This is a genomic window from Nocardioides dubius, from assembly GCF_039528155.1.
Classification (GTDB): Bacteria; Actinomycetota; Actinomycetes; order Propionibacteriales; family Nocardioidaceae; genus Nocardioides; species Nocardioides dubius.
The window spans coordinates 75,302-118,736 of record NZ_BAAALG010000004.1; the positions used below are offsets into that span (position 1 = coordinate 75,302).

The following is a 43,435-nucleotide window of genomic DNA, read 5'->3' on the forward strand; positions in this document are numbered from 1 at the left end:
TCGGCCAGCGCCGCCAGCACCTCGGTGACGACGTCGGCGCTCGGCGCACCGGTGTCACGGGCGATCGCGAGCCGCCAGGCGTCCAGGGCGTCGACGCTCGACCAGAGCTGGTCGTCGGTCCACTCCCAGTCGCTGCGGTAGTGCTGACGCAGCAGGGTGAGCCGGATCGCCATCGGGTCGACCTCGCTGAGCCGCAGCGCCGAGACGAAGACCAGGTTGCCCAGCGACTTCGACATCTTCTCGCCGTCGTAGGCGACCATGCCGGCGTGGGCGTAGAGCTCGGCGAACTTCGAGCCCGGGTGTGCCACCTGGACCTCGCCGGCACACATCTCGTGGTGCGGGAAGACCAGGTCACTGCCACCGGCCTGGACGTCGAAGCCGGTGCCCAGGTGCTCGAGCGCGATCGCCGCGCACTCGATGTGCCAGCCGGGACGGCCGGGGCCGAACGGGCTCTCCCAGCTGGGCTCGCCCTCGCGCTCGCCGCGCCACAGCACGCAGTCGAGCGGGTCCTTCTTGCCCGCGCGCTCCGGGTCGCCGCCGCGCTCGCCGAACAGCGAGACCATCACGTCGCGCTCCAGGTTGGAGACCGAGCCGAAGGCGTCGTCGGCGCCGACCGAGAAGTAGAGGTCGGTCTCCACCTGGTAGACCGCACCGGTCTGCTGCAGGCGCTGGATCAGCTCGATCACCAGCGGGATCGACTCGACCGCACCGACGTAGTGGGCCGGCGGGAGCACCCGCAGCGCCTCCATGTCCTCGCGGAAGAGCTGGGTCTCACGCTCGGCGAGCTCGACCCAGTCCACCTTGACCTTGGTGGCACGCTCCAGCAGCGGGTCGTCGACGTCGGTGACGTTCTGCACGTAGGTGACGTCGTGACCGGCGTTGCGCCAGGCGCGGTTGAGCAGATCGAAGGCGACGTAGGTGGCGGCGTGCCCCATGTGGGTGGCGTCGTAGGGCGTGATGCCGCAGACGTAGAGCCGCGCGGCACCGGTCGGCGAGGTCTTCTGCAACTGACCCGTGGCGGTGTTGTGCAGGCTGACCTGCGGACCGTTCACGGGCAGGGACGGGACCTCTGGAGCTGACCAGGTGCGCATGTCGCGAAGCCTAGAGGATCAGGAAAGGACGTTCAGAAGGCAGGCCACGGAATGGCCGGCCAGGAGCCGTCCGGGATCGGGAAGGCGGCCTCGGCGATCAGCTCGGCGCAACGGCTGAAGAACTGCTCCACCTCCGCCATCGTCAGCAGCTCGTAGAGCCGCTCGCGCAGCTCGTCGTCGGCAGCCACCCGGCCCACCGCGATCAGCTCGTCGTCGCTCAGTGGCTCCTCGGCCCAGCCCCACAGCACGGTGCGCAGCTTGGGCTCGACGTGGAAGGCCACCCCATGGTCGACGCCGTAGCGGTGGCCGTCCGCCATCGCCAGCACATGACCGCCCTTGCGGTCGCCGTTGTTGATCAGCACGTCGAAGACCGCCATCCGCCGCATCGGCGCCGAGTCCTCGTGGACCAGCGCCACCGGGCGGCCGGCGCCGTCCTGGGCGTCCAACACGTGCCGGAACCCGGCCGGCACCTCATCGGGCGCCACGATGTCCACCGCGGCCTGCTCCGGGTCGGGCTCCTTCCACTCCTGCACCATCCCGACGCCGTGCGGGCCGTCACGCAGCACGGTGGGCGGCACGACCTCCCAGCCCAAGGACTGCGAGACCAGGAAGGCCGCGTACTCGCGCTCGGCCAAGGTGCCGTCGGGGAAGTCCCACAGCGGCTGCTCGCCGCGCACCGGCTTGTAGACGACCTGGAGCTCGCCGAGCCGGCCGATGAAGGTGGCGTTCGAGGCCGGCATCACCCGGCCGGTCAGCTCCAACGGCAGCGGAAGCGCCTCGGCCAGGGTCACGGGTCGCGCCGCCGGAAGCCGTTGGCGCGAACGCAGAGGTGACCTGCCGGGTCGATCGGGTTGCCGCAGAACGGGCACGACTCGCGGCCGGCTCCGACCACGACCTCGGCCCGCTTCACGAAGGCGCGGGCCTCCCCTGCGCCGATCCGGACCAGGAAGACCTCGTCGGGCTCGGGCACCTCGGTGCCCTCCTCCAGGCTGAGGTCGAACTCCTCGTCGAAGGGGAAGACCTCGATGATGATCCGGTCGTCGCGGGTGTCCCACGACAGCGTCATCGTGCCGGCGCGGAACTCCTCCTCGATCGGCTGCTCCAGCGGACCATTGTCCTGCAACAGGAACGGCGCCACCGCGGGGATCAGGGTCTTGGTGCCCTCGTCCTCCATCAGGGTGTCCAGCAGGTTGTCGAGCCGCTCGGCGAGGACCGCCACCTGCTGCTTCTCGATGCCCACGGTGACCAGTCGCCGCGCCGAGCGGGCCTGGAGGAAGAAGGCGCGTTGACCGGGCTCACCGACGGTCCCGACGACGAACCGGTCCGGCGGGTCGAAGAGATGCACCACAGAAGCCATGCCGCAAGCCTAGTAGGGCTCAGGCAGCGCCCGCGCCGCCGCCGACGACGGCGTCACCTGCAGGTGCCTCGTCCACGGGCGGCTTGGCGGCCAGCCAGGTCAGCTCGCCTGCGGCGGTGTTGCTGGCGAGCACGAACGGGCGGTGCTCGGTGTAGCGGATCACCGAGATCGAGGCCGGGTCGATGTGCAGGCGCTGGAAGAGGTCGAGGTGCATGCCCAGTGCGTCGGCGAGCACCGCCTTGATCACGTCGCCGTGGCTGACCGCGACCCAGACCGCTCCGGCGCCGTCGGCCTGCTCGACCTCGGCGTCGATCCGGCGCACGGTGGCCACCGCCCGCGCGGCGAGTGCGGCCATCGCCTCGCCGTCGGGGAAGGTCACCGCTGACGGGTGCTGCTGCACGGTGCGCCAGAGCGGCTCCTTGAGCAGGTCCTTGATCTGCTGACCGGTCCACGAGCCGTAGTCGCACTCGGTCAGGCCCTCCTCGACGCGCAGCTCCAGGTCGCGACCGGCGAGGATCGGGGCCGCCGTCTGCTGGCAGCGCTCCATCGGGCTGGAGAACACCCCGCTGAGCCGGAGCCCGGCGACCCGCTCCGCGGCGGCGACGGCCTGGGCGCGACCGTGTTCGTCGAGGGAGACGCCGAGCGAGCGGCCGGCGAGCACGCCACCGGTGTTGGCGGTGCTGCGGCCATGGCGCAGCAGGATCACGGTTGCCATGCAGCGGAGCCTACGCGGCGTACCCTCGCGTTTGTGATCGTTGACAGCGCGCTCTATCGCAACGGGGTCCGGGTGCCCCTCGACACCGACATCTCGGACCTCGCCGCTGTCCGCGCGCGGTGCTCGGACGCGAGCAGCTTCGTCTGGGTCGGGCTGCACGAGCCCTCCGCCGAGGAGCTGGCGACGGTCGCCGACGTCTTCGGCCTGCACCGGCTCGCCGTCGAGGACGCAGTGAAGGCGCACCAGCGGCCCAAGCTGGAGCAGTACCAGGACTCACTCTTCCTGGTGCTCAAGACGCTCTGGTACGTGGACGAGGAGGACGCCGTCGAGACCGGCGAGATCAACCTCTTCATCGGTTCCGACTTCGTGGTCTCGGTGCGGCACGGCCAGGGCAGCGACCTGCGTGGCTCGCGCGGCTACCTGGAGGCGCACCCCGAGCTGGCCGCGCACGGGCCGACGTCGGTGGTCTACGCGATCTGCGACCGGGTGGTGGACGCCTACGAGGCGGTCGCCGCGGAGCTGGAGGAGGACGTGGACGAGGTCGAGGCGTCGGTCTTCTCCCCCGAGCGCACCGACGACTCGCCCAGGATCTATGTGCTCAAGCGGGAGCTGGCCGAGGTGCGCCGCGCGGTGCTGCCGTTGCGCGAGCCGGTCCGGCGCGCCTCGGAGGCGAGCGTGCCGGGGATGTCCGCGGAGGCGGCGCCCTACTTCCGCGACATCGGCGACCACCTCAACCGGGTGGCGGAGACCATCGACACCCTCGACGTCCTGCTGTCGTCGGCGTTCGATGCGCAGCAGGCCCGGATCTCGGTGCAGCAGAACGACGACATGCGCAAGATCTCGGCAGGCGTGGGCCTGATCGCGGCCCCCACCCTGATCGGCTCGGTGTACGGCATGAACTTCGACCACATGCCGGAGCTGCACTGGGCGTTCGGGTACCCGTTCGCACTGGGCCTGATGGCGCTCTCGTCGCTGGCGGCGTGGATCTTCTTCAAGCGCTCCGGCTGGCTCTAGCCCAATGTGACCTCAGCGTCGCAAATCGCGCCCGAACCCAGCGCTCCGCTCACATCGAGCGGCTCAAGCGCTCAGGACGCCGGTCGCGAGCATGATCAGCACGAACGCGCCGAGCGCCACCCGGTAGATCACGAACGGCGTGTACGACTTGGTGGAGACGTAGCGCAGCAGCCAGGCGATCGCGGCGTAGCCGACCAGGAACGAGACGACGGTCGCGGTGATCGTCGGCCCCCAGCCGAAGTCGTTGTGCCCGTGCGGGATCTCCTTGAGCTCGAAGAGCCCGGCGCCGACGACGGCAGGGATCGCCAGCAGGAAGGCGAAGCGGGTCGCCGTCTCCCGGTCGAAGCCGAGGAAGCGGCCCATCGAGATGGTGGCGCCGGAGCGCGAGACGCCGGGGATCAGGGCCGCGGCCTGGGCCGCGCCGAGCAGCACCGCCTCGCGGACGCCGACGTCCTTGAGCGTCTTGTCCGAGCGGCTCATCCGGTCCGCGATGCCGAGGATCAGGCCGAGCACGATCAGGGTCGTGCCGATCACCCAGAGGTTGCGGAAGTCGTTCTCGATGACGTCCTTGAGCAGGATGCCGAGGATCACGATCGGCATCGAGCCGATGATGATGTACCAACCCATCCGGGCGTCGGCGTGGCCGCGATACTCGGCCTTCACCAGCGAGCGCAGCCACATCGTGGCGATCCGCCAGATGTCCTTGCGGAAGTAGATCAGCACCGCCAGCTCGGTGCCGATCTGGATCACCGCGGTGAACGCAGCGCCCGGGTCGCCCCAGCCGAAGAGCTCGGGGAAGATCCGCAGGTGCGCACTGCTGGAGATGGGCAGGAACTCGGTCAGGCCCTGCAGGACGCCCAGGAACACCGCTTTGAGGAACTCGATCACAACCCGGAAGCCTACGGGCCGCCCCACGGCGAGCACGCGACTCCTGCTCCGGCGAGCCGCGCGAGTGTGACGACCAGGTGTGTCCTAACGTTTGCCGCATGCAGCAGCGTGCGGTCGGCAACACCGGATTGAAGGTCTCTCGTCTCGGCCTGGGCACCCTGACCTGGGGCCGCGACACCGACGAGCACGAGGCACGCGACCAGCTGATCGCCTTCACCGAGGCAGGCGGCACCCTGATCGACACCGCGGCCGGCTACGGCGACGGTGCCTCGGAGGAGCTGATCGGCAGCCTGCTCGGCGACGTCGTCCCCCGTGAGGACGTCGTGCTCGCCACCAAGGCCGGCATCTCCCGGCGTCGTGGCGTGCGGGAGACCGACACCTCGCGCGGCACCATGCTCCGCTCGCTCGACGAGTCCCTCAAGCGGCTCGGCGTGGACCACGTGGACCTGTGGCAGGTGCACACCTGGGTCGACGACGTGCCGCTGGAGGAGACCCTCTCCGCGCTCGACTACGCGGTGAGCAGCGGCCGGGTGGCCTATGTCGGCATCTCCAACTACGGCGGCTGGCAGAGCGCGCAGGCGGCCACCTGGCAGCGCGCGGTGCCGGGCCGGGCGACGCTGGCCTCGACCCAGGTCGAGTACTCGCTGCTGAACCGCCAGGTCGAGCACGAGGTGCTGCCTGCTGCCGAGGCGATGGGCCTGGGCGTCTTCCCCTGGTCGCCGCTGGGCCGCGGCGTGCTCACCGGCAAGTACCGCACCGGGACGCCGGCCGACTCCCGCGCCGCCTCGCCGCACTTCGCCAACTTCGTCGGCAGCTACCTGACGCCGCGCAACCAGCAGATCGTGGAGGCCGTGATCGCCGCGGCCGAGGGGTTGGGCTGGACGCCGATCGAGGTGGCCCTGACCTGGGTGCGCGACCGCACCGGCGTCACGGCACCGATCGTCGGGGCACGGACCGCTGCCCAGCTTCGAGCCTCGCTGAGCACCGAGGCCCTGGCCCTGCCACCGGCCCTGATCGAGGCCCTCGACGACGTCTCGGCGGGCGAGTAGCCATGGCTGCGGTCGAGCGTCGTGCCTTGCGCAAGGGCATGGAGTGGGAGTTCGACCGGATCACCCTGCCGCGTGAGCTGAGCAAGAGCCTGGTCACCCGGATGCTCGTCGAGCGCGCCGAGAACGGCGGCTGGGAGCTCGCCCGGGTGCAGATCAAGAGCGACGGCGTGCGCCGGATCGTGCTGCGCCGCAAGATCATCCGGCAGACCCGCCCCAGCTTCTACCTCTAGCCCGAGCCTGCGCTTGTTACGCCCGAGCTTGCGCTCCTCGCGACGCGCACCTCAGGCCAGGTCGAGGAACCGGTCGAACACCCGCGCCCCGAACTCCAGCGCATCCAGCGGCACCCGCTCGTCGACGCCGTGGAACAACGAGCCGAAGTCGAGGTCTGCGGGCAGCCGCAGCGGCGCGAAGCCATAGGACTCCATGCCGAGCTTGCGGAAGTGCTTGGCGTCGGTGCCCGCGCCCATCAGGAACGGTGCGACGACGGCGTCCGGATCGGCGTCCAGCAGCGAGGCGGTCATCGCGTCCACCAGCCGGCCCTCGAACGGCGAGGCCCACGGCTGCTGGTGGGAGACGGCCTCCCAGGCGACGCCGTCCCCGCAGAGCTCGGCGAGGGTCGCAAAGAACTCGTCCTCGTAGCCCGGCAGGAACCGGCCGTCGACGTGCGCCGTTGCCTCGCTGGGGATCACGTTCACCTTGTACCCGGCGTCGAGCATGGTCGGGTTGCAGATGTTGGCGATGGTCGAGCCGAGCATCGCGGCGCTGGACTCGAACTCCTCGATCAGGCTCTGGGCGTTCTCCGGCGTCGCCTCGGTGCCGGCGATGTCGGCCACGGCTGCCAGCAGCACCTCCATCGCTGGGGTGAGCCGCACCGGCCACTGGTAGGCGCCGATCCGCGCCACGGCACCGCTGAGCCGGCTGATCGCGTTGTCCGTGTTGATCATCGAGCCGTGGCCTGCCTTGCCGCGGGCGGTGAGCTTGAGCCAGGCCATGCCCTTCTCGGCGGCCTCGATCAGGTAGATCCGCTTGCCACGAACGGTGGTGCTGAAGCCGCCGACCTCGCCGACCGCCTCGGTGCAGTCGGCGATCAGCTCCGGGTACTGCTCGACGACGTGCTGGGCGCCCTTGTGGCCGCCGGCCTCCTCGTCCGCGGTGAAGCAGAGCACGATCGGGCGACGCGGGTGCGCGCCGGCGCGGACCCGGGCCCGGATCACCGAGAGCGCCATCGCGTCGAAGTCCTTCATGTCCACGGTGCCGCGGCCCCACAGATAGCCGTCGTGGACCTCGGCTGCGAACGGATCGAAGCGCCAATCCTCAGCCGCAGCAGGGACGACGTCGAGGTGACCGTGGATCAGCAGGGGCTCGCCGTCGCCGTCGCCCCACCGCGCGACCAGCGAGGTGCGGCCCGGCTCCGACTCCATCAGCGTGCTCTCGATGCCGACCTCATCGAGCAGCGTCGCGACGTACTCGGCGGCCTTCCGCTCACCGGGGCCGTCGCCGTCGCCGTAGTTGGAGGTGTCGATCCGGATCAGCTCGCGACACAGATCCACGACCTCGGCCGCTGCGTCGTATGCCCCGTTTTGTCCCTCACCCGTCCCGATCGGACTGCTCTGCTCAGCCATGCCGCCATCTTGTCATCTCGGTGGAAGGGGCCCGATGTGCGTTCTGGGCCAAGGTGTTGTTATGGTTTCACCGCACTCGTCCGGGTGGCGGAATAGGCAGACGCGCTAGCTTGAGGTGCTAGTGCCCTTTATCGGGCGTGGGGGTTCAAGTCCCCCCTCGGACACCAGCAGGAATCAAAACGGGCCAGGAGAGATCCTGGCCCGTTCTGCATTTTCACGACGCGCCGGAATCCGGTGGCACCGCGCGAGATCAGCGGCGAGGATCATCCCGTGAGTGACGCGACCACCGACCATCCCGAAGCACTGTGGACCTCGGAGAACCCGAAGTACGGGGTCGTTCGCCAGGTTCTCCACCAGGACGGGTTCGCCGTCCGCTTCGACGATCTCAATGGGGACCATCGCGAGATCTGCCTCACCGTCTTCCAGCGCGGCGCCTCGGGGTGGCAACCGATCGCCCAGGCCGATGACGTCGAATACCCCGCTCACCTTGAGGACTCTGCCTGCTGGGGCTACGCGGGCCGGTTGGCATGGGCGGTCGGGCGTGGCCGACCCGGCGACCAGGCCGTCGTCCACATCGGGGCCGCGCACCACCCCGTGCATGCTGATGACGACGGATGGTGGTTGGTCCTGCAGGAGACGGACCCGCTCAACGAGGGCGATGACTGGCCTGAGGTCTCGGTTCGCCGCTGACCGACCGGGCGTCTCTCAACTGCCGCCGCCTCCACTTGTCCACATCCCGTGGTGCGGCGTGTGGCCGGGCAGATGGGTGGGCAACCCGGGGGTCTGCGGCGAGGTGGGGGCCTTGGCGCGGGGGCCGTGGCGGCGCTCGCGCACCCGCGATGCCACCTCTACGACGACCGCGAGGCCGACGAGTCCACCGAGAATTCCGAGAACCATGGTCCGTCTCCTTCACCAGGGGCCTCCACGCTAACCCGCGGTGCGTCGTCCGGCGAGCAGTTTGGCAGGTTCCGCCCAACCCGGATGGGTCGCTCGGGTAGGTTCCGGGCGTGAGCGCGACCACTGCCGACAAGACTCCCCCACCGCCCCGGTTCGTCGACCTCGACGACGCCGGCATCGAGGCGGAGCGTCAGCGCTACGCCGCGCTGACCGAGGCGGTGCGCGACCTGATCNCCTGATCGACGCCACCGTCCGCACCACGGCCGACGCCGCCGAGCTGGGCGGCGTCGCCGCCGCGATCCGCGCGCAGACGGCCCGGCTGCGCGCCGAGCAGATCGATGGCCCGCTCGGCGTCACCTGGACCGCGCAGGGCAAGCGGATGGGTTGGGGCAACGCCGTAGTCGGCCACCGCAACCCGATCGCGCCGCCGGTCCGCCTGGTCGCGGAGCCGGACGGCACCGTCTGGGCGGAGTTCACCCTGGGGGCCGCCTACGAGGGCCCGAACCACCTCACCCACGGCGGCGTCTCGGCCCTGATCCTGGACCAGGCGCTCGGCGCAGCTGCCGAGGTCGCCGGTGCCCCGGGAATGACCGGAACGCTGACCCTGCGCTACCTGCGCGGCACTCCCCTGGGCCGGTTGCGCGTCCAGGCCAAGGCGACCCGCACCGAGGGCGTGAAGACCTTCGTGTCCGGCACCATCGGCGACGAGGACGGCGTCTGCGTGCAGGCGGAGGGCATCTTCATCCTCCCGGCCCAGCTCCGCGAGCGCTACGCCGAGCACGCCGCGCTGATCGGCTACGACCCGCACAGCTACCCGGAGACCTGAGCCTGGAACGCAGGGCCCCGCCCCGATCGGGGCCCTACGTCTTCCCGCCCGAGGCGACAGGCGGGGGCTCTGGTCAGCGCTTCTCGCAGGCGATGCCGTCCTTGTCGGCGTCCAGGCGCTTGTTGTGGCTCATCGCCTTGTTGTAGATCGCAGTGGAGCGCTTGAAGGTGGTGACCGGCGTGCCGCTGGTGCGGTCCTTGGCCTTGTTCTTGCCGACGCCGTGCGGGTAGACCTTCTGCAACGCGGTGCAGTTCTTGAACTGCTTCGGCATCGCGGCCTCAGCGCTCTCGACGACGCTGAGCGGACCGATCGCCAACGCGACCGTTGCCAGGCCGACGGCCAGGTGGGGCATCCTCATGGTGCTGTGCTTCCTCTCGACTCGGCGACCGCTCTCGGGTGCGGCCGCGGCCCCCAGCCAAGCCGACCGCCGACCGGCCCGCGGCGGAATCAGGCAAGCTGCCGCAGAAGACCCCGGATTTGCTCACCTGATGACAAATTCTCCATCCGGGGCAGGCGGACGGCGTCTGCCGGGCGCACACTGGCAGGGTGATCCGGACCGTGGGCGTCGAGGAGGAGCTGCTGGTGGTCGACCACCAGAGCGGGCGTCCGCTCGGGGTGGCCGGCAAGGTGATCGCGCGCGGGGACCACGATCTGACCACGGAGTTCAAGCGCCAGCAGCTGGAGACGGACTCTCCCCCGCGCTCCAGCCTCGACGTGCTGGCGGCCGACCTGCGCGCATCGCGCGACGTGGCGATCGCCGCAGCCCGTGCGGAGGGGGCCAGGGTGGTCGCCTCCGGCACCGCGCCGACGGAGACGACGTCGCAGGTCGTGCCCGAGGACCGCTACCGAGCGATGGTCGAGCGCTACGGGATCACCGCGACCGAGCAGCTGACCTGCGGCTGTCATGTGCATGTGGCAGTCGACTCCGACGACGAGGGCGCCGTCGCGCTCAACGGCATCCGGATCTGGCTCCCGGTGCTGCTCGCCCTCAGCGCCAACTCGCCGTTCTGGCAGGGCCACGACACCCGCTTCGCCAGCTTCCGCGCCCAGGCCATGGCTCGCTGGCCCTCCAGCGGGCCGCCCGATCTGTTCGCCGACGGCGCCGACTACCGCGCCACGGTGCAGCGGATGGTGGAGACCGGCGTGCTGATGGACGTCGCGATGGTCTACTTCGACGCCCGGCTCTCGGCCAGGTATCCGACCATCGAGATCCGAGTCGCCGACGTCTGTCCCGATGTGCGCGACACGGTCCTGCTCGCCGCCCTGTGCCGGGCTCTGGTCGACACCGTCGTCGCGGAGCGGCGACCCCCACCGGACATCGCCACCTCCTGGATACGGCTCGCCACCTGGCAGGCGTCCCGGCACGGCCTCGAGGGCACGCTGCTCGACCCGCACACCCTGAGGCCGACGCCGGCACACGACGTGGTGCAGCGCCTGGTCGACCTGGTGACGCCGGCACTCGCCGCGAACGGCGACCTGGAGTTCGCTCGCGATCAAGTGGCGCGCATCCTGCAGGACGGCAACGGTGCCAGCCAGCAGCGGGCCGTCCTCGCCCGGACCAACCGGCTCTCGGAGGTGGTCGCCCAGCTGGCCCGGGTCACCGCCGGCCACGCCGACTGAGCTCAGCCGGCCACCGCCAGCGGGGCGAGCGTCTGGCAGGCCGCCAGGTACCCGCCGAGCAGGGCCCGCGCCACCTGGCCGACCGCCTCGTCGGGTGGCAGGAAGTCCGGACGATGCAGCCCGGGGTCGGAGCCGGTGATCGACTCCACGCCGACGAAGACCATCAATGAGGGAACCCGCGCGCAGAAGAACGAGAAGTCGTCGGCACCGCAGGAGCGCAGCGGCGGGGCCGAGGTCATCCCGGCCCGCTCGATCATCTGGGTGGCGACGGTGGCCAGGGCCTGATCGTTCTTGAGCACCGGCGCACCCAGCGACATCTCCACCGAGGCATCGCACCCGTGGATGTTGGTGACGGCGCGGGTCGTCTCCTCGATCGCATGGTGCAGGCGCACCCGGTCCCGCTCGTCGAACGTGCGCAGGATGCCGCGCATCCGCACCGTGGACGGGACCACGTTCGCGGACTTCCCGCCATTGATCGAGCCGACCGTGAGCACGGTGGGATGCACCGGGTTCACCTGGCGCGAGATGAGGTGTTGGAAGGTGCCGATCAGGTTCGCGGACGCCACCACGGGGTCGGCGGTCAGGTGCGGATAGGCCGCGTGGCCACCGTGCCCGTGGACCTCGATGGTGAACTGGTCGGCCGCGGCGTTGACCGGCCCACCGGTGGCGGCGAAGGTCCCCGGCTCCAACGTGGGCTGCACGTGGGCCCCGACCATGGCCCGGACGTCGTGGGCGGCGAACTCCTCGCTGGTCACGACGTCGCGGGCGCCCGACGGCAGGGTCTCCTCTCGGGGCTGCAGCACCAGCAGCAGGGGCAGCGGCCCCGGCACGGCCCGCAACGACCTGGCCAGCGCCACCGCCGCCGCCATGTGCACGTCGTGCCCGCAGGCGTGCATCGCGGCGTTGCGCGAACGCCAAGCCACGCCGGTGGCCTCCGCCACCGGCAGTGCGTCGAGCTCGGCGCGGACGCCGACCGCAGGCCCGTCCGGCGCCTCGAACCGGACCAGGGCACCCCCGAACCCGAGCCGCTGCCCTGCCACACCCAGCGCGTCGAGCAGCGCGGTGGTGGTGTCGCCCTCGTCGCCGCTGATCCGCGGCTCGGCATGCAGCTGGCGACGCAACCGCTCGGCGTCGGGGATCTCCTGCTCCAGAGCGGCGAACAGCGCTCCGGCGCTCTGCACCACGGTGTCGGTCATGACTCCCGACCTCCAGACAGGTAGCGGGTGACTGTCTCGAGCGTATCCGCCTCGGCGGCTTCCTTGTCATCGCGATAGCGCACCACCCGTGCGAACCGCAGCGCCACGCCGCCCGGATAGCGCGACGAGCGCTGGACGCCGTCGAAGGCGACCTCCACGACCTGCTCGGGGCGCAGGGTCACCACGTAGCCGTCGTCGGCGACCTCCAGCTCACGGAATCGCTCGGTCTGCCAGGCCAGGATCTCGTCGCTCATCCCCTTGAACGTCTTGCCCAGCATCGTGAAGGTGCCGTCCGGGTTGCGTGCGCCGAGGTGGATGTTGGAGAGCCAGCCCTGGCGCCGGCCACTGCCGCGCTCGACCGCCAGCACCACCAGGTCGAGGGTGTGCCGCGGCTTGACCTTCACCCAGCCCGCACCGCGCCGTCCGGCGGCATACGGCGCGTCGAGGGACTTGAGGATCACGCCCTCGAAGCCGTCCGCCACCGCGTCGGCGAAGCGCGCCTCCGCCTGCGCCGCCGAGGGCGGCGTGCCGACCTCGGTGAGCATCCCCGGTGCCAACGCCGTCAGCGCCTCACGACGCTCGCCGTACGGCAGATCGATCAGGTCGACGCCGTCACGATGCAGCAGGTCGAAGAAGAACCCGCGCAGCTCCTCCTCCCCGGCGCGCGTGGCCGAACGCGACGCCGTCTCCTGGAACGGCCGCGGTCGGCCGTCCTCGTCGAGCAGCAGCGCCTCGCCGTCCAGCACCACTGCCTCGCAGGCCAGTCCCAGCACCTGCGCCACCACGCCCGGCATCCGCTCGGTCACCTCGTCCAGGCTGCGGGTGAAGATCCGGACCTCGGCCCCGCGGCGATGCACCTGCACCCGGACGCCGTCGAGCTTGGTATCCACGGCGATGCCGCTCGCGGAGCCCATGCCCTCCCACCCGCTGGCGACGTCGGGGGCACTGCCCGCCAGCATCGGGCGCACCGGGCGCCCAACCTGCAGCCCGAACGCGCGCAGCGCAGCCTCGCCGCCGTCGAACGCGGCCCGCGCCACCTCGGGCGTCGAGCCACCCAACATCGCGGCCCGGCGGACCACCTCGACCTCGACTCCGGTCGCCTCCGCGATCGCATCGAGCAGCAGTGCGTCCAGGGCGCCCTGGCGCAGCTCACCGGCGACCAGGCCGCGCAGGAACGCCTGCTCGCTCGCGGTGGCGCGACCGAAGAGCTCGCGCACCAACGCGGAGCGCCGCGTGGCCGACCCCGGCCCGGCCAGCTCGGAGATCGTCTGGAACGCAGCGTCGACCTCCGCCACGGTCAGGGTGGCGGAGGTCGACGGGTCCGGCAGGTCACGCAGGGCGGCCCAGCCCACCCCGGTCCTGCGCTGTTGGAGCTCACCGGCCAGGTAGCCGGCCGCCAACTCGATGCTCTCCCCCGAGGAAGCAAGAGTCGCAGCCAACGCCGCCCGCTTCGCCAGTCGAGACCGGGTGACCCGCACGGCCTCCCACGCCTCAACGATCACCTGCAGTCGCATCGCGCCTCCTTGCCCGATGCTCGGCAACCTACCTGGCCGGTGTGCGATCAATCCACGACGCGGACGGTGACCTTCTTTGTCATCCTCTTGTCGCGGAACTTGAGGGTCACGTACTCGGTGCCCTCCGCCTTGCCGTCACGCACGGTCGGGATCCGCACCACGACCCGGCGCCGGTGGGCGCTGACGTCGGCACCCAGAGGGTACTCCGCCGCGTGCAGCGGCTTGGTGCCCGGTGCCTTGCCGTAGTGACGCTTCCACCAGTCGCCGACGTCGGCGACGCGGAGCACGGGGCCACGCCCCTTGACGAAGCGGTAGCGCACCGGCCACCACTCGCCCACGTGCGCGTCGCCGATGACCGCGATCCGGATCGGCTGGCCCTCCTTCACCTGCTTGGTGAGCACCTTGATCCGCACCTTGGGCATCGGGTCGTCGTCGCGGACGGTGACGCCGCCGATGTAGTTGTTCGTCATCGCCCCGGTCAGCGACGCCAGCGCCACCTGCACCTTGCGCGGGTAGAGCTCGTGGGTGACGTTGCGCTCGAAGGGCACCGCGACGGTGCCGCTGGTGGCGCCGGCCGGAAGGGTGACGGCGACCGAGGTGCCGCCCCAGGTGCCCTCGCCGCCCACCACGGCACGCAGGGTCGCCGGCCCGGTGAGGGCGCCGCGCACCGTGATCGGCACCTGGGCGGTGCCCTGCTTGGGCGAGTCGCCCTCGTCGACGGTCACCTTGCCGACGTCGACGATGGGTGCCCGCTTGGCAGGAGCCGCCGGCAGAGTGGTGCCGGCCGCGGCGACGTCGAGGACCCAGACCCGGCCCTTGGCCGATCGGGCGACCAGCTCGACGCTGCGCAGGCGTGACAGGTCGATCGCCGCGCTGCTCGGGTCGACGATCATCGTCTGCGCCCAGTTGCGCACCATGTAGCGGCTGCCCGGCAGCGGCGCCAGCCGCTCACCGGTGGTCGGCGTCAGCGTCGCGCTGGCACCGTCGGCGTCGGTCAGCCGGACGCCGACGCGGGTCGCTCCGGATGCAGCGTCGACGACGGTGCGCAGCTCGAGACGGCGCCCGGTGACGTCGAGCGGAGTGCCGAAGGTGAGGCCTGCGCTCTGGCCGATCGCGGTCCAGGAGACCTCCCACGCCTTGCGGACGGCGACCTTCTCCCCCGGCTGCACCCAGTGCGGCGACGCGGTGCCCTCGGTCAGCGCGCAGGCCGTGCCCGGGCGCCTGCTGGCCGTGGTGCGGCACAGCCGCGACGAGGCGCTCGGGGCGGCCGAGAGCGCGGCGTCGACGCCCGGACGACGGCCGTCGCGGCCGCCACCGATCGCCGCCGACATCAGCTTCGCGTCGCCCAGCGAGGCAACGGTGGCCCCGGTGCCGTCGAAGAACGGAAGGACGTCCTGGTCGCCCTTGGCGAACAGGTGCACGGCACCGGCCATCACCACGGTGCCGGCCCGACGCTGCTCGGCCGCGGAGAGCCGGCTGTCGTGCTTGCGCCCACAGAAGGCGCTGGCGTTGCCGCCCCAGTCGTCCCAGGCCGGAGCCGCCGCGATGCCCGGCGTCCACTCGGTGTTGAAGTAGTTGTGGTTGGCGCCGAAGACCATCACCGCGCTCTTCAGCGAGGTGTCATCGCTCATCACGTCGCGGTTGAAGTCCACGAAGCGCTGCCCCTGCAGGTCCGCCACGTCGCCGTCGCAGTGCGGGAGCACCGAGACCGTCGGCACGTAGGGGGCGCTCTGGCTGGCGAAGTCGGTCGGGGCCAGCAGCACCTGGCCGGCGATCGTGTAGCCGGCATCGAGCGGCGTGCGCAACGACGCGCGGTTGACGCCCTCGCCACCGCGGCTGTGCCCGATCAGGATCACCTTGTCCAGGTCGACCTGGCGTGCGCCGGCCAGCGTCTTCCAGTAGTCGAGGTGCGCGTCGATCAGTGCGGCGCGGGCCTCGGCACCGCCGTCGGCGAGTCGGTAGTCCTGGGCGTTGATGCCGTTCGCCCGGATCGAGACGGTGGTGTAGCCCTGACTGGCCAGCACCTGCTGGACGTAGTCGTAGCCGAGGTGGCTCGGGATCTCCTTCTGCGGCTTGCAGGGCCACCCGTCGCCGGTCTGCGGGCCCTCGCCCTTGCCGTAGCAGACGCTGTGCCGCCCGTGCAGGAAGACGACCAGCGGCCGCGGCCCGGTAGCGGCGTCCGCCACCGGCTCGACGACATGGCCGACCATCTCGATCGGCTGCGGCATCCCCGCCATCTTCACGCCCGGACGGGTGTAGTTGGAGGTGCTGACCGCGTACGGCCCCTTCGTGGCCGGGTCGGTGGCCAGGGCGCTCTGCCCGGCGACCAGACGCGGCAGGGTGTCCACGGCGAGCAGGTCGCTACGGGCCCGGTCGTCGCCCTCGACGTCGAGCCGGTCGCCAGAGAGCACCACGTCCAGCGTCGCCACGTCGGGGGCGGCGCCGGTCACCTCGACCGAGACCACCCGCGCCGTTGCGTCCACCGAGGCTGCCCCCAACGGCTGCCCGGCAGCGTCCACGATGCTCGGCCGGTCCGCTCCCATCGGCAGCTCGCTGGGCGAGGTCCAGGTGATCAGCTGGCCGCCGGCCGTCTGCTGCACCTGCCAGGTGCCGCGCGGGCTCTCCGCGCCCGCCGGCTCGTTGTCGGGCTCGGCCGACGCCGGCGACAGTCCGCCCAGCGTCAGCAGCGCGGCGGCTCCCAGAGCCAGCCAGCCTCGTCGCATCCTCATCCATCCACTCCTTCGTCCTCACCGGCGCCCCGGATACCCGGCGTCGCTGGGTAAGACGCATCAGCGGCGGTTTAGGTTCGCTCGGAGGCCGACATTATTTCGGCGAGCCGATCGGCGAGCACCCGGGCCGAGCGATCGACCAGGGCCACCCACTCCAGTGCGGTCTCGTCGGCGTTGTCGGAGATGTGCTTGACCAGCCGGACCGGGACGCCGAAGGCGCGGGCCGCGAAGACCACGGCGTAGCCCTCCATGTCGACCAGATGCGCACGTTGCGCGAGCTCGTCGCGCACCAGGGGGTCGCTGACGAAGAGGTCGCCCGTGGCCAGCACCACGCCCTGCTCCCCCGCAGCCTCCTCGCGCAGCTCGAAGAGCTCCTGCGGGTCGTAGCCGAAGGCACGCAACGCGTCCGCACTGAGGTCGTGGTTCAGCACGGCGACCGGCTCGTGCAGCCCCGCCATGCCGTCACGCAGGGCACCGGCGGTGCCGATGTTGACCACCACCAGATCGTCGTGACTGGGCAGTGCCGCCAGGGCGCGGGTGACGGCGACCGCCGCCGCCGTCTTGCCGACCCCGGTGATCACCACGGGCACGTCGGCAGGCACGTGTGCCGCCTCCGCCTTGGTGGCGGAGACGACCAGGTAGCTCACCACGAGCTGGAGAGGGGCCGGCCCTCGTGGTAGCCGGCGGCGGACTGGATGCCGACGACCGCGCGCTCGCGGAACTCGGCCAGGCTGCTGGCACCGGCATAGGTGCACGAGGAGCGGACACCTGCGGTGATCTGATCGATCAGGTCCTCCACTCCGGGCCGGAGCGGATCGAGGTACATCCGCGAGCTCGAGATGCCCTCCTCGTAGAGCCCCTTGCGGGCCCGGTCGAACGCCGACTCGCCGGAGGTGCGATTCGCGACGGCGCGCGCCGAGGCCATCCCGAAGGAGGACTTGTAGGCGCGGCCCTCGCCGTCGCGCACCAGGTCGCCGGGCGACTCGTGGGTGCCGGCGAACCAGGAGCCCACCATCACCGAGGAGGCACCGGCGGCCAGCGCCAGGGCGACGTCACGCGGATGCCGCACGCCGCCGTCCGCCCAGACCCGGGCGCCGAGCTGGCGGGCGGTCTCCGAGCACTCGAGCACGGCCGAGAACTGGGGCCGGCCGACGCCGGTCATCATCCGGGTGGTGCACATGGCGCCCGGACCGACGCCGACCTTGACGATGTCGGCGCCCGCCTCGATCAGCTCGCGTGTCCCGGCCGCCGAGACCACATTGCCGGCCACCAGGGGCACCTGCGGGTCGAGTGCGCGCACCGCACGCAGCGCGCTCAGCATCCGCTCCTGGTGTCCGTGCGCGGTGTCGATCACCAGGGTGTCGACGCCCGCCTCCAGGAGCTCGGCCGCCTTGCCGGCCACGTCGCCGTTGACGCCGATCGCCGCGGCCACCGCCAACCGGCCCTGGGCGTCGACGGCGGGCCGGTAGACGGTGGCGCGCAGCGCACCGAGCCGGGTCAGCACGCCGACCAGGCGACCGTCCGCGTCGACCGCGGGGGCGAGAGGGACGCGGGCGGCGTCGAGCACCTCGAACGCCTCACGCGGGTCGGCATCGGCGGCCACCGTGACCGGGTGCGGCACCATCACGTCGCGCACCTGCGCGAACCGGTCGACGCCGGCACACCCCTTCTCGGTGACGATGCCGAGCACCCGGCGCTCGGCGTCCACCACCACAGCAGCGCGGTGCGAGCGCTTGGGGATCAGCGAGAGCGCAGCCTCCACGGCGTGGTCGGGGCTCAGCTCGATCGCGGTGTCGAGGACCAGGTTGCGCTGCTTGACCCAGCTCACCACGTCACGGACCACGGGGGTCGGGATGTCCTGCGGGAGCACGGTGATCCCGCCGCGCCGTGCCACGGTCTCCGACATCCGGCGGCCGGCCACCGCGGTCATGTTGGCGACCACGATCGGCAGGGTCGCACCGGTGCCGTCGTCGGTGGTCAGGTCCACGTCGTAGCGGCTCGACACGTTCGAGTACGCCGGGACCATGAAGACGTCGTCGTAGGTGAGGTCGTGAGGTGGCCTGCTGTCGTGAAGGAATCGCACGCTGCGCAATCTACGCGTCATCGCCAACCGCCAGTAACCTGCGCTCGTGGAACGCATCGACGCCGGAACGCCGTCCCAGATCGCCCGCGCCCTGGCCGATGAGTTCGCCCTTCGCTACGGTCGCCGCCCGGTGCGCGTCGCCCGCGCCCCGGGAAGGGTGAACCTGATCGGCGAGCACACCGACTACAACGGCGGGCTCTGCCTGCCGATTGCCCTCCCGCACGCCACCTACGCAGCGTTCGCCCCGCGCAGCGACGACGAGGTGCTGGTGCACAGTGCGGGCATCGGCACCTGGCACGGCGACCTCTCCACCCTGCGGCACGCCTCGGGGTGGGCGGGCTATCCGGCCGGAACCCTGTGGGCGTTGGGGATCGAGCACGGCGTGGAGCTGGCGATCGACTCCCGCGTCCCCCTCGGCAGCGGCCTCTCCAGCTCGGCCGCGCTGACCTGCTCGGTGGCCGTCGCGGCACGTCCCGACCTGGTCTCCGAGGCCGGCCTCCCGACCCTGATCAGCGCGACCATGCGGGCCGAGCGCGAGGTGGTCGGCGCCCCGACCGGCGGCCTCGACCAGACCATCTCGCTGTCCGCCCCCGACGACGGTGCTCTGCTCCTCGACTTCGGCCGGCTCGACGAGGACGGCGTGCCGTCGACCCGCGCGGTGCCGATCGCGCTGGGCGAGCACCGGCTCCTCGTCGTCGACAGCGGGGTGCGTCATGATCTCGCGGCAGGTGGCTATGCGGCCCGCCGTGCGGAGTGTCAGCGCGCAGCCGAGGCGCTCGGCATCTCGCTGCTCTCCCAGGCGGATCCAGAGGCCGTCGAGCGGTTGAGCGACCCGGTGCTGCGCCGTCGCGCGCGCCATGTGGTGAGCGAGAACGCGCGGGTCCGCGACGCCGTCGCAGCGCTCGCCGTCCAGGACGCCGTCGCCCTCGGCGCGCTGCTCAACGCCGCGCACGCCTCACTGCGCGACGACTTCGAGGTGAGCTGCGCCGAGGTGGACCTGTTGGTGGAGACCGCCGCGGCAGCAGGGGCCGTCGGCGGTCGGATGACCGGTGGCGGCTTCGGTGGCGCCGCGGTGCTGCTGGTGCCCGAGGCCCGGGTCGCCGACGTGCTGGCGGCGCTCGACGCCGCGTGGCGCCGTCAGGGCTGGACCGGGCTCAGCGTGCTCGACACCGACGGCGGTGCACCCCGCGCCAACCTGCTCCCCGTCCCCTGATCCAAACACCAACCAACGACGGTAGGCCTACATCGCAGCTAACCGACTCCCTCGTAGCGGGCCTGGAAGGCGGCCAGCGTCTCGATCGTCTGACGGTCGCCGGCCCGCCAGCCGCCCACCGGGTCGGGGACCAGCTCGCGCAACACGTCGGCCGGCTGAGTGGTGATCGCGCGCAGCGCATAGACCTCCGGGTCGAGAGGGCCCTGCACCCGTGCGCGTCGCACGAACCGGGCACGGCGCGGCAGGTAGGTCGCCAGCATCAGCACGTTCGGCGTCAACGCCACCCCGAGACCCGCCTTCCACGACATCGACTCGACGCTCGCGGTGCCGTCGGCGCTCAGCGCGGAGAGCTGCTCCACCCGCTGCGTCATGGTGAACAGGATCGAGCCCATCGACCCGCCCAGCAACGGGATCGCGTCGACCTGGCCCTTCATCTCGGTGAGGTCGCTCGCCATCCGGCTGGTGATCTCCTCAGCGCGGCGGGTCGGCTGTGCCGCATCGTCGATGGAGGAGGCGATGCTCCAGCCCATGGCGAGCCAGAAGACCACCCAGAGGGCGACCAGGGCGTCGGCGATGAGCTGGGTGCGACGGAGCGGCGCGTGGCCGGAGTACAACCTCATGCGCCCATCCGATCAGACCCGATGGGTCTCGCGCGGGAGATCCGGCTGAGTGCCGGTACTCAGTCACATCCAGGTAGTTCGGCCGGTCCCAGCCGGCGCCGCCTCGACGAGGGTTGAGACATGACGAACAACACCATCCCTGCCAAGAACACCAACGCCTTCTTCCTCCAGGCGGCCATCGCCTTCGGCATCGCCTTGCTGACCATGGTCCTCGCCGTCTGCTACCTCCCGGTCGATCCGTGGATCCGGGCCTTCCTCGCACTCGGCACGCTCTTCCTGACCACCTCGTCCTTCACGCTCGCCAAGTGCGTGCGCGACGCCCAGGAGAACCAGTCGGTCTACGCCCGCATCGACCAGGCCCGGGTCGACCGGATCCTCGCCGAGCATGACCCGTTCCGCCAGGTCGCCTGACGCCTCATCGACATCGCAGCCACCCACGACCCGACACCCCCGCCACACGACACTGGCCCGGCTCCCACCAGGGAGACCGGGCCAGTGGCATGTCGTGGTGCTACTTGAGCTCGGCGCTGGACAGGCCCAGCACCCGGCGCGCCACGATCAGCTGCTGGATCTGCTGGGTGCCCTCGAAGATGTCGAGGATCTTGGAGTCACGCGACCACTTCTCCAACAGCTCGGTCTCGCTGTAGCCGACCGACGCGGCCAGCTCGACGCAGCTCAAGGTGACGTCCGAGCCGACCCGACCCGCCTTCGCCTTGGCCATCGAGGCCTCCAGGGAGTTGGGCTGACGGTTGTCCGCCATCCAGGCGGCCTGCAGGGTGAGCAGGCGCCCGCCCTCCCAGTCCGACTCCAGCTGCAGGAACTTGGCGGCGGCAGCGGACTGCACCTGGGCGGGGCGGTCGTAGTCGATCTCCACGCCCGCCTCCTCCAGCAGTCCGCGGGTGAGATCGAGCGCGGCGCGGGCACAGCCGACTGCCATCGCGGCCACCAGCGGGCGGGTGTTGTCGAAGGTCGCCATCGCACCCGCGAAGCCCTGCTTGACGTCGATCTCCGGGCTGCCCAGCAGGTTCTCGGCCGGCACCCGGCAGTCGGTGAAGGTGATCACCGCGGTGTCGGAGGCACGGATGCCGAGCTTGTGCTCGAGCCGCTCGACCTTCATCCCGGGCGTGCCCTTGGTGACCACGAACGACTTGATCGCGGCCCGGCCCAGGGACTTGTCCAGGCTGGCCCAGACGACCACGGAGTCCGAGCGCTCACCGGAGGTGACGAAGATCTTCTCGCCGTTGAGCACGTACTCGTCGCCGTCCCTGACGGCGGTGGTGGTCAGCGCGGCGGAGTCGGAGCCCATCGACGGCTCGGTGATCGCCATCGAGGCCCAGGTGCCCTCGAACCGCTTGAGCTGCTCGTCGTTGGCGACCGAGGCGATCGCGGAGTTGCCCAGCCCCTGACGCGGCATCGAGAGGGTGAGGCCGGTGTCGCCCCAGCACATCTCGGCCACGGACTGCACCGAGGCGAGGTTGGCGCCGTTCTTCACGCCCTTCTCGTCGGCCTTGTCGTCACGACGGACGCCGGTCGCACCGGCACCCTCGGAGGCGCCGGAGTCGGCCAGGCCGTCGATCATCGCGGCCAGCATGTCGAGCTCCTTGGGATAGGCGTGCTCGGCCTGGTCGTACTTGCGCGAGATCGGGCGCAGCATGTTCATCGCGACCTGGTGTGCCTGGTCGATCAGCTGGCGGTGCTTCTTGGGAGTCTCAAGATTGATCATGGCGTTTTTTCCTTGTCTGGAGGCGGGGCCTCAGACCAGGACTCCTCCTTCCATCAGGCCGATCGCACGCAGGTCGCGGTACCACCGCTCCACCGGGTGCTCCTTGACGAAGCCGTGGCCTCCGAGCAGCTGGACGCCGTCGAGGCCGATCTTCATGCCCTTGTCGGCGCAGGCCTTGCGGGCCAGCGCGACCTCGCGGCTGAACTCCTTGCCCTGCGCCGCGCGCGAGGCGGCGCGATAGGTGAGCAGCCGCATGGCCTGCAGCTCGATCGCGATGTCGGCGACCATGAACGCCACCGCCTGACGGTGGCTGATCGGCTCGCCGAACGCCTGGCGCTCGTTGACGTAGGTGCTCACGTAGTCGAGCACGGCCTGGCCGGTGCCGACCGCGAGAGCGCACCAGGCGAGGCGCGAGAGGCGCACGCACTCCAGGTAGGTGCTGCCGTCGGTCGCGCCGAGCACGGCCTCTGCGGCGACCTTGACGTTCTCCAGGCGCAGGGTGGCCAGGCTGGCGGCCCGCACCCCCATCGCCGGGTCGGCCTCGATGCTGACGCCCTCGGTACCGGACTCGACCAGGAACAGCACGTTCGCGCCGTTCAGACGGGCGCCGACGACGAAGAGCTCGGCCTCGGCAGCGCGGACCACCAACGACTTCGTCCCGTTCAGCACGAAGCCGGCGCCCTCCTTGACGGCGGTGGTCTGCGGGTCGAGGACGTCGAAGAGGACCTTCGGCTCGTTGAGCGCGAGCGCGGCGGCGGGCACCGCGTCGCCGGTGAACTCCGGCAGGTAGGTCGCCTGCTGCTGGTCGGTGCCCCACAGCGACAGCGCAGTGGCCACCGAGCCGGGTGCGAGTGCGGCGACGGCGAGCCCCATGTCCCCCTTGGCCAGCGCCTCGGCGACCAGGGTGCCGGCCATCGCGGAGCGCTCCTCGGAGATGCCGCCCAGGGACTCCGGGACGCCGAGGATCGGCAGCCCGATCTCCAGGCTGGCGGCGAGCAGCTCGCCCGGCGCCGCGCAGGCCTCGTTGGCCTCGGCGGCAGCGGGGCGCAACACCTCGGCGGCGAAGTCGCTGACCACGTCGACCAGCATCTGCTCGTCCTCGGAAGGAGTGAGGTCGAAGATGCCGGTGTTGTTGGCGCTCGGGACCCGGACGCCGGCGACGTCCTTCTTGCCGCGGCGGGCGAACGCGCGGCTGGCGGCACCGGCGGCACGGAAGCCGCTGCGGGTCACCGTGAAGACGCCCTTCTCGGTCTGCCTGCGCAGGCCGATCCGGTCGATCAGCTCGCTCTGGGCGAGCTTGTTGAGGGCGAGGACCGCCAGCCCGATCGGGTCACGGGACTCGCTCTTGCTCACCCCGTACTTGCCGCCCGGCGAGACGGCGTCCTTGGTTGCTTTGAGGAGGGACATGAAGAAAATGTAACTCCGAGTTACACATTGCGCCACAGAACGCCGAAGAGACGCAGGTCACCAGCTTCGCAGCGACCCCGGCGAGGGCGCGGATTCCCCGACCTTCGCTACGGTTGGACCAGGATCGAGGAGGTCGAACAGGTGCGGGGTGAGCGAGCCGGACGGGCAGCGGGCGCGGCATGGTCGATGCTGCGCGACAGCGGCGTCCTGGAGCGCCTGCGCCGGCGCAGGCCGGCGACGCTGCCCGAATTCCTGGAGGCCTTGGCCGAGCTCGGCCCGGAGGCGGTGCTCGAGAACCCGGCCGGCGTCGACGACGCTCTCCTCCACCTCGGGCGGCAGTGGGCCCTCAGCGCCGAGCAGCTCGCCCACCCGGCCACACTGCCGGCCGTGATCGAGCATCGGGAGCGGATCCGGGTGCATCCGGCGGCCGCCTACGGCACCGCCGGCGTCGCCTCGGTCGGCTCCGTGCTGGTGGTCTCCGGGGGCGCGCCGATGGTGCTGGAGCTGATCGCCGTGGCGGGCGTCGTCGGCGTCACCGGGCTGGCCTCGGCCTGGGCCTGGCGGCCGAGTGCCCGGCGCAAGGACCGCGCCTTCACGTTGCGTGGCGCACCAGCCCTCACCGCACGCTCCCAGGCGCTGCTGGTCCAGCAGTCCACGTTGTTGGTGCACCCCGACGCCATGCGGGCCGCGGAGCGTCAGTCCGCCGTCGTGCAGGGGCTCGCGCTGACCGTGGAGTCCGCGGAGGCGGTCGCGGACGCCGGGCGGCTGATCGACGCCGCCGGCAACCTCGACCGGGAGCCCGCCACCCCGGCCGAGCGCTCGATGGTGCTGGAGCTGGTCGCCCACCGCACCCGGCTCGTGCACGCCCTGCTGCGCCAGCAGAACGACACCCAGCGCGAGCAGGCCGCCCAGCGGGTGGAGCACCATGCCACCTACCAACAGGTGATCGACGACCACGAGCGCTGACCCGACCTGGCCGCCACTAGGATCGGTGACTATGTCGACGCCGGAACAGCCCCCGTTCTCCCCCTACGGCCCGCTCCCCTCCGGCGGGACCGTGCGCCCGATGACCCGCTGGGGCACGCCGGTGATGCACGCGCCGCAGCAGAAGGTCACCTCCTTCGACGCCGCCCTCGCCTCGCTGGTCGCCGACATGGTGGCCACCATGTACGCCGCCGACGGCGTCGGCCTCGCGGCCTGCCAGATCGGCGTCGACCTGGCGGTCTTCGTCTTCGACTGCCCCGACGCCGAGGGCCTGCGGGTCCAGGGCGTGGTCTGCAACCCGGTGCTCACCCTGCCCGAGGGCAAGGAGCGCCACCTCGACGCCGACGACGAGGGCTGCCTCTCGTTCCCGGGTGCCTTCGTCGAGTGTGCCCGTCCCGACTTCGCCACGGTGCACGGCTTCGGCGTCGACGGACAGCCGGTGACCTTCTCCGGCGATGGGCTGCTCGCGCGCTGCCTGCAGCACGAGACCGACCACACGCTGGGCACCGTCTTCGGCGACCGGCTCTCCACCAAGGCCCGCAAGAAGCTGCAGAAGCAGCACGACAAGGCCGCCGAGGACTACCCCGCCGACTGGCCCGCCTGACGCAGGGGACTATCGCTACGCCTTCGGGAGGGCGCGGGTGGTGAGGTAGCAGGCCACCGCACTGGCGGCGGCGACGTTGAGCGAGTCGATCCCCTCGCGCATCGGGATGATCGCGCGACGGTCGGCCTCGGCCTGCCAGCGTGGTGAGATGCCGGGGCCCTCGGAGCCCAGCACCAGGGCCACCTTGGAGAGTCCCTCGACCGCCTCCTCGATCGGCACCGCGTCCTCGGCCAGGGTCAGCGCGATCGTGGTGAACCCGGCCGCCGACAGCTCCGGCAGCGCGCCGCGCCACTCGGGCAGGCGGGTCCACGGCATCGAGAAGACCGCGCCCATCGCGACCTTGATCGCGCGGCGGTAGAAGGGGTCGGCGCACCGCGGCGAGAGCAACACCGCATCGATCCCCATCGCCGCCCCGCTGCGGAAGACCGCCCCGACGTTGGTGTGGTCGACGATGTCCTCCAGCACCAGCACCGAGCGGGCGCCGTCGATGACCTCCGCAACGCTGGGCAGCGGACGGCGGTGCATCGAGGCCAGCGCGCCGCGGTGCACGTGGAAGCCGGTGACCTGCTCGGCCAGCTCCTCGCTGAGCACGTAGCACGGGGCGTCCGTGCCCGCCAGGAGGTCCGCGAGGCCGTCCAGCCAGCGCTCGGCCATCAGGAACGAGCGTGGCGCATAGCCACCCTCCAGCGCGCGCCGCACCACCTTCTCGCCCTCCGCGAGGAAGAGCCCGTGCTCCGCCTCCAGCAGTCGGCGCAGCTGCACGTCACGGAGGTCGCGGTAGTCGCCGAGCCGGGGGTCCGCGGCGTCGGTGATCTCGATCAGCTCGGCCACGGCTCAGATCGCGTCCGGCTCCGCGGACGACGGGTACCGGTCGGGGTGCGCCACCGCGACCACGTCGCCGATCACGATGATCGCCGGCGGGCGCAGTCCGTTCTCGGCGATCGCGCCCTCCAGCTCGCCGAGGGTGGTGAGCACGGTCCGCTCCCCGGGCATCGTGCCGTCCTGGATCACCGCGGTCGGCGTGGCGGCGTCGCGGCCCCCGGCGACCAGCGCAGCCGAGATCGCCGGCGCGTTCTCCACGGCCATCAGCAGCACCACGGTGCCGCGCATCTTGGCGAGCGCGTCCCAGGCGACGAGCGAGTCCGGGTGGCCGGGCGGGATGTGGCCCGACACCACGGTGAACTCGTGGGTGACGCCGCGGTGCGTGACCGGGATGCCGGCCCGAGCGGGGACCGCGATCGAGGAGGTGATGCCCGGCACCACCTGGACCGGGACGCCCGCCTCGCGGCAGGCGATGACCTCCTCGAAGCCGCGGCCGTAGACGAAGTTGTCGCCGCCCTTGAACCGGACGACGCGCTTGCCGGCAAGGGCCCGCTCGACGATCACCTGGTTGATGAACTCCTGGCTGGCCGAGCGCCCGCGCGGCAGCTTGGCGACGTCGATCAGCTCGACCTCGGGGCCGAGCTCGTCGAGCAGGGCCCGCGGCGCCAACCGGTCGGCGACGACGACGTCGGGNNCGCCAGCGCGTTGCGGGCGGCGATGGTGACCAGCTCCGGATCACCCGGGCCGCCACCGACCAGAACGACGCCGGGGGCACGGTCGTGCTCGACGCTGATCAGGCCCTCACGCAGCAGGTGCAGGATCTCGTCGCGCAGCTGCGCGGAGCGACGCGGCTCCCGGTTCCCCAGCACCGCGATGGTGGCGCTGCCGTGACGGCCGACGGCCGGGGTCCAGGCGGTCGCCTGGGAGGCGTCGTCGCTGCGCACGCAGAAGATCCGGCGCTCCTCGGCCGCAGCCGCGACCTCGGCGTTGACATCGGCGTCGTCGGTCGCGGCGATCACGTACCAGGCCTCGTCGAGGTCGGCCGGTGTGAAGGGACGCAGGACGAGGGTCAGCTCGTCCTTCATCCCCTCCAGCGCGGGAGTGACCTGCGGGGAGACCAGGTGCACCAGGGCACCGGCGGCGATCAGGCTCGGCACCCGGCGCTGCGCGACGTGCCCGCCGCCGACCACGACCACCTTGCGACCTGCCAGCCGGAGGCCGACCGGGTAGGTCGCGACGTCGCTCACGCGTCGGTCCCGGCGTCGATGCCGGCGTCGGCGAAGGTGGCCATCTCGGCGAGCACCGCCGCCGCGGAGCGGATCAGCGGCACCGCCAGCACCGCGCCGCTGCCCTCGCCCAGGCGCAGGTCGAGGTCGACCAGCGGTCGCAGGCCGAGCGCGCCGAGCGCGGCGGTGTGGCCAGGCTCGACGCTTCGGTGCCCGGCCAGGCAGTGGTCCACGGCGTCCGGGCTGAACGCCTGCGCGAGCAGTGCCGCGGAGCTCACGATCACGCCGTCCAGGACGACGGGGACCCGGCGCGCGGCAGCGCCGAGGATCAGGCCGGCGATGCCGGCATGCTCCAGGCCGCCGACCTCGGCCAGCACGTCGACCGGACCGGCACCCTCGGCGATCCGGGCCACGGCCTGCGCCACGATCGCGGTCTTGTGGGTCAGCATCGCGTCGTCGATGCCGGTGCCGCGGCCGGTGATCTCGGCGGCCGGGCGCCCGGTGAAGTGCGCGATCAGGCAGGCCGACGCGGTCGTGTTGCCGATCCCCATGTCGCCGGTCGCGATCAGCTCATAGCCGGCGTCCGCGAGCTCCTCGGCGATCCGGATGCCGGTGCCCAGCGCCTCCAGGGCCTCATCGCGCGTCATCGCCGCGCCGACGGCGAGGTCGGCGGTGCCGGCACGCACCTTGCGGACCCGGACGACCGCGTCCTCCTTGACGTCGTCGACCATGCCCATGTCGATCACCGCCACGTCGGCGCCGATCTGGCGGGAGAGGACGTTGACCGCCGCGCCGCCGGCCCGGAAGTTCTCGACCATCGACGTGGTCACGCTCTGCGGCCAGGGCGTCACGCCGCTGGCGACCACGCCGTGGTCGGCCGCGAAGACCGCGACCGCCACCTTCTGCGGCACCGCGGGCGGACAGACCCCGGTGATCCCGGCGAGCCGGACGGAGGTCTCCTCCAGCACCCCGAGGGAGCCGGCCGGCTTGGTCAGGATCGCCTGCCGTTCGGTGGCCGCACGCATGGCGTCGGCGTCGAGGCTGGTGATCGAGGCGAGGGTCTGCTCCAGGAGCTGCGAGGGGGTCACCGACCCATTGTCGCGCAGGTCCGGGGCGAGTTCGGTTGGTCCCCGCCAGTTGGGCGGCTAACTTCACACCCATGAGCATCGAGCGCCCTGTCGCCCCCAACCCCTACGAGCTGTTGCCGCCCCGTCCCTCGTTCACCGTGACCAGCGCAGACGTCGCCGACGGCAAGCCGCTGAAGGACGACCAGGTGGCCGCCCTCGGCAACACGTCGCCCCAGTTGTCGTGGTCCGGTGCCCCTGAGGGCACCAAGTCCTACGTGGTCACCTGCTTCGATCCGGATGCTCCGACGCCGAGCGGCTTCTGGCACTGGGTGCTGGTGGACCTGCCGGCCGACGTCACCTCGCTGGACACCGGCGCGGCGGCGGGTGCCCTGCCCGGCTCCGCCTTCCACGTCCGCCACGACGGCGGCGACGCCGGATTCATGGGTGCCGCGCCACCGCAGGGGGACCAGGTGCACCGCTACTACTTCGTGGTGCATGCGGTCGGCGAGGAGACGCTGGGCGTGGACGCCGGCGCCTCCCCCGCGGTGGTCTCCTTCAACCTGGCCTTCAAGACGCTGGGCCGCGCGATCCTGCACGGCACCTACCAGCACTGAGCCCGCGGGCTCGTCGACGGGCTCGGCCACCGGAGTGGATCCGGGGTCGAGCCCGTCGGGATCAGCCGACGTTGCGCAAGAGCTCCTCGAACGGCGTGGGGTCCGCGAACTCGTCGCGCGCCCCCTGGCGCCGCCCGGCTCCGACCAGGTGGTCGGCCAGCTCCGCGCCGGCCCGCTCCACCCGGGAGGCGAGCTGACCGTCCGCCGAGCTGCCGAAGTCCTCGGTGGCCGCGAAGACGGCGGTCGGCAGGACCACGGCCCGCAGGTAGGCGAAGAGCGGCCGGACCGCGTGGTCGAGGACCAGCGAGTGCCGCGCCGTGCCCGCCGTGGCGGCGATCTGGACCGGCATGCCGACCAGCGCCTCCTTGTCGAGCACGTCGAAGAAGGTCTTGAACAGCCCGCTGTAGGAGGCCGTGAAGACCGGCGTCACCGCGATCAGGGCGTCCGCCTTCTCGACGCTCTCGATCGCCTCGGCGAGCGCCCCGGTGGCGAACCCGGTGGTGAGGTTGTCGGCCAGCAGGTGTGCCAGCGGCCGGAGCTCGACCACGTTCACCTCGGCCCGCTCGCCCCGCTCGCCGAGCTCACGCACGGCGGACTCGGCGAGCTGGTCGGCGAGCAACCGGGTCGACGACGGGTCGGAGAGGCCGGCGGTGATGACGACGATGCGCATCGTCGCTCCTTTCAGAAGTGGGTGCTCAGTCCTGGACCAGGGCTGCGGGGTTGATCCGGGAGACCGCCAGCGGCGACTGCCCGGTGACGTCGTCGGCGGCGGCGTGCACGGTGACGTCCTTGGCGCCACCCGCGGCGGCGACCAGCGAGGCGTGGGTCGGCGCCTCGGGCACGTCGGCCGGGCGCAGTGCGTCGAACTCCTTGCGCAGCACCGGGAAGACCTCCTCGCCGAGGATGTCCATCTGCTCCAGGACCGTCTTCAGCGGCAGGCCCGCGTGGTCGATCAGGAAGAGCTGGCGCTGGTAGTCGCCGACGTAGTCACGGAACGACAGGGTGCGCTCGATGATCTGCTGCGGCGAGCCGACGGTCAGCGGGGTGGCCTCCATGAAGTCCTCCAGCGACGGACCGTGACCGTAGACGGGAGCCTTGTCGAAGTACGGCCGGAACTGCTTGATCGCGTCCTGGCTGTTCTTGCCGACGAAGACCTGGCCGCCGAGGCCGACGATCGCCTGCTCGGGGGTGCCGTGCCCGTAGTGGGCGAAGCGGCGCCGGTAGAGCTCGACCATCTGCTTGGTGTGCGAGGCCGGCCAGAAGATGTGGTTGTGGAAGAACCCGTCGCCGTAGTAGGCGGCCTGCTCCGCGATCTCGGGGCTGCGGATCGAGCCGTGCCACACGAACGGCGCGACGCCGTCGAGCGGGCGCGGCGTCGCCGTGAAGCCCTGCAACGGCGTGCGGAACTTGCCCTCCCAGTTGACCACGTCCTCGTTCCAGAGCCGGCGCAGCAACGCGTAGTTCTCGACCGCCAGCGCGATCCCGTCCCGGATGTCCTTGCCGAACCAGGGGTAGACCGGACCGGTGTTGCCGCGCCCCAGGGTGAGGTCGACGCGACCGTCGGCCAGGTGCTGGAGCTGGGCGTAGTCCTCGGCGATCCGCACCGGGTCGGTGGTGGTGATCAGCGTGGTCGCGGTCGACAGCAGCAGACGCTCGGTCTGCGCCGCGACGTAGGCCATCGTGGTGGTCGGCGACGAGGCAGCGAACGGCGGGTTGTGGTGCTGGCCGAAGGCCATCACGTCCATGCCGACCTCTTCGGCCTTCTTGGCGATGGCGACCGTCGCCTTGATCCGCTCGTTCTCGCTCGGGGTGTGACCCGTGGTGGGGTCGGTGGTGACGTCGCCGACGGTGAAGATTCCGAGCTGCATGCTGACCACTCCTGAAGTAGTTGAAAACCGAATCACTTAGTCGAACGACGCGCCGTCACGGACTATTCCCCACCCTTTCACGGGCATCTCGAGCACCCGTTTGCCACAATCGAGGCATGAGCAACGGAGCCGACGACACCCCCGCACACGACCCGCTCGGCCCCGCCTACACCCGCACCACGATCCCGCTCCCGGACGACGACGAGGGCCCGGTGATCGCCACCCTGGTCCACCGCTCAGCTGAGGGCGAGCACCGCCGCGGCGCGGTGCTGCACGTGCACGGCTTCGCGGACTACTTCTTCCAGACCCCGCACGCCGACTGGTGGACCGCACGCGGCTGGGACTTCTACGCGCTCGACCTGCGCAAGTACGGCCGCTCGCTGCTGCCGCACCAGACCGCCAACTACGTCGCCGACCTCACCGAGTACTACCCCGAGCTCGACGAGGCCTGGCGGATCGTGCGCGGCCGGCACGACCGGGTCGTGCTGTCGGCACACTCCACCGGCGGCCTGACGGTGCCGCTGTGGCTGGACTCGCGCAACTACGACCCGACCGGCCTGGTGCTGAACTCGCCGTGGCTGGACATGCAGGGGCCGTGGTGGATGCGGACCATCGGCACCACCGTGGTCAAGCAGGTCGGCGCCCGGCGGCCGATGCGCCAGATCCCGCGCTCGGTCAGCGGGCTGTACGCGCGCAGCCTGCACCGCGACCACGAGGGCGAGTTCGACTTCGACCTCGCCTGGAAGCCGCTGGAGTCGTGGCCCGTGCACGCCGGCTGGCTACGGGCGATCCGCAACGGGCACGCGCGGATCCACCGCGGCCTCTCCCTGCGGCAGCCGACCCTGGTCCTCTCCTCCCTGCGCTCATCCTCCCCCACCGCGATGGGCGAGGACGTGCACACCAGCGACATCGTCCTCGACGTGACCCAGATCCGGCGCTGGGCCCCCGCGCTCGGCACCCATGTCACGAGCGTGGCGATCCCGGACGCCCGGCACGACGTCTGGCTCTCCCGCGAGGAGCCCCGCGCGACGGCTTTCCGCGAATTGGAGCGCTGGGTCCAGGCCTATCAGTAGGGTCGCGCCATGAATCCTGTTGCCGGCCTCTCCGTCGCTCGCATCGTGATCGGGCTGCTCGCCCTGGTCTCCCCGTCGCTCTCGGCCAAGGCGTTCCGCCTCGACAGCGCCAACAACCCGCAGCTCTCCTACCTGCTGCGGATGTTCGGCTCGCGCGAGATCGCGCTCGGCGTGGCCACCCTGGCCGCCCCGGCGAAGCTGCGCACGCCGATGGTGCTCGCCGGGATCGCCGTCGACGGGGCCGNNNCGGCGGCCGGCGCCCTGGCCGGTCGTGACGGCGTGGTGAGCAAGTCGACGGCCGGCTTCCTGACCGGTCCGGCGATCGCCGCGATCGTCGCCGGGATCATCGGCCTGCGCCGCTGAGCGATCGGCGGGCTCGGAGAATTGTCCGGGTCCGCGGGTTTTCTTCCCCTAGTGTCGGGGCAGTAACGGTTTCCATGCACCGAACATCCCGGCACCAGGAGAGTCCATGTCTGCACAGCCGCCCTACCCGCCGCCGTTCCCCGAGGCGAACCAGCCGCCGACCGGCCCCGCCTCCGGAAGCCTCGCCGAGCGCTTCGTCGCGCGCCTGCTCGACGGCCTGATCGTCGGCATCCCTGTCGGCCTCGTGCTGGGCATCGTGCTCGGCATCCTCGGGCTCTTCGACAACCTGATCGGCATGCTGATCCTGGACGTCGCCCTGGCCGCCGCCATCTTCGCCTACTTCGTCTACTTCGAGACCAGCCGCGGCGCCACCATCGGCAAGCAGGTCATGAAGCTGCGCACCATCGGCGCCAACGGCGGCAACCCGACCACCGACGAGGTGCTCAAGCGCAACGTCTTCAACGCCGTCTACCTGGTCGCCTGGATCCCGATCCTGGGCATCCTCGCCAACCTGGCCGGCCTGGTCGCGATCATCGCCGTCGCGGTCACCATCAGCTCCGACCCGCTGGGGCGCGGCTGGCACGACAAGTTCGCCGGCGGCACGCGGGTGATCAAGGCCGGCTGAGCCACACGCATCTCCCCAGGACCGGGTCGCCACTCGTGGCGGCCCGGTCTGCATTTCCTGGCGGCCATCTCCCCAGATTCCTAGATATATGATCTACGACCACGCTAGTGTCGCCGTCGAACGGGGGACGGAACCCACGAGGAGAGTGCTCATGCTCAAGCCACTCGGCGCCGCTCTGTCGGCGTTGTTCATCACCGCGACCGCCCTAGCGGTCACCAGCTCCCCCAGCCAGGCGGCGGAGACCGCCTGCAGCAGCTACAGCTCCGCGACCAGCACCTGCACCAACACCGACGCCGTCATCGCCGGCACCACCTACTCGGTCGACTGGTACCAGCCGACCGGTGCCAGCAGCGGCCTGATGCTGCTCCAGCACGGGTTCAGCCGCGACTGCGGCCACCTGCGCGGAACCAGCAAGGCGATCGCCGAGAAGGGCGTCACGGTGCTGTGCATCAACGCCGACATGACCGGCGGCAACCCGGCCCTGGCCGACCAGGTGGGCGACTGGCTCGCCGCCCGTGCGATCACCCCGCCCAAGGGCAAGGCCCTTCCGGCCCACTACATCGTCGGCGGCCACTCCGCCGGCGGGCACTTCGCCTCCGAGGTCGGCCAGCGCCTGGCCGGCAACGGCTACCCGAACCTGAAGGGCGCCGTCCTCTTCGACCCGGTCGCCAGCACGGACTTCTCCGCGAACCTGCAGGCCATCTCCGACGACGGCGCGCGCCCCGTGCTCGCCGTCGCCGCCCGCCCGAGCGTCACCAACCTGTTCAACAACTCCTTCGGCGCGCTCAACGACCTGGACAGCCCGTTCGTCGGCATCCAGCTCGTCTGGACCGGATACGCGCTGGGAATGCCGTACGGCGGCAGCTGCCACACCGACGTCGAGGGTGAGAACACCGACTTCATCGGCACCGCCGGGGCGCTCTGCTCCCCCAACGCCACCCAGACCGCCCGGCTGCGCGACTTCGGCTCGGCCTGGGCGAAGGACCTCGCCACCGGCACCACCACTTCGGCCTACTACTGCACCGACGACACCGTCGTCGCCACCTGCGGCAGCAAGGTGAAGGAGCTGGTCGACCGCAGCCTGCCGCTGGCCGCACCGATCCGCTGACCCGGACCTGACGAACGCCGAAGGCCCAGAACCTCAACAGGTTCTGGGCCTTCGCTCATGCTCGGGCTGCTCAGGCCGGCGGCTCGGCACCGGGCTGGGGCGGGGCGGCCGGCGGGGCGGCATCGGCGGAGCCGGGGGCCGGCGGTGCCTTGACCTCGGCGACCCGGGCAGCTGCCAGCGCCTCCTCGACGGCGGCATGCGCCCCGGCACGGGAGGCGTCGGACTCCTGCGCCACGGCCGGGTTCGTCTCGCCCATGTCGACGCGCACCCGCGGGGTGGCGTCCTTGGGGATGCCCTGCAGGTTGGTCATCGTCGAGCCCAGGCCCTCCAGGGCCTTGCCGATCTCCGACGGGACGATCCACACCTTGTTGGCGTCGCCCTCGGCGATCTTCGGCATCATCTGCAGGTACTGGTAGGCCAGCAGAGACTGGTCCGGCTGGCCGTCGTGGATCGCCTGGAAGACGGTCTGGATCGCCTGGCCCTCACCCTGGGCACGCAGGATGGCGGCCTCCCGGTCGGCCTGGGCGCGCAGGATCTGCGACTCGCGGTCACCCTCGGCGTTGAGGATCGCCGACTGCTTGGCACCCTCCGCGGTGAGGATCGCGGACTGGCGCTGACCCTCGGCGGTGAGGATCGCCGCGCGCTTGTCGCGGTCGGCGCGCATCTGCTTCTCCATCGAGTCCTTGATCGACGGCGGCGGGTCGATGCCCTTGAGCTCGACGCGGTTCACCCGGATGCCCCACTTGCCGGTCGCCTCGTCCAGGACGCCGCGCAGCCGGCTGTTGATCGCATCGCGACTGGTCAGCGTCTCCTCGAGGTCCATGCCACCGACGATGTTGCGCAGCGTGGTCATGGTCAGCTGCTCGACAGCCTGGATGTAGTTGGCGATCTCGTAGGTGGCCGCGACGGGGTTGGTCACCTGGAAGTAGATGACGGTGTCGATGGAGACCACGAGGTTGTCCTCGGTGATCACCGGCTGCGGCGGGAAGGAGACCACCTGCTCGCGCAGGTCGATCATGTACCGGACCCGATCGATGAACGGGACCAGCACGTTCAGCCCGGCCGGCAGCGAGGCCTTGTACTTGCCGAAGCGCTCCACGATCGCGGCCTGCGCCTGAGGCACGATCCGCACGGTCTTCGCCAGCACCACCACCACGAAGATGAGCAGTAGGGCCAGCAGGATCAGAGCAACCATCTGATTTTCCTCTCGCTGTCGGTCACGTCATTTCGTCCCCTCGGGCGGCCCGACGGCGGCTAGTCGAGCTCGGGGATCGGGTGCACCAGAGCGGTCGCACCGTGGATCTGCAGGACGTCGACCCGCTGCCCGGCCTCGATGACCGTGGTCTCGTCGTAGGCCCGCGCGGTCCACTCCTCGCCGCCGAGGCGGATCAGGCCGCTCTCATGGCCGCTGATCCTGGTCAGCGCGACCGCCTGCGCCCCCACCAGCTTGTCGTGGCCCAGCGTCAGCTCGGGGCCGCTGCGCAGCCGCGAGAGCACCGAGGGCCGGACCAGCAGCAACGCCGCCAGGGCGGTGACCGCGGCCGCGATCGCCTGGGCCCACAGCGGGGCGCCGAGCAGCGCGGCCACCATGCCGACGCCGGCACCGGCCGCCAGCATGATCAGCACCAGCTCCAGGCTGAGCGTCTCCGCGACGCCGAGCAGGATCATCGCGCCCAGCCAGGCGGCCCATGCGTTGTCCTGCAACCAGTCCATGCCCAGACCCTAGGCCATCGGTGGTGGTTCAGTCCTGGCGTCGTCCGCGACGGCGCCGGGCCGCGTAGCGACCGTCCTCCTTGGTGACCACCAACGGCATGCCGAACGTCTGGCCCAGCAGCGGCTCGGTGATCACCTCGTCGAGCGGCCCCTGCGCGACCACCCGCCCCTGACGCAGCAGGAGGCCGTGGGTGAAGCCCGGCGGGATCTCCTCGACGTGGTGCGAGACCAGCACCGTGGCCGGCGAGCCCGGGTCGAAGGCCAGCATCTCCAGGGTGGAGACGAGGTCCTCACGGCCGCCGAGGTCGAGCCCCGCGGCCGGCTCGTCGAGCAGCAGCAGCTCGGGGTCGGACATCAGGGCACGCGCGATCTGCACGCGCTTGCGCTCGCCCTCGCTCAGCGTGCCGAAGGTGCGATCGATCAGGTTGCCGGCGCCGAGCTCGGTCAGCAAGGAGCGGGCCCGGTCGTGGTCGAGCTCGTCGTAGTGCTCGCGCCAGCGACCGAGCACGCCGTAGACCGACGAGACGACGAGGTCGCGCACCAGCTCGTCGCGCGGCAACCGCTCGGCGATGGCAGCGCTGGTGACGCCGATCCGGGGCCGCAGCTCGAAGACGTCGACGGCGCCGAGCACCTCGTCGAGGATCGCCGCGACCCCACTGGTCGGGTGCATGTTGGCCGAGGCCAACTGCATCAGGGTGGTCTTTCCGGCACCGTTGGGCCCGAGAACCACCCAGCGCTCGTCCTCTTCGACCACCCAGCTCACGGAGTCGAGCAGGGTGGTGGCACCCCGCCGGACGGTGACCTCGGCAAATTCCAGGACCGCACTCATGGGCCGAAGCCTAGTGGGTGGCACCGACAGCACTGCGAGCCGCACCTCACCTCCGCGTAGGCTCCGGAGCCATGCCGCAACCGTTGCCCCAGCTGAGCGGACGACTCGCCTGGTGGTTCACCAGTTGGAGTCGTGGCCTGGCCAGCCCCGACGATCTGCTGACCCATGTCGTGGCCGACGACGTCGCGCATGACGTCGCCGGACTGCCCGACGCCGAGGGCGCGACGGTGCCGCTGGTGCTCGCGCTGCCCCGGCTCCGGCTGCTCGGCGCCAGCGCCGGCCTGGCGCTTCCGGTGCCCGGTGCGCCGACCGGCCTGGGCGGGCCGGCGGAGTTCAACCGGGCCGCCACCGAGGTCGGCGAGGCCGTCGTGCTGGAGGGCGGCGGGTTCGGGCTGGTGCCGTTCCGGGCCGGCCCCGGCGTCGTCTGGCAGCTCCTCGGCGCCCATCGCCGTCAGCTCACCGACCTCGGCGAGGCCGCCCGGCAGCTACGCGGCACCCTGGCCCGGACCGCGACCACGTTGGCCGACCTCGACGTCGCCCGGTGGCGCCCCGAGGCCGCCGACGAGCTGATGAACCTGCGCCATCTCCCCCACCTCGATGCCCCGGCCGGCGTGCCGGCCGACGCCGTCGAGCTCGCCGCCCGCGCCTGGCAGGCCGAGAGCATCGTCGACCTGGCGCTCCTCGACGACGGTGGCGCCGTCTCCGCCCACGAGATCGGCGCACGGCGTGAGGCGCTCAGTCCGCTCGCCCGAGCGGCCCGCACCGCGATGGTCGCCGCGTGCTCTCCCGAGGTGTGGCCACCGTGACCGCAACGGCGCCGGGACCGATATTCTTCGCCCTGAGATGAGCGAGCAGGCAGAGGCACCCAAGACGCTGTTGATCACGCTGACCGGCAAGGACCGGCCCGGCGTCACGTCGACGATCTTCCGCACCCTTTCCCACGCCGGCGTCGAGGTCCTCGACCTCGAGCAGATCGTGTTGCGGCGGCGGCTGGTCCTCGGTGTCCTGGTCACGGCCCCGCGTGACTGGAAGAAGCTGCGCGACGAGGTGGCGGCAGCCGCCGAGGAGCTCGGCATGCAGGTCGAGATCGAGCGCGGCACCGGTGACAACAAGGCGCGCCGCGAGGGACGCTGCCACGTCACCGTGATCGGCAGCCCGCTCAAGGCCTCCGCCGTCTCCGCGATCACCGGCCGGATCGCCGACGCCGGCGCCAACATCGACCGGATCGTGCGGATGGCGCGCTACCCGGTGACCGCGATCGAGTTCCACGTCTCGGGCATCGCCACCGACCGGCTGCGCACCTCGCTGGTCGAGGAGGCGACGAAGCTCGGTGTGGACGTCGCGGTCCAGCCCGCCAGCCTGATCCGGCACAGCCAGCGACTGATCGTGATGGACGTCGACTCCACCCTCGTCCAGGGCGAGGTGATCGAGATGCTGGCCGCGCACGCCGGCTGCGAGGCCGAGGTGGCCGCCGTCACCGAGCAGGCGATGCGCGGCGAGCTCGACTTCGAGGAGTCGCTGCGCAGCCGGGTCGCCCTGCTCAAGGGCGTGCCGGAGGCGGCGATCGACGCGGTCTACGAGTCGATCCAGCTCAACCCCGGCGCCCGCACCCTGGTCCGCACGCTGCGTCGTCTCGGCTACCGGTTCGCGCTGGTCTCCGGGGGCTTCAGCCAGATCACCGACCGGATCGCGGCCGACCTCGGCATCCACTACTCGCACGCCAACGAGCTCGAGGTGAAGGACGGCGTCCTCACCGGCGAGATCGTCGGTGACGTCGTGGACCGGGCCGGCAAGGCCTCCGCGCTGCGCCGCTTCGCCGTCGACGTCGGCGTCCCGGAGTCCGCGGTGATCGCCATCGGCGACGGCGCCAACGACCTCGACATGCTCAACGCGGCAGGCCTCGGCATCGCCTACAACGCGAAGCCGGTGGTCCAGGCCGCGGCGGACACCGCCGTCAACGTGCCCTACCTGGACGCGATCATGTATCTGCTCGGGATCACCCGCGAGGAGATCGAGGCGGCCGACGCGGCAGCCGGGATCGTCACGCCGGCACCGCCGGTGTGAGGGCGGGCCGGGCTCAGCCCCGGCCCACCCAGAAGTCGACCAGCGACGTCGTCGCCGCCCGCAGGTCGATCCAGGAGCCGGTCACGGTGAAGACCGCGCAGGCCGAGGTCGGGAAGCCGGCCACCATCGCCGTCGAAGCCTCCAGGTTGCCCTCGCCGTCGTCGAGTGCCTGGGCCAGGTAGGCCATCGTCGGGTTGTGCCCGACCACCAGCAGCGTGGCGACCGCGTCGTCGGTCTCGCGGATCAGATCGAGCGCGGTGTCCGGACCGGCGGCATAGAGCGCGGCAGAGCTGACCAGGGCGGCGTCGAGCACCGCGGCCGAGGCGATCTCCTGGTAGGTCTGCTGGGTGCGCAGGGCGTCCGACACCAACGCCTGGGAGGGCACGATCTGTGCCGCTCCCAGGCGTCGGCCGACGTCTGCTGCGTCGCGGCGTCCCCGGTCGGTCAGCGCCCGCGCGTGATCGGACGGGCCGTAGTCCTCCGCCTTGGCGTGCCGGACCAGGACCAGGGTGCGCCGCTGCGTCTCCACCAGCTCAGTGTGTCATCCGTGCCCCAGATGCGGGGGCTCAGGCACCCATCGCGTGGAAGCCGCCGTCGACGTGCACGATCTCACCGGTGGTCGCGCCGAAGAAGTCCGAGAGCAGGGCGACGACCGCACGCGCGGTCGGCTCCTGGTCGGTGTTGTCCCAGCCCAGCGGAGCACGGGTGCTCCACATGTTCTCGAGGTCCTCGAAGCCGGGGATCGCCTTGGCGGCCAGGGTGCGCAGCGGACCCGCGGAGACCAGGTTGACCCGGATCCCCTCGGGGCCCAGGTCGCGCGCCAGGTAGCGCGAGGTCGACTCCAGCGCGGCCTTGGCCACGCCCATCCAGTCGTAGGCCGGCCAGGCGACGGTGGCGTCGAAGGTCAGGCCGACCACCGAGCTGCCCTCGCTCATCAGCGGCTTGGCCGCAGTGGCGAGCGACTTCAACGAGTACGCGGAGACCTGCACGGCCTGCGCGACGTCGTCCCACGGGCCCTTCAGGAAGTTGCCGCCGAGCAGCGTCTCCGGGTTGCCGTAGGCGATCGAGTGCACGACGCCGTCGAGGCCGTCGACATGCTCGCGGACCAGCTCCGGCAGCCGCTCCAGGTGCTCGGGGTCGGTGACGTCGAGCTCCAGCACCGGCGGCTCGACGGGGAGCCGCTTGGCGATCCGCTTGGTGATGTTCAGCGCGCGACCGAAGTTGGAGATGAGCACCGTGGCGCCCTGCTCCTGTGCCACCTTCGCGGTGGCGAAGCCGATCGAGCTGTCCATGGTGACCCCGGCGACCAGGATCCGCTTGCCTTCAAGAATGCCCATGTGTCTTCGTCCTCAAGCTCGTTGTGAGGGGCTCAGTGCCCCATGCCCATGCCGCCGTCGACCGGGATGACCGCGCCGGTGACGAAGCCGGCACCGTCGCTGGCCAGCCAGGTCACCGCGCTGGCGATGTCCTCGACCGCGCCGAAGCGGCCCAGCGGGATCTGCGTCTGGTAGGCCTTCTTCTGCTCCTCGGGCAGGACGTCGGTCATGTCCGTCTCGATGAAGCCCGGGGCCACCACGTTGGCGGTGATCGAGCGCGAGCCCAGCTCACGCGCGAGCGAGCGGGCCATGCCGACCAGGCCGCTCTTGGAGGCCGCGTAGTTGACCTGGCCCGGCGAGCCGAGCAGGCCGACGACGGAGGAGATGAAGATGATCCGGCCGCGACGCAGGCGCAGCATGCCCTTGGCCGCACGACGTGCGACCCGGAACGAGCCGGTCAGGTTCGTGGCGATCACGTCGTCCCAGTCGTCGTCCGACATCCGCAGCACGAGGGTGTCGCGGGTGATGCCGGCATTGGCGACCAGGATCTCGACGGGCCCGTGGGCCTGCTCGATCTCGGCGAAGGCCGCGTCCACGGCAGCGCCGTCGGTGATGTCGCAGCGGATGTCGAGGGCGCCCTCAGGAGCCCCGCCGTTGCGGGTGGTGACGGCGACCTTGTCGCCCTGGGCGAGGAATGCCTCGGCAAGCGCACGGCCGATGCCGCGGTTGCCGCCGGTGATGAGTACAGATCTGCTCACGAAACCCGACGGTAGTGATTACCCCCGGGTACACCCAGTCGACAGGCCCGGCATCGGCCGTGCGGCGACGTGCTCTATCTCACTCGTCCTCGAGGCGGAAGCCCACCTTGATGCCCACCTGGAAGTGCTCCACGGCGCCGTCCTTGACCTGGCCACGGACCTGGGTGATCTCGAACCAGTCGACGTGGCGGAGGGTCTGGGCGGCGCGCTCGATGCCGTTGCGGACGGCCTGGTCGATGCCCTCGGGCGAGGTGCCGACGATCTCGGTGACGCGGTAGGTGCGGTTGCTCATGGCTGATTGCCTCCTGAAGTCGTGTGCCCTCACCCTAAGACGTAGGATCTCCTTATGGCGTCAAGGGCCTCGCGCAAGGATTCCGAGGCGATCCGCATCACCACAGCGGTGCCGGGTCGTGGCGAGGACGTCTCCGCGCGCCAGCGCCGCTACATCATCTCGATGGCGATCCGGGCAGCCTGCTTCCTCGGCGCGGTGGCGGTCGGCCCCGGGATCATCCGCTGGGTGCTCTTCACCGGTGCGATCTTCCTGCCCTACGTGGCGGTGGTGATGGCCAACGCCGTGCCGATGCGCCGCAACGAGGAGACCGAGCTGACCCCGCACAGCGCCATGGGCCGCGAGCTGCCGAAGAAGGACACATGAGCGAGATGATCTGCTCGGCCAAGGGCTGCACCCAGCCGGCCGCTTGGCAGCTGCTGTGGAACAACCCCAAGCTGCACACGCCGGACCGGCGCAAGATCTGGCTGGCCTGTGCCGACCATCGCGACTCCCTCGGCTCGTTCCTCAGCGCGCGCGGCTTCCTCAAGGAGACCCAGCCCGCCTGAGTGCGGGCTATCCGCCGATCGCCGACATCGGCCGATCGGGCTGCAGGAACCGCGGGTCATCGATCCCGTGCCCGGCCGCCTTGCCGCGCATCGCCCGGATCCACCGCTCGGCCAGCTCGTCGTCACTGGCGCCCGCACGCAGCGGCGTCAGCAGGTCGGACTCGGTCCGGGCGAAGAGGCAGTCGCGCACCTGGCCGTCGGCAGTGAGCCGGACCCGGTCGCAGTCCCCGCAGAAGGGACGCGTGACCGACGCGATCACGCCGACGGTGCCGGGGCCGCCGTCCACGGTGAAGAGCTCGGCGGGAGCGCTACCCCGCGGCTCACTGGCCGGGCTCAGCCGGAACCGGGCGGAGAGCGCGTGGAAGATCTCGTCCGCCGTCACCATCTGCTCACGACTCCAGCCGTGTTGGGCGTCCAGTGGCATCTGCTCGATGAAGCGCAGCTGGTAGCCGTGCGCCAGCGCCCAGTCCACCAGCTCCGGCGCCTGGTCGTCGTTGACACCGCGCAGCAGCACCGCATTGACCTTGACCGGGCCGAGGCCTGCCTGCTGCGCGGCGGCGAGCCCCGCGAGGACGTCGTCCAGGCGCCGGCGGCGGGTGATCTGCTCGAAGGTGTCCGCCCGGATCGTGTCCAGGCTGACGTTGACCCGGTCGAGGCCGGCCGCCGCCAACGGCGCGGCGAGGCGGGAGAGCCCGATGCCGTTGGTGGTCAACGACATCTCCGGAGCCTGCTCCAGGCCCGCCACCCGCTCGACGATCCCGACCAATCCCTTGCGCACCAAGGGCTCGCCGCCGGTGAAGCGGACCTCGGTGACGCCCAGCATCCGGGTCGCGATGTCGATCAACCGGACCAGCTCGTCGTCGGTCAGCAGCGTGGCGTCGGGCAGCCAGTCCAGGCCCTCGGCCGGCATGCAGTAGGAGCAGCGCAGGTTGCACCGGTCCGTCAACGACACCCGGAGGTCGGTGGCGACCCGCCCGTGACCATCTCTCAACGCCGCCATGCTGCCCAGTGTAGGGCGCGGGCCGAGGCCCCTTTCACACGGTTTCACCAGCACGGATAGCCTCAACGGGTGCGTTCGCTGTCGTTCTTGCTCTCCCGCCGCTGGATCCTGTTCCTGGTCGCGGTCATCGCCCTTGCCTGGGGTGCCTGGTGGCTGGGCGAATGGCAGTTCCACCGCTTGGAGGACCGCAAGGAGAAGAACGCGATCGTCGAGCGCAACGAGGAGGCCGAGCCGGCGCCCGTCGCCGATGTCCTCTCCGTCGACGACGGCGTCGCCAAGAAGGACGAGTGGCGCCGGATCACCGCGACCGGGACCTACGACACCGAGAACACCGTGGTGGTGCGCTACCGCACCCGCGACGGCATGGCCGGCGTCGACGTGGTGGTGCCGCTGATCACCGACGAGGGCACGTCGCTGATCGTCGACCGGGGCTGGATGGCGACAGAGAACCGCGGCGCCCGCCCCGAGGACCTCCCCTCGCCGCCGTCCGGCGAGGTCACCGTGGTCGGCTGGGTGCGCAAGGACGCCTCCGACGACTCCGCCAAGGTCCGCGACCACTCGACTCGCTCGATCAGCAGCACCGAGATCGCCGAGGTCACCGGCGACCCCACCTACCGGGGCTTCGTGGACCTGGCCTCCGAGGACCCGGACACCGGCAGCGAGCTCAAGCTCGCCTCCCTGCCGGAGACCGACAACGGACCGCACTTCTTCTACGGTCTGCAGTGGTGGTTCTTCGGATTCCTTGCCCTGCTGGGCTTCGTCTGGATGGCGGTCGACGAGTGGCGCGGCGGCCGCAAGGCCCAGCCGGCTCCGGCCCAAGGACCGGCCGCCGACCCGTCGAACGACGAGCAGCCCGCTTAGAGGGCCTGCAGCATCCCGCCGTCGACCGGCACCATCGCGCCGCTGACGAACGAGGCGGCCGGCGACATCAGGAACGCGGCGACGCGACCGAACTCCTCCGGGGCGCCGTAGCGGCCCAGCGGGATCGTGGCCTCGGCAG

General features: G+C 71.2%; 50 protein-coding genes and 1 tRNA gene. 20 read left to right on the forward strand and 31 right to left on the reverse strand.

Annotated features, from left to right (window positions below; genetic code table 11):
• The 4 genes from mshC to ABD151_RS06555 form a co-directional block, all read right to left on the reverse strand.
• On the reverse strand, positions 1-1,091 hold a 1,091-nt coding region (mshC, locus tag ABD151_RS06540), incomplete at its 3' end, for a cysteine--1-D-myo-inosityl 2-amino-2-deoxy-alpha-D-glucopyranoside ligase (RefSeq protein WP_343992527.1).
• Positions 1,092-1,123: 32 nt separating this feature from the next.
• Entirely contained in the window at positions 1,124-1,882 is a 759-nt protein-coding gene (locus ABD151_RS06545; RefSeq protein WP_343992529.1) for an SCO1664 family protein, read from the reverse strand.
• Complete coding sequence (locus ABD151_RS06550) at positions 1,879-2,448, reverse strand: DUF3090 domain-containing protein (RefSeq protein ID WP_343992531.1); 570 nt, start codon at positions 2,446-2,448, stop codon at positions 1,879-1,881. Before ABD151_RS06550 ends, ABD151_RS06545 begins: the two co-directional genes overlap by 4 nt.
• 19 nt (positions 2,449-2,467) lie before the next feature.
• Positions 2,468-3,163, reverse strand: a complete 696-nt coding sequence (locus tag ABD151_RS06555; protein WP_343992532.1) for an MSMEG_4193 family putative phosphomutase — start codon at positions 3,161-3,163, stop codon at positions 2,468-2,470.
• A gap of 33 nt (positions 3,164-3,196) precedes the next feature.
• Between ABD151_RS06555 and corA the strand changes: the two genes are divergently transcribed.
• A complete protein-coding gene (corA, locus tag ABD151_RS06560) occupies positions 3,197-4,177 on the forward strand; it encodes a magnesium/cobalt transporter CorA (RefSeq protein WP_343992534.1) in 981 nt (326 codons plus the stop codon).
• A gap of 63 nt (positions 4,178-4,240) precedes the next feature.
• On the opposite strand, the gene ABD151_RS06565 is transcribed toward corA, so the two are convergent.
• Positions 4,241-5,065: an undecaprenyl-diphosphate phosphatase gene (locus ABD151_RS06565; RefSeq protein ID WP_343992536.1), complete on the reverse strand. Its 825-nt coding sequence runs from the start codon at positions 5,063-5,065 to the stop codon at positions 4,241-4,243.
• Between the two features lie 98 nt (positions 5,066-5,163).
• Here ABD151_RS06565 and ABD151_RS06570 point away from each other — a divergent pair, with 98 nt between their 5' ends.
• Together ABD151_RS06570 and ABD151_RS06575 are read left to right on the forward strand one after the other, a co-directional pair.
• Positions 5,164-6,114, forward strand: coding sequence for an aldo/keto reductase (locus ABD151_RS06570; RefSeq protein ID WP_343992538.1), 951 nt, complete (start codon positions 5,164-5,166; stop codon positions 6,112-6,114).
• 2 nt (positions 6,115-6,116) lie between these two features.
• Positions 6,117-6,344 carry a DUF5703 family protein gene (locus ABD151_RS06575; RefSeq protein ID WP_343992540.1) on the forward strand — a complete coding sequence of 76 codons (228 nt, stop codon included), beginning with the start codon at positions 6,117-6,119 and terminating at the stop codon, positions 6,342-6,344.
• A 51-nt stretch (positions 6,345-6,395) separates the two neighbouring features.
• Here ABD151_RS06575 and ABD151_RS06580 read toward each other — a convergent pair whose 3' ends face one another.
• Complete coding sequence (locus ABD151_RS06580) at positions 6,396-7,736, reverse strand: M20/M25/M40 family metallo-hydrolase (RefSeq protein WP_343992542.1); 1,341 nt, start codon at positions 7,734-7,736, stop codon at positions 6,396-6,398.
• Positions 7,737-7,814: 78 nt separating this feature from the next.
• On the opposite strand from ABD151_RS06580, the gene ABD151_RS06585 reads away from it, so the two are divergent.
• Both ABD151_RS06585 and ABD151_RS06590 read left to right on the forward strand, forming a co-directional pair.
• A tRNA-Leu gene (locus ABD151_RS06585) sits at positions 7,815-7,903 on the forward strand.
• 103 nt (positions 7,904-8,006) lie between these two features.
• The gene (locus ABD151_RS06590; RefSeq protein WP_343992543.1) at positions 8,007-8,426 is read left to right on the forward strand and encodes a hypothetical protein; all 420 of its coding nucleotides are present in this window, start codon (positions 8,007-8,009) and stop codon (positions 8,424-8,426) included.
• 15 nt (positions 8,427-8,441) lie between these two features.
• Here the strand turns inward: ABD151_RS06590 and ABD151_RS06595 are convergent, their stop codons facing one another.
• Positions 8,442-8,633 carry a hypothetical protein gene (locus ABD151_RS06595; protein WP_343992545.1) on the reverse strand — a complete coding sequence of 64 codons (192 nt, stop codon included), beginning with the start codon at positions 8,631-8,633 and terminating at the stop codon, positions 8,442-8,444.
• A 379-nt stretch (positions 8,634-9,012) separates the two neighbouring features.
• Here ABD151_RS06595 and ABD151_RS06600 point away from each other — a divergent pair, with 379 nt between their 5' ends.
• Positions 9,013-9,459 carry a PaaI family thioesterase gene (locus ABD151_RS06600; RefSeq protein ID WP_343992547.1) on the forward strand — a complete coding sequence of 149 codons (447 nt, stop codon included), beginning with the start codon at positions 9,013-9,015 and terminating at the stop codon, positions 9,457-9,459.
• A 73-nt stretch (positions 9,460-9,532) separates the two neighbouring features.
• Here the strand turns inward: ABD151_RS06600 and ABD151_RS06605 are convergent, their stop codons facing one another.
• Positions 9,533-9,817, reverse strand: coding sequence for an excalibur calcium-binding domain-containing protein (locus ABD151_RS06605; RefSeq protein WP_343992549.1), 285 nt, complete (start codon positions 9,815-9,817; stop codon positions 9,533-9,535).
• Positions 9,818-10,005: 188 nt separating this feature from the next.
• Between ABD151_RS06605 and ABD151_RS06610 the strand changes: the two genes are divergently transcribed.
• Positions 10,006-11,079 carry a carboxylate-amine ligase gene (locus ABD151_RS06610; protein ID WP_343992551.1) on the forward strand — a complete coding sequence of 358 codons (1,074 nt, stop codon included), beginning with the start codon at positions 10,006-10,008 and terminating at the stop codon, positions 11,077-11,079.
• A 2-nt stretch (positions 11,080-11,081) separates the two neighbouring features.
• Here ABD151_RS06610 and ABD151_RS06615 read toward each other — a convergent pair whose 3' ends face one another.
• The 5 genes from ABD151_RS06615 to ABD151_RS06635 all read right to left on the reverse strand — a co-directional run bounded on the left by ABD151_RS06615 (position 11,082) and on the right by ABD151_RS06635 (position 18,601).
• On the reverse strand, positions 11,082-12,275 hold the full coding sequence (locus ABD151_RS06615) for a M20 metallopeptidase family protein (protein WP_343992553.1): 1,194 nt from the start codon (positions 12,273-12,275) through the stop codon (positions 11,082-11,084).
• Complete coding sequence (locus ABD151_RS06620) at positions 12,272-13,789, reverse strand: ATP-dependent DNA ligase (protein ID WP_343992555.1); 1,518 nt, start codon at positions 13,787-13,789, stop codon at positions 12,272-12,274. The genes ABD151_RS06615 and ABD151_RS06620 overlap by 4 nt, the downstream gene beginning before the upstream one ends.
• A gap of 47 nt (positions 13,790-13,836) precedes the next feature.
• Positions 13,837-16,518 carry an alpha/beta hydrolase gene (locus ABD151_RS06625; RefSeq protein WP_343992557.1) on the reverse strand — a complete coding sequence of 894 codons (2,682 nt, stop codon included), beginning with the start codon at positions 16,516-16,518 and terminating at the stop codon, positions 13,837-13,839.
• A gap of 71 nt (positions 16,519-16,589) precedes the next feature.
• Positions 16,590-17,165 (reverse strand): nucleosidase, encoded by a 576-nt coding sequence (locus tag ABD151_RS06630; RefSeq protein ID WP_343992559.1) that lies wholly within the window; start codon positions 17,163-17,165, stop codon positions 16,590-16,592.
• Positions 17,162-18,601 carry a GuaB1 family IMP dehydrogenase-related protein gene (locus tag ABD151_RS06635; protein WP_343992560.1) on the reverse strand — a complete coding sequence of 480 codons (1,440 nt, stop codon included), beginning with the start codon at positions 18,599-18,601 and terminating at the stop codon, positions 17,162-17,164. The genes ABD151_RS06630 and ABD151_RS06635 overlap by 4 nt, the downstream gene beginning before the upstream one ends.
• A 46-nt stretch (positions 18,602-18,647) precedes the next feature.
• On the opposite strand from ABD151_RS06635, the gene galK reads away from it, so the two are divergent.
• A complete protein-coding gene (gene galK / locus ABD151_RS06640; RefSeq protein WP_343992562.1) occupies positions 18,648-19,814 on the forward strand; it encodes a galactokinase in 1,167 nt (388 codons plus the stop codon).
• A 38-nt stretch (positions 19,815-19,852) separates the two neighbouring features.
• Here the strand turns inward: galK and ABD151_RS06645 are convergent, their stop codons facing one another.
• Entirely contained in the window at positions 19,853-20,434 is a 582-nt protein-coding gene (locus ABD151_RS06645) for a hypothetical protein (protein WP_343992564.1), read from the reverse strand.
• Between the two features lie 120 nt (positions 20,435-20,554).
• Here ABD151_RS06645 and ABD151_RS06650 point away from each other — a divergent pair, with 120 nt between their 5' ends.
• The gene (locus ABD151_RS06650; RefSeq protein ID WP_343992566.1) at positions 20,555-20,845 is read left to right on the forward strand and encodes a YiaA/YiaB family inner membrane protein; all 291 of its coding nucleotides are present in this window, start codon (positions 20,555-20,557) and stop codon (positions 20,843-20,845) included.
• A 100-nt stretch (positions 20,846-20,945) separates the two neighbouring features.
• Here the strand turns inward: ABD151_RS06650 and ABD151_RS06655 are convergent, their stop codons facing one another.
• Both ABD151_RS06655 and ABD151_RS06660 read right to left on the reverse strand, forming a co-directional pair.
• On the reverse strand, positions 20,946-22,157 hold the full coding sequence (locus ABD151_RS06655) for an acyl-CoA dehydrogenase family protein (protein ID WP_343992568.1): 1,212 nt from the start codon (positions 22,155-22,157) through the stop codon (positions 20,946-20,948).
• 30 nt (positions 22,158-22,187) lie between these two features.
• A complete protein-coding gene (locus ABD151_RS06660; protein WP_343992570.1) occupies positions 22,188-23,564 on the reverse strand; it encodes an acyl-CoA dehydrogenase family protein in 1,377 nt (458 codons plus the stop codon).
• Between the two features lie 141 nt (positions 23,565-23,705).
• Between ABD151_RS06660 and ABD151_RS06665 the strand changes: the two genes are divergently transcribed.
• Entirely contained in the window at positions 23,706-24,530 is an 825-nt protein-coding gene (locus ABD151_RS06665; protein WP_343992572.1) for a serine/threonine-protein kinase, read from the forward strand.
• A 25-nt stretch (positions 24,531-24,555) separates the two neighbouring features.
• Positions 24,556-25,152: a peptide deformylase gene (gene def, locus ABD151_RS06670; protein ID WP_415629869.1), complete on the forward strand. Its 597-nt coding sequence runs from the start codon at positions 24,556-24,558 to the stop codon at positions 25,150-25,152.
• Between the two features lie 15 nt (positions 25,153-25,167).
• Here def and ABD151_RS06675 read toward each other — a convergent pair whose 3' ends face one another.
• The 4 genes from ABD151_RS06675 to cobT all read right to left on the reverse strand — a co-directional run bounded on the left by ABD151_RS06675 (position 25,168) and on the right by cobT (position 28,288).
• Positions 25,168-25,983, reverse strand: a complete 816-nt coding sequence (locus ABD151_RS06675; protein ID WP_343992576.1) for a TrmH family RNA methyltransferase — start codon at positions 25,981-25,983, stop codon at positions 25,168-25,170.
• Between the two features lie 3 nt (positions 25,984-25,986).
• The gene (gene cobA / locus ABD151_RS06680; RefSeq protein ID WP_343992578.1) at positions 25,987-26,643 is read right to left on the reverse strand and encodes a uroporphyrinogen-III C-methyltransferase; all 657 of its coding nucleotides are present in this window, start codon (positions 26,641-26,643) and stop codon (positions 25,987-25,989) included.
• Positions 26,595-27,221: a precorrin-2 dehydrogenase/sirohydrochlorin ferrochelatase family protein gene (locus tag ABD151_RS06685; RefSeq protein WP_343992579.1), complete on the reverse strand. Its 627-nt coding sequence runs from the start codon at positions 27,219-27,221 to the stop codon at positions 26,595-26,597. Before ABD151_RS06685 ends, cobA begins: the two co-directional genes overlap by 49 nt.
• Positions 27,218-28,288, reverse strand: a complete 1,071-nt coding sequence (cobT, locus tag ABD151_RS06690; protein WP_343992581.1) for a nicotinate-nucleotide--dimethylbenzimidazole phosphoribosyltransferase — start codon at positions 28,286-28,288, stop codon at positions 27,218-27,220. Before cobT ends, ABD151_RS06685 begins: the two co-directional genes overlap by 4 nt.
• Before the next feature lie 71 nt (positions 28,289-28,359).
• On the opposite strand from cobT, the gene ABD151_RS06695 reads away from it, so the two are divergent.
• Positions 28,360-28,881 carry a YbhB/YbcL family Raf kinase inhibitor-like protein gene (locus ABD151_RS06695; protein ID WP_343992583.1) on the forward strand — a complete coding sequence of 174 codons (522 nt, stop codon included), beginning with the start codon at positions 28,360-28,362 and terminating at the stop codon, positions 28,879-28,881.
• Positions 28,882-28,942: 61 nt separating this feature from the next.
• Here ABD151_RS06695 and ABD151_RS06700 read toward each other — a convergent pair whose 3' ends face one another.
• Entirely contained in the window at positions 28,943-29,551 is a 609-nt protein-coding gene (locus ABD151_RS06700; protein WP_343992585.1) for an FMN reductase, read from the reverse strand.
• 25 nt (positions 29,552-29,576) lie between these two features.
• On the reverse strand, positions 29,577-30,749 hold the full coding sequence (locus ABD151_RS06705; RefSeq protein ID WP_343992587.1) for an LLM class flavin-dependent oxidoreductase: 1,173 nt from the start codon (positions 30,747-30,749) through the stop codon (positions 29,577-29,579).
• Between the two features lie 116 nt (positions 30,750-30,865).
• Here ABD151_RS06705 and ABD151_RS06710 point away from each other — a divergent pair, with 116 nt between their 5' ends.
• The 3 genes from ABD151_RS06710 to ABD151_RS06720 all read left to right on the forward strand — a co-directional run bounded on the left by ABD151_RS06710 (position 30,866) and on the right by ABD151_RS06720 (position 33,918).
• Positions 30,866-31,822, forward strand: coding sequence for an alpha/beta hydrolase (locus ABD151_RS06710; RefSeq protein WP_343992589.1), 957 nt, complete (start codon positions 30,866-30,868; stop codon positions 31,820-31,822).
• Between the two features lie 469 nt (positions 31,823-32,291).
• On the forward strand, positions 32,292-32,810 hold the full coding sequence (locus tag ABD151_RS06715; RefSeq protein ID WP_343992592.1) for an RDD family protein: 519 nt from the start codon (positions 32,292-32,294) through the stop codon (positions 32,808-32,810).
• A 151-nt stretch (positions 32,811-32,961) separates the two neighbouring features.
• Positions 32,962-33,918, forward strand: a complete 957-nt coding sequence (locus tag ABD151_RS06720; protein ID WP_343992594.1) for an alpha/beta hydrolase — start codon at positions 32,962-32,964, stop codon at positions 33,916-33,918.
• 70 nt (positions 33,919-33,988) lie between these two features.
• Here the strand turns inward: ABD151_RS06720 and ABD151_RS06725 are convergent, their stop codons facing one another.
• The 3 genes from ABD151_RS06725 to ABD151_RS06735 are packed head-to-tail and all read right to left on the reverse strand — an operon-like array spanning position 33,989 to position 36,460.
• Entirely contained in the window at positions 33,989-35,113 is a 1,125-nt protein-coding gene (locus tag ABD151_RS06725) for an SPFH domain-containing protein (protein WP_343992596.1), read from the reverse strand.
• A gap of 59 nt (positions 35,114-35,172) precedes the next feature.
• The gene (locus ABD151_RS06730; protein ID WP_343992598.1) at positions 35,173-35,631 is read right to left on the reverse strand and encodes an NfeD family protein; all 459 of its coding nucleotides are present in this window, start codon (positions 35,629-35,631) and stop codon (positions 35,173-35,175) included.
• Positions 35,632-35,659: 28 nt separating this feature from the next.
• Positions 35,660-36,460 carry an ABC transporter ATP-binding protein gene (locus ABD151_RS06735; RefSeq protein WP_343992600.1) on the reverse strand — a complete coding sequence of 267 codons (801 nt, stop codon included), beginning with the start codon at positions 36,458-36,460 and terminating at the stop codon, positions 35,660-35,662.
• Between the two features lie 71 nt (positions 36,461-36,531).
• Here ABD151_RS06735 and ABD151_RS06740 point away from each other — a divergent pair, with 71 nt between their 5' ends.
• A complete protein-coding gene (locus tag ABD151_RS06740) occupies positions 36,532-37,266 on the forward strand; it encodes a hypothetical protein (protein WP_343992602.1) in 735 nt (244 codons plus the stop codon).
• Positions 37,267-37,303: 37 nt separating this feature from the next.
• Entirely contained in the window at positions 37,304-38,524 is a 1,221-nt protein-coding gene (gene serB, locus ABD151_RS06745; protein WP_343992604.1) for a phosphoserine phosphatase SerB, read from the forward strand.
• A gap of 13 nt (positions 38,525-38,537) precedes the next feature.
• Here the strand turns inward: serB and ABD151_RS06750 are convergent, their stop codons facing one another.
• The 4 genes from ABD151_RS06750 to ABD151_RS06765 all read right to left on the reverse strand — a co-directional run bounded on the left by ABD151_RS06750 (position 38,538) and on the right by ABD151_RS06765 (position 40,890).
• Positions 38,538-39,053 carry a SixA phosphatase family protein gene (locus tag ABD151_RS06750; RefSeq protein WP_343992606.1) on the reverse strand — a complete coding sequence of 172 codons (516 nt, stop codon included), beginning with the start codon at positions 39,051-39,053 and terminating at the stop codon, positions 38,538-38,540.
• A gap of 37 nt (positions 39,054-39,090) precedes the next feature.
• Positions 39,091-39,861: an enoyl-ACP reductase FabI gene (gene fabI, locus ABD151_RS06755; protein ID WP_343992608.1), complete on the reverse strand. Its 771-nt coding sequence runs from the start codon at positions 39,859-39,861 to the stop codon at positions 39,091-39,093.
• 32 nt (positions 39,862-39,893) lie between these two features.
• On the reverse strand, positions 39,894-40,598 hold the full coding sequence (gene fabG / locus ABD151_RS06760; RefSeq protein ID WP_343992610.1) for a 3-oxoacyl-[acyl-carrier-protein] reductase: 705 nt from the start codon (positions 40,596-40,598) through the stop codon (positions 39,894-39,896).
• Positions 40,599-40,677: 79 nt separating this feature from the next.
• Positions 40,678-40,890, reverse strand: a complete 213-nt coding sequence (locus tag ABD151_RS06765; protein WP_343992612.1) for a dodecin — start codon at positions 40,888-40,890, stop codon at positions 40,678-40,680.
• A gap of 54 nt (positions 40,891-40,944) precedes the next feature.
• Here ABD151_RS06765 and ABD151_RS06770 point away from each other — a divergent pair, with 54 nt between their 5' ends.
• A complete protein-coding gene (locus ABD151_RS06770; RefSeq protein ID WP_343992614.1) occupies positions 40,945-41,253 on the forward strand; it encodes a DUF3099 domain-containing protein in 309 nt (102 codons plus the stop codon).
• Positions 41,250-41,435 (forward strand): acetone carboxylase, encoded by a 186-nt coding sequence (locus ABD151_RS06775; protein ID WP_343992616.1) that lies wholly within the window; start codon positions 41,250-41,252, stop codon positions 41,433-41,435. Before ABD151_RS06770 ends, ABD151_RS06775 begins: the two co-directional genes overlap by 4 nt.
• 7 nt (positions 41,436-41,442) lie before the next feature.
• Here the strand turns inward: ABD151_RS06775 and moaA are convergent, their stop codons facing one another.
• Complete coding sequence (gene moaA / locus ABD151_RS06780) at positions 41,443-42,435, reverse strand: GTP 3',8-cyclase MoaA (RefSeq protein WP_343992618.1); 993 nt, start codon at positions 42,433-42,435, stop codon at positions 41,443-41,445.
• Positions 42,436-42,504: 69 nt separating this feature from the next.
• Here moaA and ABD151_RS06785 point away from each other — a divergent pair, with 69 nt between their 5' ends.
• Positions 42,505-43,296 (forward strand): SURF1 family cytochrome oxidase biogenesis protein, encoded by a 792-nt coding sequence (locus ABD151_RS06785; RefSeq protein ID WP_343992620.1) that lies wholly within the window; start codon positions 42,505-42,507, stop codon positions 43,294-43,296.
• Here ABD151_RS06785 and ABD151_RS06790 read toward each other — a convergent pair.
• Positions 43,293-43,421, reverse strand: a complete 129-nt coding sequence (locus ABD151_RS06790) for an SDR family oxidoreductase (protein ID WP_343992625.1) — start codon at positions 43,419-43,421, stop codon at positions 43,293-43,295. The two genes, ABD151_RS06785 and ABD151_RS06790, sit on opposite strands and share 4 nt — an antisense overlap.
• Positions 43,422-43,435 lie beyond the last annotated feature (14 nt).

Bases quoted from the DNA above. Each gene is read 5' to 3' on its own strand.
- ABD151_RS06550 (WP_343992531.1), bottom strand. From the start codon at position 2,448: ATGGCTTCTGTGGTGCATCTCTTCGACCCGCCGGACCGGTTCGTCGTC.
- ABD151_RS06555 (WP_343992532.1), bottom strand. From the start codon at position 3,163: ATGGCAACCGTGATCCTGCTGCGCCATGGCCGCAGCACCGCCAACACC.
- ABD151_RS06570 (WP_343992538.1), top strand. From the start codon at position 5,164: ATGCAGCAGCGTGCGGTCGGCAACACCGGATTGAAGGTCTCTCGTCTC.
- ABD151_RS06575 (WP_343992540.1), top strand. From the start codon at position 6,117: ATGGCTGCGGTCGAGCGTCGTGCCTTGCGCAAGGGCATGGAGTGGGAG.
- ABD151_RS06580 (WP_343992542.1), bottom strand. From the start codon at position 7,736: ATGGCTGAGCAGAGCAGTCCGATCGGGACGGGTGAGGGACAAAACGGG.
- ABD151_RS06595 (WP_343992545.1), bottom strand. From the start codon at position 8,633: ATGGTTCTCGGAATTCTCGGTGGACTCGTCGGCCTCGCGGTCGTCGTA.
- ABD151_RS06600 (WP_343992547.1), top strand. From the start codon at position 9,013: ATGGGTTGGGGCAACGCCGTAGTCGGCCACCGCAACCCGATCGCGCCG.
- ABD151_RS06605 (WP_343992549.1), bottom strand. From the start codon at position 9,817: ATGAGGATGCCCCACCTGGCCGTCGGCCTGGCAACGGTCGCGTTGGCG.
- ABD151_RS06615 (WP_343992553.1), bottom strand. From the start codon at position 12,275: ATGACCGACACCGTGGTGCAGAGCGCCGGAGCGCTGTTCGCCGCTCTG.
- ABD151_RS06620 (WP_343992555.1), bottom strand. From the start codon at position 13,789: ATGCGACTGCAGGTGATCGTTGAGGCGTGGGAGGCCGTGCGGGTCACC.
- ABD151_RS06625 (WP_343992557.1), bottom strand. From the start codon at position 16,518: ATGAGGATGCGACGAGGCTGGCTGGCTCTGGGAGCCGCCGCGCTGCTG.
- ABD151_RS06645 (WP_343992564.1), bottom strand. From the start codon at position 20,434: ATGAGGTTGTACTCCGGCCACGCGCCGCTCCGTCGCACCCAGCTCATC.
- ABD151_RS06650 (WP_343992566.1), top strand. From the start codon at position 20,555: ATGACGAACAACACCATCCCTGCCAAGAACACCAACGCCTTCTTCCTC.
- ABD151_RS06655 (WP_343992568.1), bottom strand. From the start codon at position 22,157: ATGATCAATCTTGAGACTCCCAAGAAGCACCGCCAGCTGATCGACCAG.
- ABD151_RS06660 (WP_343992570.1), bottom strand. From the start codon at position 23,564: ATGTCCCTCCTCAAAGCAACCAAGGACGCCGTCTCGCCGGGCGGCAAG.
- ABD151_RS06695 (WP_343992583.1), top strand. From the start codon at position 28,360: ATGAGCATCGAGCGCCCTGTCGCCCCCAACCCCTACGAGCTGTTGCCG.
- ABD151_RS06700 (WP_343992585.1), bottom strand. From the start codon at position 29,551: ATGCGCATCGTCGTCATCACCGCCGGCCTCTCCGACCCGTCGTCGACC.
- ABD151_RS06705 (WP_343992587.1), bottom strand. From the start codon at position 30,749: ATGCAGCTCGGAATCTTCACCGTCGGCGACGTCACCACCGACCCCACC.
- ABD151_RS06710 (WP_343992589.1), top strand. From the start codon at position 30,866: ATGAGCAACGGAGCCGACGACACCCCCGCACACGACCCGCTCGGCCCC.
- ABD151_RS06715 (WP_343992592.1), top strand. From the start codon at position 32,292: ATGTCTGCACAGCCGCCCTACCCGCCGCCGTTCCCCGAGGCGAACCAG.
- ABD151_RS06720 (WP_343992594.1), top strand. From the start codon at position 32,962: ATGCTCAAGCCACTCGGCGCCGCTCTGTCGGCGTTGTTCATCACCGCG.
- ABD151_RS06725 (WP_343992596.1), bottom strand. From the start codon at position 35,113: ATGGTTGCTCTGATCCTGCTGGCCCTACTGCTCATCTTCGTGGTGGTG.
- ABD151_RS06730 (WP_343992598.1), bottom strand. From the start codon at position 35,631: ATGGACTGGTTGCAGGACAACGCATGGGCCGCCTGGCTGGGCGCGATG.
- ABD151_RS06735 (WP_343992600.1), bottom strand. From the start codon at position 36,460: ATGAGTGCGGTCCTGGAATTTGCCGAGGTCACCGTCCGGCGGGGTGCC.
- ABD151_RS06740 (WP_343992602.1), top strand. From the start codon at position 36,532: ATGCCGCAACCGTTGCCCCAGCTGAGCGGACGACTCGCCTGGTGGTTC.
- serB (WP_343992604.1), top strand. From the start codon at position 37,304: ATGAGCGAGCAGGCAGAGGCACCCAAGACGCTGTTGATCACGCTGACC.
- fabI (WP_343992608.1), bottom strand. From the start codon at position 39,861: ATGGGCATTCTTGAAGGCAAGCGGATCCTGGTCGCCGGGGTCACCATG.
- ABD151_RS06765 (WP_343992612.1), bottom strand. From the start codon at position 40,890: ATGAGCAACCGCACCTACCGCGTCACCGAGATCGTCGGCACCTCGCCC.
- ABD151_RS06770 (WP_343992614.1), top strand. From the start codon at position 40,945: ATGGCGTCAAGGGCCTCGCGCAAGGATTCCGAGGCGATCCGCATCACC.
- ABD151_RS06775 (WP_343992616.1), top strand. From the start codon at position 41,250: ATGAGCGAGATGATCTGCTCGGCCAAGGGCTGCACCCAGCCGGCCGCT.
- moaA (WP_343992618.1), bottom strand. From the start codon at position 42,435: ATGGCGGCGTTGAGAGATGGTCACGGGCGGGTCGCCACCGACCTCCGG.